The sequence below is a fragment of the Amycolatopsis jiangsuensis genome, from assembly GCF_014204865.1.
GTDB lineage: Bacteria > Actinomycetota > Actinomycetes > Mycobacteriales > Pseudonocardiaceae > Amycolatopsis > Amycolatopsis jiangsuensis.
This window is the reverse complement of sequence record NZ_JACHMG010000001.1, coordinates 2,574,336-2,630,642: the sequence shown is the minus strand read 5'-3', so window position 1 is coordinate 2,630,642 and position 56,307 is coordinate 2,574,336. Positions and strand designations below refer to the sequence as shown.

52 protein-coding genes (1 of these 52 cut by a window edge) are annotated in these 56,307 nt (G+C 70.6%); 32 read left to right on the top strand and 20 right to left on the bottom strand.

Features of this window, described 5'->3' with window-relative positions; genetic code table 11:
* Positions 1-83: 83 nt before the first annotated feature.
* Positions 84-1,100: an Lrp/AsnC family transcriptional regulator gene (locus BJY18_RS11490; protein WP_246458841.1), complete on the bottom strand. Its 1,017-nt coding sequence runs from the start codon at positions 1,098-1,100 to the stop codon at positions 84-86.
* 121 nt (positions 1,101-1,221) lie between these two features.
* Here BJY18_RS11490 and BJY18_RS11485 point away from each other — a divergent pair, with 121 nt between their 5' ends.
* The 6 genes from BJY18_RS11485 (at position 1,222) to BJY18_RS11460 (ending at position 8,163) form a co-directional block, all read left to right on the top strand.
* Positions 1,222-2,424 (top strand): M20 metallopeptidase family protein, encoded by a 1,203-nt coding sequence (locus tag BJY18_RS11485; RefSeq protein ID WP_184779960.1) that lies wholly within the window; start codon positions 1,222-1,224, stop codon positions 2,422-2,424.
* Between the two features lie 4 nt (positions 2,425-2,428).
* A complete protein-coding gene (locus BJY18_RS11480) occupies positions 2,429-2,629 on the top strand; it encodes a hypothetical protein (protein WP_184779959.1) in 201 nt (66 codons plus the stop codon).
* Entirely contained in the window at positions 2,626-4,059 is a 1,434-nt protein-coding gene (locus BJY18_RS11475) for a sodium:solute symporter family protein (RefSeq protein WP_184779958.1), read from the top strand. The genes BJY18_RS11480 and BJY18_RS11475 overlap by 4 nt, the downstream gene beginning before the upstream one ends.
* The gene (locus BJY18_RS11470; protein WP_184779957.1) at positions 4,056-5,258 is read left to right on the top strand and encodes a metal-dependent hydrolase family protein; all 1,203 of its coding nucleotides are present in this window, start codon (positions 4,056-4,058) and stop codon (positions 5,256-5,258) included. Before BJY18_RS11475 ends, BJY18_RS11470 begins: the two co-directional genes overlap by 4 nt.
* A 983-nt stretch (positions 5,259-6,241) precedes the next feature.
* Positions 6,242-7,441 (top strand): low temperature requirement protein A, encoded by a 1,200-nt coding sequence (locus BJY18_RS11465; RefSeq protein ID WP_184779956.1) that lies wholly within the window; start codon positions 6,242-6,244, stop codon positions 7,439-7,441.
* A gap of 104 nt (positions 7,442-7,545) precedes the next feature.
* Entirely contained in the window at positions 7,546-8,163 is a 618-nt protein-coding gene (locus BJY18_RS11460; RefSeq protein ID WP_184779955.1) for a VC0807 family protein, read from the top strand.
* A gap of 4 nt (positions 8,164-8,167) precedes the next feature.
* Here the strand turns inward: BJY18_RS11460 and BJY18_RS11455 are convergent, their stop codons facing one another.
* Entirely contained in the window at positions 8,168-8,971 is an 804-nt protein-coding gene (locus BJY18_RS11455) for an alpha/beta fold hydrolase (RefSeq protein ID WP_184779954.1), read from the bottom strand.
* 81 nt (positions 8,972-9,052) lie between these two features.
* Between BJY18_RS11455 and BJY18_RS11450 the strand changes: the two genes are divergently transcribed.
* Positions 9,053-9,529 carry a pyridoxamine 5'-phosphate oxidase family protein gene (locus BJY18_RS11450; RefSeq protein ID WP_184779953.1) on the top strand — a complete coding sequence of 159 codons (477 nt, stop codon included), beginning with the start codon at positions 9,053-9,055 and terminating at the stop codon, positions 9,527-9,529.
* A 694-nt stretch (positions 9,530-10,223) separates the two neighbouring features.
* Here the strand turns inward: BJY18_RS11450 and BJY18_RS11445 are convergent.
* Positions 10,224-11,360: a steroid 3-ketoacyl-CoA thiolase gene (locus BJY18_RS11445; protein WP_184779952.1), complete on the bottom strand. Its 1,137-nt coding sequence runs from the start codon at positions 11,358-11,360 to the stop codon at positions 10,224-10,226.
* A gap of 246 nt (positions 11,361-11,606) precedes the next feature.
* On the opposite strand from BJY18_RS11445, the gene BJY18_RS11440 reads away from it, so the two are divergent.
* Both BJY18_RS11440 and BJY18_RS11435 read left to right on the top strand, forming a co-directional pair.
* Positions 11,607-12,833: a cytochrome P450 gene (locus BJY18_RS11440; RefSeq protein WP_184779951.1), complete on the top strand. Its 1,227-nt coding sequence runs from the start codon at positions 11,607-11,609 to the stop codon at positions 12,831-12,833.
* Between the two features lie 271 nt (positions 12,834-13,104).
* Positions 13,105-14,124 (top strand): YhjD/YihY/BrkB family envelope integrity protein, encoded by a 1,020-nt coding sequence (locus BJY18_RS11435; RefSeq protein ID WP_246458839.1) that lies wholly within the window; start codon positions 13,105-13,107, stop codon positions 14,122-14,124.
* Here BJY18_RS11435 and BJY18_RS11430 read toward each other — a convergent pair.
* The 3 genes from BJY18_RS11430 to BJY18_RS11420 are packed head-to-tail and all read right to left on the bottom strand — an operon-like array spanning position 14,121 to position 17,320.
* Positions 14,121-15,281 (bottom strand): thiolase family protein, encoded by a 1,161-nt coding sequence (locus BJY18_RS11430; protein ID WP_184779950.1) that lies wholly within the window; start codon positions 15,279-15,281, stop codon positions 14,121-14,123. The two genes, BJY18_RS11435 and BJY18_RS11430, sit on opposite strands and share 4 nt — an antisense overlap.
* A complete protein-coding gene (locus BJY18_RS11425; RefSeq protein ID WP_184779949.1) occupies positions 15,278-16,330 on the bottom strand; it encodes a thiolase family protein in 1,053 nt (350 codons plus the stop codon). Before BJY18_RS11425 ends, BJY18_RS11430 begins: the two co-directional genes overlap by 4 nt.
* Before the next feature lie 6 nt (positions 16,331-16,336).
* Positions 16,337-17,320 carry a Zn-ribbon domain-containing OB-fold protein gene (locus BJY18_RS11420; RefSeq protein ID WP_184779948.1) on the bottom strand — a complete coding sequence of 328 codons (984 nt, stop codon included), beginning with the start codon at positions 17,318-17,320 and terminating at the stop codon, positions 16,337-16,339.
* 79 nt (positions 17,321-17,399) lie between these two features.
* Here BJY18_RS11420 and BJY18_RS11415 point away from each other — a divergent pair, with 79 nt between their 5' ends.
* On the top strand, positions 17,400-18,932 hold the full coding sequence (locus BJY18_RS11415) for an acyl-CoA synthetase (RefSeq protein ID WP_184779947.1): 1,533 nt from the start codon (positions 17,400-17,402) through the stop codon (positions 18,930-18,932).
* 66 nt (positions 18,933-18,998) lie between these two features.
* Here the strand turns inward: BJY18_RS11415 and BJY18_RS11410 are convergent, their stop codons facing one another.
* Complete coding sequence (locus BJY18_RS11410; protein WP_184779946.1) at positions 18,999-19,787, bottom strand: crotonase/enoyl-CoA hydratase family protein; 789 nt, start codon at positions 19,785-19,787, stop codon at positions 18,999-19,001.
* Positions 19,788-19,849: 62 nt separating this feature from the next.
* On the opposite strand from BJY18_RS11410, the gene BJY18_RS11405 reads away from it, so the two are divergent.
* Both BJY18_RS11405 and BJY18_RS11400 read left to right on the top strand, forming a co-directional pair.
* On the top strand, positions 19,850-21,445 hold the full coding sequence (locus BJY18_RS11405) for an acyl-CoA synthetase (protein ID WP_184779945.1): 1,596 nt from the start codon (positions 19,850-19,852) through the stop codon (positions 21,443-21,445).
* Positions 21,446-21,453: 8 nt separating this feature from the next.
* Positions 21,454-22,560, top strand: a complete 1,107-nt coding sequence (locus BJY18_RS11400; RefSeq protein WP_184779944.1) for an NAD(P)H-dependent flavin oxidoreductase — start codon at positions 21,454-21,456, stop codon at positions 22,558-22,560.
* Between the two features lie 825 nt (positions 22,561-23,385).
* Here the strand turns inward: BJY18_RS11400 and BJY18_RS11395 are convergent.
* On the bottom strand, positions 23,386-24,471 hold the full coding sequence (locus BJY18_RS11395; RefSeq protein ID WP_246458838.1) for an IS110 family RNA-guided transposase: 1,086 nt from the start codon (positions 24,469-24,471) through the stop codon (positions 23,386-23,388).
* Between the two features lie 226 nt (positions 24,472-24,697).
* Complete coding sequence (locus BJY18_RS11390) at positions 24,698-25,486, bottom strand: S1 family peptidase (RefSeq protein WP_184784561.1); 789 nt, start codon at positions 25,484-25,486, stop codon at positions 24,698-24,700.
* Positions 25,487-26,132: 646 nt separating this feature from the next.
* Between BJY18_RS11390 and BJY18_RS11385 the strand changes: the two genes are divergently transcribed.
* From BJY18_RS11385 to BJY18_RS11365, 5 genes are all read left to right on the top strand, one after another.
* A complete protein-coding gene (locus BJY18_RS11385) occupies positions 26,133-26,468 on the top strand; it encodes a hypothetical protein (RefSeq protein ID WP_246458836.1) in 336 nt (111 codons plus the stop codon).
* 42 nt (positions 26,469-26,510) lie between these two features.
* A complete protein-coding gene (locus BJY18_RS11380) occupies positions 26,511-27,011 on the top strand; it encodes a hypothetical protein (RefSeq protein WP_246458834.1) in 501 nt (166 codons plus the stop codon).
* A gap of 94 nt (positions 27,012-27,105) precedes the next feature.
* Complete coding sequence (locus BJY18_RS11375; protein ID WP_184779942.1) at positions 27,106-27,537, top strand: SRPBCC family protein; 432 nt, start codon at positions 27,106-27,108, stop codon at positions 27,535-27,537.
* A 101-nt stretch (positions 27,538-27,638) separates the two neighbouring features.
* Positions 27,639-29,072 carry an MFS transporter gene (locus BJY18_RS11370; RefSeq protein WP_184779941.1) on the top strand — a complete coding sequence of 478 codons (1,434 nt, stop codon included), beginning with the start codon at positions 27,639-27,641 and terminating at the stop codon, positions 29,070-29,072.
* Entirely contained in the window at positions 29,069-29,530 is a 462-nt protein-coding gene (locus tag BJY18_RS11365; protein ID WP_184779940.1) for a MarR family winged helix-turn-helix transcriptional regulator, read from the top strand. Before BJY18_RS11370 ends, BJY18_RS11365 begins: the two co-directional genes overlap by 4 nt.
* Here BJY18_RS11365 and BJY18_RS11360 read toward each other — a convergent pair.
* The 4 genes from BJY18_RS11360 to BJY18_RS11345 form a co-directional block, all read right to left on the bottom strand.
* On the bottom strand, positions 29,517-31,175 hold the full coding sequence (locus BJY18_RS11360; protein ID WP_184779939.1) for a fumarate hydratase: 1,659 nt from the start codon (positions 31,173-31,175) through the stop codon (positions 29,517-29,519). The two genes, BJY18_RS11365 and BJY18_RS11360, sit on opposite strands and share 14 nt — an antisense overlap.
* A gap of 774 nt (positions 31,176-31,949) precedes the next feature.
* Entirely contained in the window at positions 31,950-32,981 is a 1,032-nt protein-coding gene (locus tag BJY18_RS11355) for a sigma-70 family RNA polymerase sigma factor (RefSeq protein WP_281393661.1), read from the bottom strand.
* A 268-nt stretch (positions 32,982-33,249) separates the two neighbouring features.
* Positions 33,250-33,675, bottom strand: a complete 426-nt coding sequence (gene dtd / locus BJY18_RS11350; protein ID WP_184779938.1) for a D-aminoacyl-tRNA deacylase — start codon at positions 33,673-33,675, stop codon at positions 33,250-33,252.
* Entirely contained in the window at positions 33,672-35,156 is a 1,485-nt protein-coding gene (locus tag BJY18_RS11345) for a DUF7782 domain-containing protein (protein WP_184784558.1), read from the bottom strand. The genes dtd and BJY18_RS11345 overlap by 4 nt, the downstream gene beginning before the upstream one ends.
* A 46-nt stretch (positions 35,157-35,202) precedes the next feature.
* On the opposite strand from BJY18_RS11345, the gene BJY18_RS11340 reads away from it, so the two are divergent.
* On the top strand, positions 35,203-36,486 hold the full coding sequence (locus BJY18_RS11340; protein WP_376774654.1) for an amidohydrolase: 1,284 nt from the start codon (positions 35,203-35,205) through the stop codon (positions 36,484-36,486).
* Positions 36,487-36,494: 8 nt separating this feature from the next.
* Positions 36,495-36,839, top strand: coding sequence for a DUF3099 domain-containing protein (locus tag BJY18_RS11335; protein ID WP_184784557.1), 345 nt, complete (start codon positions 36,495-36,497; stop codon positions 36,837-36,839).
* A gap of 25 nt (positions 36,840-36,864) precedes the next feature.
* On the opposite strand, the gene BJY18_RS11330 is transcribed toward BJY18_RS11335, so the two are convergent.
* Genes BJY18_RS11330 through BJY18_RS11320 form a run of 3 tightly spaced genes read right to left on the bottom strand, consistent with a single transcriptional unit; the run spans position 36,865 to position 39,341 of the window.
* The gene (locus tag BJY18_RS11330) at positions 36,865-37,734 is read right to left on the bottom strand and encodes a carbohydrate kinase family protein (RefSeq protein WP_184779936.1); all 870 of its coding nucleotides are present in this window, start codon (positions 37,732-37,734) and stop codon (positions 36,865-36,867) included.
* Positions 37,731-38,642: a pseudouridine-5'-phosphate glycosidase gene (locus tag BJY18_RS11325; RefSeq protein WP_184779935.1), complete on the bottom strand. Its 912-nt coding sequence runs from the start codon at positions 38,640-38,642 to the stop codon at positions 37,731-37,733. The genes BJY18_RS11330 and BJY18_RS11325 overlap by 4 nt, the downstream gene beginning before the upstream one ends.
* Positions 38,643-38,690: 48 nt before the next feature.
* Positions 38,691-39,341, bottom strand: coding sequence for a TetR/AcrR family transcriptional regulator (locus BJY18_RS11320; RefSeq protein ID WP_184779934.1), 651 nt, complete (start codon positions 39,339-39,341; stop codon positions 38,691-38,693).
* A 59-nt stretch (positions 39,342-39,400) separates the two neighbouring features.
* Here BJY18_RS11320 and BJY18_RS11315 point away from each other — a divergent pair, with 59 nt between their 5' ends.
* From BJY18_RS11315 to BJY18_RS11300, 4 genes are all read left to right on the top strand, one after another.
* On the top strand, positions 39,401-40,093 hold the full coding sequence (locus BJY18_RS11315) for a DUF998 domain-containing protein (protein ID WP_184779933.1): 693 nt from the start codon (positions 39,401-39,403) through the stop codon (positions 40,091-40,093).
* The gene (locus BJY18_RS11310; RefSeq protein WP_184779932.1) at positions 40,093-40,356 is read left to right on the top strand and encodes a DUF1905 domain-containing protein; all 264 of its coding nucleotides are present in this window, start codon (positions 40,093-40,095) and stop codon (positions 40,354-40,356) included. Before BJY18_RS11315 ends, BJY18_RS11310 begins: the two co-directional genes overlap by 1 nt.
* Before the next feature lie 57 nt (positions 40,357-40,413).
* Complete coding sequence (locus BJY18_RS11305; protein WP_184779931.1) at positions 40,414-40,656, top strand: DUF3039 domain-containing protein; 243 nt, start codon at positions 40,414-40,416, stop codon at positions 40,654-40,656.
* Between the two features lie 127 nt (positions 40,657-40,783).
* Positions 40,784-41,620 carry a hypothetical protein gene (locus BJY18_RS11300; protein WP_184779930.1) on the top strand — a complete coding sequence of 279 codons (837 nt, stop codon included), beginning with the start codon at positions 40,784-40,786 and terminating at the stop codon, positions 41,618-41,620.
* Positions 41,621-41,624: 4 nt separating this feature from the next.
* Here BJY18_RS11300 and BJY18_RS11295 read toward each other — a convergent pair whose 3' ends face one another.
* Entirely contained in the window at positions 41,625-42,710 is a 1,086-nt protein-coding gene (locus tag BJY18_RS11295; RefSeq protein WP_312873817.1) for a YihY/virulence factor BrkB family protein, read from the bottom strand.
* A 513-nt stretch (positions 42,711-43,223) separates the two neighbouring features.
* On the opposite strand from BJY18_RS11295, the gene BJY18_RS11290 reads away from it, so the two are divergent.
* From BJY18_RS11290 to BJY18_RS11270, 5 genes are all read left to right on the top strand, one after another.
* Positions 43,224-44,969: a DEAD/DEAH box helicase gene (locus BJY18_RS11290; RefSeq protein ID WP_184784556.1), complete on the top strand. Its 1,746-nt coding sequence runs from the start codon at positions 43,224-43,226 to the stop codon at positions 44,967-44,969.
* Positions 44,970-45,292: 323 nt separating this feature from the next.
* Positions 45,293-46,432: a sugar ABC transporter substrate-binding protein gene (locus tag BJY18_RS11285; RefSeq protein ID WP_184779929.1), complete on the top strand. Its 1,140-nt coding sequence runs from the start codon at positions 45,293-45,295 to the stop codon at positions 46,430-46,432.
* Positions 46,433-46,527: 95 nt separating this feature from the next.
* On the top strand, positions 46,528-47,301 hold the full coding sequence (locus BJY18_RS11280; protein WP_184779928.1) for an ATP-binding cassette domain-containing protein: 774 nt from the start codon (positions 46,528-46,530) through the stop codon (positions 47,299-47,301).
* Between the two features lie 23 nt (positions 47,302-47,324).
* The gene (locus tag BJY18_RS11275) at positions 47,325-48,758 is read left to right on the top strand and encodes a sugar ABC transporter permease (protein WP_184779927.1); all 1,434 of its coding nucleotides are present in this window, start codon (positions 47,325-47,327) and stop codon (positions 48,756-48,758) included.
* 22 nt (positions 48,759-48,780) lie between these two features.
* The gene (locus tag BJY18_RS11270) at positions 48,781-49,950 is read left to right on the top strand and encodes an ROK family protein (RefSeq protein WP_184779926.1); all 1,170 of its coding nucleotides are present in this window, start codon (positions 48,781-48,783) and stop codon (positions 49,948-49,950) included.
* A gap of 6 nt (positions 49,951-49,956) precedes the next feature.
* Here the strand turns inward: BJY18_RS11270 and BJY18_RS11265 are convergent, their stop codons facing one another.
* The gene (locus BJY18_RS11265) at positions 49,957-50,550 is read right to left on the bottom strand and encodes a TetR/AcrR family transcriptional regulator (protein ID WP_184779925.1); all 594 of its coding nucleotides are present in this window, start codon (positions 50,548-50,550) and stop codon (positions 49,957-49,959) included.
* Between the two features lie 53 nt (positions 50,551-50,603).
* Between BJY18_RS11265 and BJY18_RS11260 the strand changes: the two genes are divergently transcribed.
* Positions 50,604-51,494: an SDR family oxidoreductase gene (locus BJY18_RS11260; RefSeq protein ID WP_246458833.1), complete on the top strand. Its 891-nt coding sequence runs from the start codon at positions 50,604-50,606 to the stop codon at positions 51,492-51,494.
* Positions 51,495-51,995: 501 nt separating this feature from the next.
* Here the strand turns inward: BJY18_RS11260 and BJY18_RS11255 are convergent.
* A complete protein-coding gene (locus tag BJY18_RS11255; protein WP_184779924.1) occupies positions 51,996-52,175 on the bottom strand; it encodes a DUF7455 domain-containing protein in 180 nt (59 codons plus the stop codon).
* A gap of 342 nt (positions 52,176-52,517) precedes the next feature.
* Between BJY18_RS11255 and BJY18_RS11250 the strand changes: the two genes are divergently transcribed.
* The 3 genes from BJY18_RS11250 to BJY18_RS11240 all read left to right on the top strand — a co-directional run bounded on the left by BJY18_RS11250 (position 52,518) and on the right by BJY18_RS11240 (position 55,484).
* A complete protein-coding gene (locus BJY18_RS11250) occupies positions 52,518-53,312 on the top strand; it encodes an EamA family transporter (RefSeq protein WP_184779923.1) in 795 nt (264 codons plus the stop codon).
* A 69-nt stretch (positions 53,313-53,381) separates the two neighbouring features.
* Positions 53,382-54,716 carry a type I glutamate--ammonia ligase gene (locus BJY18_RS11245; RefSeq protein ID WP_184779922.1) on the top strand — a complete coding sequence of 445 codons (1,335 nt, stop codon included), beginning with the start codon at positions 53,382-53,384 and terminating at the stop codon, positions 54,714-54,716.
* Positions 54,717-54,743: 27 nt separating this feature from the next.
* Positions 54,744-55,484, top strand: a complete 741-nt coding sequence (locus BJY18_RS11240) for a DUF6885 family protein (RefSeq protein ID WP_184784554.1) — start codon at positions 54,744-54,746, stop codon at positions 55,482-55,484.
* Here BJY18_RS11240 and ileS read toward each other — a convergent pair whose 3' ends face one another.
* Positions 55,485-56,307: the 3' portion of an isoleucine--tRNA ligase gene (gene ileS, locus BJY18_RS11235; protein ID WP_184779921.1), read on the bottom strand. The gene runs 2,288 nt beyond the window's last position; the window shows 823 of its 3,111 coding nt (coding positions 2,289-3,111); the start codon falls outside the window, past its right edge — the gene reads right to left on this strand; it ends in the stop codon at positions 55,485-55,487.

Here is a 56,307-nt window from a genome sequence, read left to right as displayed (position 1 = left end):
GCTCTCGGAAGAGCCTGCGGACGAGCCTCGGATCGGGAGCTGCTTCGGGAGATCGGCGGCGGCCGTGCGGATGGGCGCTGAGATCAGGGTGCTGGTGGCTTGGGTACGGACCAGAAGTCCAGCGGAACGCGCCCCGCGGCGAGGCCGGACTCGTCGAGGAGGTGACCCATCAGCTTGATGCTGCGGAGCGTCACCGCGCGGTCCACGACCTCCATCCACGGCAGCTTGGTGGCCAGGGAGCCTTCCAGGGCGACGGCGTCCTGGTGCGTGCTCAACCACACCACGACGAGCAGATTCGCAGTTCCGGTGAGGGCTGCGCACAGGCGCACCTCGGGCAGGGTCGCGAGTGAGCGGGCGGTCGTTTCGAGCTTGTCGGGTGGGACGCGCAGCCACAGCATCGCCGTCACCGGGGCGGGGGAGAGTGGGCGCGCGATCTCGCAGCGGAGCCGTACGGCGCCGTGGCTCAGCAAGGTCTCCAGGCGGCGGCGCACGGTCGTCGCGCCCACGCCGAGGCGCAGGGCCAACGACGCCGCGGACGCCCGGACGTCCTCGCCCAGGGCCAGGATCAGCGCCCGATCCAGCTCGCTGAAGCGCAGTGGTGCCGTCGGGCGGGAGGCTCGGCCGGTGAGTGCCTCGCGTTCGACCGGAGAGATCGCGCGCACGCGCCAGCGACTGCCTTCGGCGAACATCCGGGGCGCCAGCACCGTGCGGGCTGTCCGCACTCCCGGGAGTGATGTCAAGCGATGCAGTACGTAGTCCGACAGGTCCCGCAGCGTCGGGACCAGGAGATGAAGACGGAGGTCACAATGTCCGGCCAGGTGCTCCACGGTCGCCACCTGCGGGTCGGCCGCAAGCTCGTGCGCTATGCGCACCGTCTCGCCCGGCTCGCAGTCCAGCTCCGCGAACGCCAGCACCATCTTCGCCACCAGTTCGCCGCCCGGGTACGCGGTGAGCCAGGCATACCCACGGGAGACGAGCGCTTCCCACCGGCGTGCGGCTGTCACCGCGCCGATGCCCAGCGCATCGCCAAGCACCGACCACGGCGCGCGCGGGTCGGTCTGGAGTGCGTCGACGAGTTTGAGATCGGGCTCGCTCAACATGGCGGATCCTTCGCCTCGACGCACCCGATCCGGCGGAATACGGCAATTTCCCCGGTCATCGCGTTCGACACTCCCATCATCGTCGGACCAGCATATGTCGATGTTCCTGCGAGGGAGAGTCATGTCCTTGCGCTCCGACGCCAACGCCCTGCACCCGGAACTGGTCGCGCTACGCCGCGCCCTGCACCGAGCTCCCGAGATCGGCCTCGATCTGCCACGCACCCAGGAGAAAGTGCTCACTGCCCTCGACGGGCTGGGCCTGGACATCTCCCTGGGCCGGAATCTGACGTCCGTCACGGCGGTACTCCGCGGCGGAGGCGGTACAGGAGGCACCGTGCTGCTCCGCGGTGACATGGACGCGCTGCCCGTCACCGAGATCTCCGGCGAGGAATTCTCTTCCGAGACCGACGGTGCGATGCACGCGTGCGGACACGATCTGCACACGGCCGGCCTCGTCGGCGCCGCCCGGCTGCTCGCCGCGCGGCGCCACCGGCTGCCCGGCGACGTGGTGTTCATGTTCCAGCCTGGTGAGGAAGGCTGCGACGGCGCCGGTCACATGCTGGAGGAGGGGGTGCTCACCGCCTCCGGGCAACCGGTCGACGCGGCTTTCGGGCTGCACGTCTCGTCTTCGCGGCACGAACGGGGCATGTTCTGCTGCCGTCCGGGCCCGCTGATGGCGGCGTCGGACGCGGTGAAGGTCCGGGTGACCGGTGCGGGTGGGCACGGCTCGGCGCCGGAGCTTGCCCGCGATCCGATCCCGGCCGCGTGCGAGATGGTCTCCGCGTTGCAGACTCGGATGACCCGTGGCTTCGGTGCCTTCGAACCGGCGGTGCTCACGGTGGGCAGCTTCCACGCGGGAACCCGGCGCAACGTGATTCCGGACGACGCCGTTTTCGAGGCGACCGTGCGCTCGTTCGACCCGGAGGTCCGCGAGCGGATCCGCACCGAGGTGACCCGGGCGTGCGAGGGAATCGCCTCCGCGCACGGCCTCGAGGTGGAAGTTTCCTATGAGGCCGAGTACCCGCTCACGGTCAACCACGAGGAGGAGCACGACTTCGTCGCCGGCACGGTGCGTGAGGTGTTCGGCAAGGAGCGATTCACGCTGCTGCCGCAGCCGATGACCGGCTCGGAGGACTTCTCCCGGGTGCTCGACAAGGTGCCTGGCGCCTTTGTGTTCCTCGGCGCGACCCGGAGCGGCGCCGATCCGGCGACAGCACCCAACAACCATTCGCCCCGGGCGGCGTTCGACGATTCGGTCCTCGCCGACGGTGCCACCCTGCTCGCCGAGCTGGCCTGCCGCAAGCTCGCGACTCTGGCAGCGTGACCCCATGCGCAGCTACCACCTTCCGCCGCTTCTGCCGGTGATCGCGTTGGTCCTCATGCCGTTCCTGCCGTTCGTCAACTCCACCGGGCTCTGGATCGGGTTGCCGAAAATGCTGGTGTGGGGCGGGTTCTGGTGCTTGATGTTCACGCCCGCACTCCTGCTGTCCGAGCGGCTGATGACCCGGCGCGGGGAGGAGCTGTCATGATCCTGGCCTTCACCCTCGTCGGCATCGTGCTGATCGGCGTGCTCGGATTCGTCGGGCGCCGGCGGCCTGCCGCGGATCTGTCGGAATGGACTGTGGGTGGCCGGAAGTTCGGTGCGCTCACCATGTGGTTCCTGCAGGCCGGTGAGGTGTTCACGACCTTCACCTTCCTGGGCATGGCGGGGTTGGCCTTCTCCGGCGGTGTCGCCGCGATGTATGCGCTGCCGTACGTGCCGATCGCTTACGTCGTACTGTTCTTCCTGGCCAAGCGGCTGTGGCAGATGGGAAAGGACCGCGGCTACCTGACGCAGGGCGACTTCCTCGAGGACCGGTTCTCCAGCCGTGCCCTCGGTACGCTGTCCGCGGTACTCGGCGTGATCTTCGTGCTGCCGTATCTGCAGCTGCAGATCACCGGCCTCGGGCTGATCGTCCGGCTGGTCACCGGCGATCAGGCGTCCGGCACGCTGAGCATGGTGGCCGGCAGCGTGCTCGTGGTGGCCTTCGTGCTGTGGGCGGGGCTGCGCGGAGTCGCGGCGACGTCCTACTTCAAGGACGCGATCATGCTCGTCGTGCTCGTGGTGCTGATCATCGCGGTGCCCGCGCACTTCGCCGGCGGCGTGTCCGGGGTGTTCCACAAGATCGAACAGCTGCACCCGGAGAAGCTGTTCGTCCACGCCGGGGCCAACGACCACACCTGGTTCATCACGAGCATGCTGGTGAGCGCGATCGGCGTCGGCCTGATGACGCTGCCGCACACGTGGCCGGCGCTGATGTCCGCGCGCGACCCGAAGGTACTGCGCCGCAACTACACCTGGATGCCGATCTACGAGCTGTGCCTGCTGTTGCCGATGATCATCGGCTTCGCGGCGATCCTGGTCGTCCCCCAGGACAGTGACCCGAACGGGGTGTTGCTCACGTTGAGCAAGGATGCCCTGCCGGGATGGGTGACCGGGCTCGTGGTGGTGGCCGCGACGGCGACCGCGATGGTGCCCGCCGCGGGGATCCTCATCGGCATTTCCTCCCTCGTGGCGCGGAACATCGCGCGGGTGCGCAGTGAACGAAGGCAGTTCTGGATCAACCACGGCACTGTCGTGCTGGCCAGCACGCTCGCGCTCGTACTCGGCATCTTCCGGCCCGATCTGCTGGCGAACCTGCTGCTGCTCACCTACTCCGGATCGGTGCAGCTGGCCCCGGCCAACCTGCTCGGTTTCCTGAAGAAGGTGCCGGTCGGCAAGGTGCCGGTGTTCGCCGGGCTGATCGCCGGCGAAATCGTGGTGATCTGGCTGACCTTCTTCGACACCAAGCTGGCGGGCACGGTGAACGTCGGGCTGATCGGCCTGGCAGTCAACGTCGTCGTGCTCGCTGTCGCCGCCCTGATCGAACGGGCTGTCGCCCGGCCCGCGGAACTCACGGAAGCTGGAGAACCGTTATGACGCGCACAGTATTCACCGGCGGCACGGTGTTCGACGGCACTGGTAGCCCACCGGCGCGGGCGGACGTCGTGATCGAGGACGGCCGGATCGTCGACGTGGGCACCGGTCTCGACGGCGACCGTGCGGTCGAGTGCGCCGGCGCCAGCCTGCTGCCCGGGCTGTTCGACTGCCACGTGCACGTCACCGTATCCGACCTCGGACTGCTGCCCCGGGTGCAGAAACCGTTCTCCTACCAGTTCTACGAGGCGGCCCGGAACCTCTGGACCACGCTCAAACTCGGCATCACCACGGTGCGCGACGCCGCCGGTGCCGACCTCGGCATCAAACAAGCGGTCGCCGACGGGCTGATTCCCGGCCCACGGCTGGAGATCGCGATCGGCCTGATCAGCCCCACCGGGGGACACGGAGATGGCTGGATGCCTTCGGGCCACTGCGTTCCGCTGTCCCTGCCCCATCCCGGCCGGCCGGACGCGACCGCCGACGGCCCGGACGAGATGCGCCGGGTGGCGCGCACGCTGTTGCGGGCCGGCGCCGATGTGCTCAAGGTGTGCACCACAGGAGGTGTTCTGTCGCCGAGGGACGATCCGCGGCACTCGCAGTTCACCCTCGAGGAGCTCGACGTGCTCGTCACCGAGGCTGTGATGCAGGGCCGCGCGGTGATGGCGCACGCGCAGGGCGCGGAGGGGATCAAGAACGCTGTGCGCGCCGGTGTCCGGTCCATCGAACACGGGATCTACCTCGACGATGAGGCCATCGAACTGATGCTGGCGCGCGGCACTTGGCTCGTCCCGACGCTCGTGGCGCCGGTCAATGTCATCCGTGCCGCCGCTGCGGGCGCTTCGCTACCGGATGCCGTGGTAGCCAAGGCGAAGGAGGTCGCGCAGGTGCACGCGGACTCGGTACGCCGTGCGGTGTCCGCCGGTGTCCGCATCGCCATGGGCACCGACAGTGGCGTCGGTCCACACGGGACGAACCTGGAGGAACTGGACCTCATGCGCTCCTGCGGGATGAGCCCGGCCGACGTACTCGTGGCGTCGACGTCTTCCGCGGCGCGGCTGCTCGGCAAGGACGGCGAGCTGGGCCGCCTGGCCCCCGGTCACCGCGCGGACATCGTGGTGGTCTCCGGAGACGCCTACGACTTCCCCGCACTGGCGGCGAACATCAGGGAGGTGTGGCAAGACGGAGTACGCGCCGTGTGACGGGCAGGTCCCGGCGGCCGGGCGAGTGGGATTTCCGGGGCGGCCCGGCGTTCGGGCGGCCCGGCGGCCCGCCCCGGTCCGCACTTCGGCAGACGACGGAGGCTACGAGCTCAGCGGACGGCTGGAGTTGCGGCGGCTCTACCAAGTCACGAGAACCGCTCCCGTGCGCCGGTTGCCGGATTCGGTTGGCGCTGGGTTCTGCGCGGTGAGACTCGGAAAAGGAGGTGAGACTAGGCAGGCGGCGGAGTCCGGATGGTGGGTTTGCCGGCAGGGATGGCGAGTAACGCTGGACGTGCTGGTTGTGCCGCCGGCACGGGGCGAGTTGTGCTCGGGTTTCGTGAGCCGTGAGCCGTGAGCCGTGAGCCGTGAGCCGTGAGCCGTGAGCCGTGAGCCGTGAGCCGTGAGCCGTGAGCCGTGAGCCGTGAGCCGTGAGCCGTGAGCTTCCGGCCGTGAGGGGTGAGGTGTGGGGCGTCCGGCTGTGGGCCGTGAGCGGTGAGGCGTAGGGCGTCCGGCCGTGAACCGTGACGCTTCCGGGCCGTGGGCCTCGATTCAGCGGGTCGTCTGATTCGGCGAGTTGCCGGAGACGAGGGCTGGTTTGTCGATCGGTCGGGTTCGGAAGACCGCCGGGGAGGTCGGCGGAGCGGCCGGCGGAGAGGTCCGCGGGCTTTGCCGGGAAGGCGCGTGGGCTTCGCCGGGATAGGCGGCGGGCGTCTGCGGGCTACGGCGGGACGGTAGGTCGGCTTCGGCGGGCACGGCGGGGCGGTCGACGGCCGGGCTCGGTCCCGTCCGGGATCGGTGCGTGACCGGAGCGGTTGGCGTGGCTGAAGCAGCTGGAGCGGCTGGCGTGGCCGGAGCGGCTCGAGCGCCCGGAGTGGCCGGAGCGCCCGGAGCGACTGGTGCGGCCGTACCGAGCGGGCGTTCGGCTGGGTGGGTACGGATCGCCCGTTCAGGGTGTGGCTGGCGGGCCGGGATACTGTCCGCCCGTGAACGAGAAGACCGAGGAACGCCACGCTTCCTGGCTCGAGTTGTTCTTCGACCTGGTGGCGGTTGCCGGGGTGGCGCAGCTCGCGCATCTGGTGCACGGCAGTTCGTCCTGGGGCGGGGCCGGGCTGTACGTGGTGTGTTTCCTGGCGTTCTGGACGGCGTGGATGTGCTTCACCGTCTACGGCAACGTCACCGGCGACGCGGCGCACACGCTGCCGGTGCTGCTCGCGATGGCGGGGCTGGTGTTCATGGCCGCGTCCGTGTCCGGGATCCGGGGAGAACACGCCGTCGTCTTCGCCGGTGCGTACGTCGGCGTCCGGGGGCTCGCGAGCCGGATGTGGGAGGGCAGACGCGGGGCGCGGGTGATCGCCGAGTGGCCAGTGGTGCATGCCGGAATGGGCGTTATTCCCTGGATAGTCTCGATCTGGGTGGACAGTCCGTGGCGGTACGGGCTGTGGGCGCTCGGGCTCGCACTGGACCTCGTGATCACCTTCGCCGTGTCCGGAGAGCGGCTCACCACGAGCATCACGGCGAAGCTGGTCCTCCGCGGTCAGCGTGCCGAGCGTGCTGCCTTCGCGCGGCTGGCCCGGCGTGACGAGCGTCCGGAACAGACGGCCTTCGCGCGGCTGGACCTCGCCCACTTCGGGGAGCGCCTCGGACTCTTCACGATCATCGTGCTGGGCGAGGGCGTGCTCACGATCACCGAGACGATGACCGAAATCCCGGAATGGAGCAGGTCGCTGTACTGGACGGCGATCGCCGCCCTCGCGCTGCTCGCGACGCTGTGGGGCGGCGCCCTCCACCGGGGATTCGCCGGCATTCCGCACCTGTCGCCGGACAAGGTGGGTCCGCGGGTTCTGCTTCCGCTGCATTGTCTGGTGGCCGGTCTCCTCGCGGTGCTCGCGGGTGGTCTCGGCGATGTCGTCGAGGCCGCGGAGCACGGCCAGGTCGAGGTTGCCACGCGCTGGCTGCTGTGCGGATGCGTTGCCGCGTTCGCGGTGATCGGCAGTGTCTGCGGCCTGGTTTCCGGACATCGGCCGCGATGGGCGTTCGTGGCGCTCGCGGCCGGGCTGGTGATTCCGCTCGCGCTCGGCTTCTTCGGTGACTCGGTCACGCCGGCGCGATTCCTGTGGCTGCTCGTCGTGGCTGCCGGCGCGAGCGCCGCCGGCAGCGTGCTCGCCAGGCGGAGGCGGCCCTAGACCCCAGGGTGGAGTGAAAGCCCCACCCTGGCGCCGACGCCCGTGCGGTGCCGTCGCGGCCATGCTGGCCAGGTCAAAGTTGCCGACCGGAAGGCCTGGTCCCGATGTCCGCCACCACCTCGAGCTCGTTCCTGCGCCGCCTGATGCCGAGTCTCGTCGTCAACGCTGTCGTGCCACTGGTGCTTTATCTGCTGTTGCGGTCGTCGATCGGGGAGGTGCCGGCGCTCGCGATCGGTGCCACGATCCCGCTCCTGGTCACCGTCGGCGAATTCGCGGTACGGCGGCGGATCGATCCGGTGGGTGTCGTCGTGGTGGCCGGATTCGCCGTGCTGCTCGTGGTCCTGGCGTTGTCCGGCGGGAGTGAGCTGGTGCTGAAACTGCGTGACACGCTGCTCACCGGACCGATCGGGCTGGTGTTCCTCGGCTCGGCGCTGATCCGGAAACCGCTGTTGGCTGCGCTGGTACGGTTCGCCACGCGGAACGGGGCCGGGCAGCAGAGCCGCTTGACCGGCGCCGCTCAGCAACGAGCGCTGACCGTGCAGACTGTGCTGATCGGCAGCATGCTCGTCGTGCACGCGCTGACGATCCTGACGCTCGCGCTGCTCCTGCCGACGGCGACCTTCCTGGCGGTCGGCCAGCCCGCCGGCTGGGCGGTGATCGCGCTCGGGCTGCTCGCCTCGTTCGCCCACCGCAAGCAGGCCCGCGCCCGGGCCGCGGCCTGAGAACTCACAGCGCGGCGAGCAGATCCCGCAGCGCGACGGCGAACTTGGCCGGATTCCGTTGCGGGGCCAGGTGTGCGCCCGGCATTTCGGTGAACGGCAAGCCGAGTTCCAACGCGAGGATCCGGGCCGGCTGGTAGTGGTAACGGCCACGGCTGGCCTCTCCGGCGACCGGGAAGATCTCGGTGCCGACCCGGCGCAGCGCGCGCAGGTCGGGCAGGTAGTCGAAGAACTCGGTCAGCTCGCGGTCGAACAGCCGGAGCCAGTCCGCCTCGTGCGGCAGGCGCAGATTCGGCAGATCGGGCAGGGCGGCGCCGGCGATCCCGTCCGCGAACTGCGTCACCGCGGCCATCACCGCACCCGACCGGGCCAGCCGGACCTGGCCGGCGGCGGCCTCCAGCAGTCCGCCCGCGTCGGGCATCAGCTGGACCGCGGGTGGTTCGTGCGCGACCAACGCCGACACCCGGTCCGGGTGCCGGGCGACGAGATCCATTCCGATCAGCGCACCTGCGCTCGTCCCGAAGACCGCCGCGGTGCCGGCACCGACGTGGTCCAGAACGGCCAGCGCGTCGTCGGCCTGCAACCGCACAGTGACCGGCCCGGTGGTGGTGTCCGTGCTCGCGAAGTGACCACGGCGGTCATAGGTGACCACGGTGTGGTCCGCGCGAAGCTGCTTCACGAGGGCGCGGAACGAATCGGCGCTGCCGATCCCGCCGGGGATGAGCAGGAGCAACGGCCCCGTCCCGGTGGTATGGACGGCCAGCTCGCCGTCGACGACCGGGCAGCGGCTTTCGATGCTTTCCGCGATCATGCCGAGAAGTCAAGCACAAGTCCGGGTACCGGCTGCCTTCCGCGGGCCGTTTTTGTCGGTGCCGGATGTGACACTGCGGGCATGACCAGTTGGCAGGAATTCGGCACCGCGGCTCCGTCACTGGCCGAGCGGCTGAGGGCTCGGTTCACGGCGGCGGATGCCCACGTGTTGGCCACGCTCCGGCGTGACGGCTCGCCCCGCGTCAGCGGAAGTGAAATCGAGTTCCGCGGCGACGAGGCGTACATCGGCTCGATGGTGGACGCGCGGAAGGCACGCGACCTCCTCCGCGACGGCCGGTTCGCCCTGCACGCGTCACCCGGCATCGAGCAGGGTGGCGACGCGAAGCTCGCCGGTCACGCCGTGGAGGTCACCGACCCGGCCGAGGTGGCCCTGCACCAGCAACCCCAGCCGAGCCACCTGTTCCGGCTCGACATCGAGGAAGCCGTGCTGACCTGGGTCGAGGGCAACACGCTGCTGGTGGAGTCGTGGCACCCGGGCCGGTGGGTACGGTTCGCGCGCCCGGACAACGGACCGGCCGTACGAACGGAACTGGGGTGATCGGCCCGCCGACGTGAGCGGGCGGACGTGACGGGATGGCTCGCGGCGAGTGGTGTTGCTGCTGCGGCCGGATTGAGGTGACCAGCTTGTGTGGAGGTGAGGTGATCAGGTGCTGGCCACTTGGGTGTCAGGAGTAGTGGCGCGGCCGGTGGCCGGGAGGCGCTCCGAGACGGTGGTGGCTTCCATGGGCCGTCGGCGCGCGTGATGACCGGCTTGATTGGCAAGGCGTCGTGTGGGTGTCAGTGGCGGTGGTGCGGCCTCTGGTCGAAAGGTATGTCAGCGCGGTGGTGGTCGACATGGCTACCTAGTGCGGTGGTGGAGCGTCGGGCCCGCGCGCAGTGCGGGTCTCCGGTGGTGGTTGAGGGGTGTGTCGGCGCGGGTGGTGGTCGGCATGGGTGCGCAGTGCGCTGATGGAGTCCGGGTCTGAGCGTCGTGCGGAACTTGGGTGGCGGTTTAGAGGCGTTCCGGCGTGGGGGCGACATGGCTGCGTAGCGCGGTGGTGGAGTGTCGGGGTCTGCGTGCCGTGCGGGTGGTGGTTGAGGCGTGTGCCGGCGAGGTGGTGGAGCGCTGGGCCTGCAAGCAGTGCTGGCCCCCGGTCGTGGTTGAGGCGTATGTCGGCGTGCTGGTGCTCGGCATGGCTGCCGAGTGCGCCGAGGGAATCGAGGCCGAGCGCCGTGCGGAGCTCACGTGGGGGTCAGAGGCGTTCCAGCACGGTGGCGGTCGACATGGCTCCGCCGGCGCACATGGTCACCAGGGCTGTCGTCGCGTCTTGGCGTTCCAGTTCGTGGAGGGCCGTGGTGAGCAGGCGGGCTCCCGTGCTGCCTACCGGGTGGCCCAGGGCGATGGCGCCGCCGTTGACGTTCACGCGGGACTCGTCCGGGCGGTGTACTCGTTGCCAGGACAGGACTACCGAGGCGAACGCTTCGTTGACCTCGAACAGGTCCACGTCGCCGATCTTCATCCCCGCCGCGTCCAGGACTCGCGAGGTCGCCTGGATCGGGCCGTCCAGGTGGTAGTACGGCTCGGCGCCGACCAGGGCCTGGCGCCGGATGCGGGCGCGTGGGCGCAGACCGAGGGCGTGGGCCCGGGAGGCGTCCATCACCAGCAGGGCCGCAGCGCCGTCGGAGATCTGGGACGACGTTCCCGCGGTGTGGATTCCCTCCGGTACTACCGGTTTCAGTTTCGCGAGACCGTCCATTGTGGTCTCGCGTAGGCCTTGGTCACGTGTCACCGCACCGGAACCGTCGGGCGCCTTCACCGGTGCGATCTCCCGGTCGAAACGGCCTTCCGACCATGCCGTGGCCGCGTTCCGCTGGGAACGGACGCCGAATTCGTCCACGTCCGCGCGGGTGATGCCGCGGCGTACGGCGATGCGTTCGGCCGCGCCGTACTGGTTCGGCATGTCGATCGACCACGAGTCCGGACGAGCCGCGCCGACGTCCGTACCCCGGTTCGAGCCCAGCGGCACGCGGCTCATCGCCTCGGCACCGCAGGCCACCCCCGCGGAGATCGCGTCCGCGGCGATCAACCCGGCCACCAGGTGCGCGGCCTGCTGGGCCGAACCGCACTGCGCGTCGATCGTGGTGGCGCCGGTCGCCTCCGGGAGGCCGGCGTGCAGCCACGCGGTGCGGCTCAGGTTGCCGGCCTGCTCGCCCGCCTGCGTCACCGCCCCGCCGATCACCTGCTCGACCTCCGCCGGGTCGATTCCCGCGCGGTCCAGCAGCGCCCGCTGCGCCGCGCCGAGCAGCTCGGCCGCGTGCAGCCCGGACAGCCACCCGCCGCGTTTGCCGATCGGCGTCCGGACGGCTTCCACGATCACCGGTTCACCCACGAGCGTCCCCTTCCGAAGTTCCCTCAAAACTAGAACGCGTTCCTCTTTCAGGCAAGCATCCGCACGCCACGGCCGAGGTGTCCGACCTTCGACTGAGCGCTCGTTCACCTGCGACGACGGAACCTTGACCGGTAAAGTAAACGGGTATCACTGAAGTGGGTTCCGTTGGTTAACACCGTATGCTCTACTGGGTCTTAGAACGCGTTGCAGTGGGTATCACCGCCGATCCCGTGCAGGAGGCAGCCCGTGGCCGCTCCATCTTTGCCCGCCGGTTTCGACTTCACCGATCCGGACCTCTATGCCAGCCGGCTGCCGCTGGCGGAGTTCGCCGAACTCCGCCGCACGGCACCGGTCTGGTGGAACCCCCAGCCGCACAACACCGCCGGCTTCTCCGACGACGGCTACTGGGTCGTGACCCGGCACGAGGACGTCAAGGAAGTCTCCCGGGACAGCGACCTCTACTCCTCCTGGGAGAAGACCGCGATCATCCGGTTCGACGACCAGATGACGCCGGAAAGCCTGGACGCCAACCGCCTGGTGCTGCTCAACATGGACGCCCCGCAGCACACGAAGCTGCGCCGGATCGTGTCCAAGGGCTTCACTCCGCGCTCGATCGCGAAGCTGGAGGACACGCTGCGCGAGCGCGCCGAGCGGATCGTCTCCGAAGCCCGCAAGAAGGGGTCCGGCGACTTCGTCACCGACGTCGCGTGCGAGCTTCCGCTGCAGGCGATCGCCGAGCTGATCGGCGTACCGCAGGAGGACCGGCTGAAGATCTTCGACTGGTCCAACCAGATGGTCTCCTACGACGACCCGGAGTACGAGGTCGAGCCGCTCACCGCGTCCGCGGAGATCGTCGGCTACGCCTGGAACATGGCCGAGGAGCGGCGCCGTTGCCCGATGGACGACATCGTCACCAAGCTGGTGCAGGCGGACGTGGACGGCGAGTCCCTCGGCTCGGACGAGTTCGGCTTCTTCGTCATCCTGCTCGCGGTGGCGGGCAACGAGACCACGCGCAACGCGATCACGCACGGGATGAAGGCCTTCCTCGACCACCCGGACCAGTGGGCGCTCTACAAGGACCAGCGGCCGAAGACCGCGCCGGACGAAATCGTCCGCTGGGCGACACCGGTGGTCGCCTTCCAGCGGACCGCGACGCGCGACACCGAACTCGGCGGTGCGCGGATCCGCAAGGGTGACCGCGTCGGCATGTTCTACAGCTCGGCCAACTTCGATCCCGAGGTCTTCGAGCAGCCCGGCCGGTTCGACGTGCTGCGCGAGGACAACCCGCACGTCGGGTTCGGCGGCACCGGCTCGCACTACTGCATCGGTGCCAACCTCGCGCGGCTGGAGATCGACCTGATCTTCAACGCGATCGCCGACGTCATGCCGGGCATCAGCGAGGCCGCCGCGCCGGAGCGTCTCCGTTCCAGCTGGCTCAACGGGATCAAGCACTACCAGGTCCGCTACGCCTGACCGGCCGGACCTGCCGGGCACCGCCGTGAGGGGGCGGTGTCCGGCGGGTAAGGCGCCGGGTTCGCGGTGCAGGTGATCTCAGCCCGACCTCGGTCGCTGCGGTGCGCGGGCGAGCACCGCGTGACTTGCCACGGGAGCGCGCCGTGGCCAACTCGCCACACGCCGGTGTTCGCCACCGTGGACGGGTGCCGTCTCCGGGATCACGGACCGACGTCGGTCGCACGCGTGTCTCGCGACAAAGTTCGGGTTCGCTGGGTAGACAGTGTCGGTGATGCGTTCCCGCGAGATGCCCGGACCGAGCCGGTGGGCCCGTGCGCGTGCCCGGTACCGGTGGCTGGATCACCTGGCCCGGGCCACGAACCGGTACCTCGAGTACGGCGGCTACCACTACGTCGCCTCGATCACCTACTTCAGCCTGCTGTCGCTGGTGCCGATCCTGATGCTGACCTTCTCGGCCGCCGGGTTCGTGCTGGCGAGCCAGCCGCAGGTGCTGGATTCCCTGCTGCACGCGCTGACCGGGACCCTGCCGGGTTCGCTTGGCGACCAGGCGTCCGGCCTGCTGACCGGGTTCGTCGAACAGCGCACGGGAGTCGGTGTCGCCGGTCTCGTCGTCGCGCTGTACTCCGGCTGGAACTGGATGAACGCGCTGCGGGACGCACTCACCGCGATGTACGGCCAGAACCGTTCCGACGACCCGTTGCTGCGCACGATCCTGGTGGACGTGCTCGCGCTCCTCGGGCTCGCCGCGGCGCTGCTGGTGTCGTTCGGCATCACCGTGTCCGGCACGGCGGTCGGACGCTCACTGCTGGGGCTCGTCGGAGTAGCGGACACCAGCTGGGGACACACGGTGCTCTCCGCGACGTCGGTGCCGCTCGCGCTGCTCGCCGACTGGCTGGTGTTCCTGTGGGTGCTGACCCGGCTGCCTCGGGAACGCGTGGGCTGGCGCAGCGCGCGGCGGGGCGCGGTGGCCGCGGCGCTCGGCTTCGAACTCCTCAAGCACGCCGGTGGTCTCTACCTGAGCCTGATCAGCCAGTCGCCGTCCGTGGTGGCGTTCGGCTCGGTCATCGGCCTGCTGTTCTTCATCTCGCTGATCGCGCGGATGCTCGTGTTCATCACCGCGTGGACCGCGACCGCCGGCGACGCACCGCTCAAACCGGTGCCCCCGCCCACGTCGGCCCAGCTGCGGCCAATCGTGGTGCAGAAGCACAATGCCTCGGTACCGGCCGCTCTCGGCGTGGTATTCGGTGTCCTGGGCACCCTCTTCGCGCTGCGGGGCCGCCATCGTCGTTAGGGTTTGTGCGAACCGACCACCCACATGCTGAAGTACTGCGAGCCGCCGCCGTATGCGTGGCCGAGGGCCAGCCGGGCACCGTCCACCTGGTAGTCCCCGGCGCGGCCCATGACCTGCTTGGCCGCCTCGGAGAACCGCAGCATCCCGGACGCGCCGATCGGATTCGACGACAGCACGCCGCCGGAGGGGTTCACCGGCAGCCGGCCGCCGATCGCGGTGTCGCCGGCTTCGGTGACCTTCCAGCCCTCGCCCTCCGCGGTGAAGCCCAGGTTCTCCAGCCACATCGGCTCGAACCAGGAGAACGGCACGTAGATCTCCGCGACATCCACTTCGGACAGTGGGTCGGTGATGCCGGCCTCGTGCCACAGCGCGGCAGCGGCGTCCCGGCCCGCCTGCGGGTTCACCTGGTCACGACCGGCGAACGTGGTGGGTTCGGTCCGCATCGCCGTGGAGTGGACCCAGGCCGCGCCGCCGGGCACCGCGTCTCCCGAGGCCTCGTCGCCGAGCACCATCGCGCACGCGCCGTCGGAAGAGGGGCACGTCTCGTCGTAGCGGATCGGGTCCCACAGCATCTGCGACGCCTGCACCGATTCCACCGTGATGTCCGTTTGCCGCAGGTGCGCGTACGGATTGAGGGCACCGTTGCGCCGATCCTTGGCGGCCACGATCGCGCCGATGTGCTCGGGCGCGCCGGAACGGCGGATGTAGGAGCGCACGTGGGGTGCGAAGTAGCCACCGGCGCCGGCACCGACCGGCATCTGGAACGGCGGTAGGATCGAAAGACCCCACATGGCGTTCGACTCGGACTGCTTCTCGAACGCCACCGTCAGCACCCGGCGGTGGACGCCGGACTGGATCAGCGACGTGGCCACGAGCGCGGTCGACCCGCCCACCGAGCCGGCGGTGTGCACGCGCAGCAACGGTTTCCCGTTTGCGCCCAACGCGTCGGCGAGGAACAGCTCGGGCATCATCACGCCCTCGAACAGGTCCGGGGCCTTCCCCAGGACGACCGCCTCGATGTCGTCCCAGCCGACCTGTGCGTCGGCCATCGCCCGGTCGATCGCCTCGCGAAGCAGACCGGGCATGGACACGTCGGTGCGCTTCGCGCGGTGGTGCGTCTGGCCGGTGCCGAGCACCGCGGCGAGCTGTTTCGTCATCGTGCCTCCAGCACGGCGAGAAGGTTCTGCTGCAGGACGGGACCGCTGGTCGCGTGCGCGAGGGTCTTTCCCGCCTCGCCGCGGTGGATCCGCGCGGCCGCCTCGCCGATGCGGGCGAGCCCGGCGGAGAACATCGGGTTCCCGGTCAACGCTCCACCGGACGGGCTGATCCGCACGTCGCCGTTCAGGCCGAGTGCACGGCGCAGGATCAGCTCCTGGTGGGTGAACGGTGCGTGCAGTTCGGCCAGCTCCACGCCGTCGAGGTCGAGCGCCCGCGCGGCCGCTTCGGTGGACGGCGAACGCGTGAGGTCGCGCGCGCCGAGCACGGGGGAGTCGACGCGGTGCTCGACGCCGGTGAGGATCGCCGGCCGGTCGACGAGGTCGCGGGCTCGCTCCGCGGATGCCAGCACGAGCACCGCCGCACCGTCGGTGACCGGGGCGATATCGTGTGTCCGCAACGGATCGGCGACGTACGGGGTGTCGAGCAGTTCGGCGACGTCGACCCTGCCGGACAGCTGCGCGGCGGGGTTGTCCGTGGCGTCGGCACGAGCGCGCGCGGCGACCTCCGCGAGGTCCTTTTCGGACCACAGGCCGGCCTCGAGACCCAGCCGGGCTTGCAGGCCGGCGAGGCTCAGCGAGTCCGGCCACAGTGGAGCCAGCACGTACGGGTCGAGCTGCAGAGCGAGAACCCGGCGCAGCTGCCCGGCACTCGCCTTGCCGAACCCGTAGACCAGCGCGGTGTCCACCTCGCCGGTCCGGATCTTCAGCCAGGCCTCGTACAGTGCCCACGCGGCGTCCATCTCGACGTGCGACTCGTGGATGGGCGGGAATGCACCGATCGCGTCCACCGCGGCGATGAACGAGAACGCCCGCCCGGCCAGGTAGTCCGAGGACCCCGAGCACCAGAACCCGATGTCCTGTTTGGACAGCCCGGTGGCGGCGAAGACCTCGGCCAGGATCGGCACGAGCATCTCGACCCCGTTGGTGGTGCCCGCTGTCTCCCGGACGTTGGGCGCCTGCGCGAAACCGGCGACGGCTACTTCAGGCATGTGTCCTCACAGGTGGTGGGCGAAGGTCTCGTACGCGGCGTCCGGTTCGCCGGTGGGTTCGAAGTGGCTGATGTTCTCCAGCGACGTCCACCACTCCTCGCGCGGTTTCCACGCCGCGCGCACGCGCATGCCCATCCGGACCTCTTCGGCGGCGCATCCGAGCACGAGGTGCAGGAAGGCGATGTCGGCGCCGTCCAACAGAATGTAGGCCGCGACGTACGGCGGCTTGAGGCGCTGACCGAGGAACGGCACGTTCACGATGCAGAAAGTGGTGACGATGCCGGTGTCCGGCAGTTCGACTTCGTCCGTGGTCGGCACGCCGTCCACCGGGCAGGCCCCGCGCGGCGGGATGTAGACCTTGCCGCACGCCGGACAGCGCTGGCCGAGCAACCGGCCTTCGGCCAGACCCCGCAGGTAGCGGCTCTCTTCCGGGGACGCGGAATGCTGGTAACGCAGGTGCACCGGCGTGATGATCACGCTCACCGGAGCGCCTTCTTCGCGCTTGGCCACCGGCGGCGGGTCCTCGGTCGGTGTGGTGTCCGCCGCGTCCACCGGCAGGAAGTAGGCGATGTCGCGGATGTGGCCCACGGTTTCGTCCGCCCAGCGCACGCGTACCCGCTGTCCGGTGTGGACGTTCTCCGGTGATCCGGCGTCGAGGGCGTGCAGCAGGCTGGTGTCCGCGCCGTCGAGTTTCACCAGTACCCAGGCGAACGGGCGGGACAGCGGCTGACCGTCGAGCGGCGCCGCGCACCAGGACCACGAAACGACTTCGCCTTCGGCGGCGACCGGGACGAACTCGGTGAGCGGCTCGGCGGTCGCCGGATCGTACTCCGGAGGCGGCACGTGCACCCGCCCGTCACTGCCGCGCACGCCTTCGATCCGGCGCTCGCGCAGGGCTTCCACGAACCGGCCCAAGACCGGGCCGGTGGAACGGGTGTAGTCGAAGCCGACGTTGAGCGGCGCCGAGAGAGGGGCTTCCGAAACCGGCATGGGCTGAGTGAAACACGTTCTCGAATCCATGGCAAGACGGCTGTTGTGCTGTTATGGAACACGTTCTAGATTTGACGGTATGGAGCTGGGACTGTGGACCATTGCCGCGGCCGAGCCGGAGCGCATCGCGCTGGTGGATCCGGACGCGCGGGAGATCGGATACGGCGAGCTGGCGGCCAAGGCGAACCGGTACGCCCGGGGCCTGCGCGAGCAGGGCCTGGAAAGAGGCGACGCGGTGGTGCTGCTGCTGCCGAACGGCGAGGATCTGGTGGCGGCGTACTTCGCCGCGATCCAGACCGGGCTGTACGTGGTGGTGGTCAACTGGCACCTCGTCGGGCCGGAAGTCGCCTACATCCTCGGCGACAGCGGAGCGAAGGCGTTCCTGGCGCACGAGCGGTTCGCCGACGTCGCGGTCGTCGCCGCCGACGAAGCCGGGCTGGCCGGCGAAGGGCGCTTCGCGGTGGGCGCCGTGCCCGGGTTCCGGCGGATCGAGGAACTCGGCGCGGGTCTCGGCGACGGCCGTCCCGAGGACCGCACGGCCGGTTCGCCGATGCTCTACACCTCCGGCACCACCGGCCGACCCAAGGGCGTACGGCGGCCGCTGACCGGTGCCGACCCGGATCAGGTTCCGGTGGCGTCCACGTGGTTCTTCGGCGTTTTCGGACTGCAGCCGTTCGACGATCACGTGCACCTGTGCGGTTCGCCGCTGTATCACACCGCGGTGCTCAACTTCGTGGCGATCTCGATCCAGCTGGGCCACACAGCGGTGCTGATGGACCGCTGGGACGCCGAGGACATGCTGCGGCTCATCGAGCGGCACCGGGTGACACACAGCCACATGGTGCCGACGCAGTTCCGCCGTCTGCTGGCCTTGCCGGACGAGGTGAAGGCGAAGTACGACATGGGTTCCCTGCGGGTGATGATTCACGGTGCCGCGCCGTGCCCGCTCGAGGTGAAGCGGCGCATGCTCGACTGGTGGGGCCCGGTGGTCACCGAGTACTACGCGGCCACCGAGGGCGGCGGCACGGTGATCAACGGCGAGGACTGGCTGCGCAAACCGGGGTCGGTCGGGTTGCCGTGGCCCGGATCCACGATCCGCATCCTCGACGACGCGGGCGAAGAGCTGCCCGCCGGCGAGGTCGGCACGGTGTACATGAAGATGGGCGACTCGAAGTTCGAGTACCACCGTGACCGCGAGAAGACCGAAAAAGCCCGCGTCGGCGACCTGTTCACCCTCGGCGACGTCGGGCACCTCGACGACGACGGTTACCTGTATCTGCACGACCGCAAGGCCGACATGATCATTTCCGGTGGGGTGAACATCTACCCGGCGGAGATCGAGGGCGAGCTGGTGATGCACCCGAAGGTCGCGGACATCGCGGTGTTCGGCGTCCCGCACGAGGACTGGGGCGAGGAGATCAAGGCGGTGGTGCAGCCCGCGGACGGCGTGGACCCGTCGCCGGAGCTGACTTCGGAGCTGCTGGACTACGCGGCCACCCGGCTGGCGCGGTTCAAGCTGCCGAAGTCCGTCGACTACCTGCCGGAGCTGCCTCGCGATCCGAACGGGAAGCTGTACAAGCGGCGTCTTCGCGAGCGTTACCTGCAGTCCTGATTCGTGAGTGGCGATGCCGGTTCTCGCCGGTATCGCCACTCACGAGGGTTCATGGGGCCAGGTGGGTCAGTGGCCTTGGAAGTGGGGCTTTCGCTTCTCCGAGAAGGCTTTCGGGCCTTCCTTCGCATCCGCGGAGGCGAAGACCTCGATGCCGTACTTCGCGTCCAGCTTGAAGGCGTCCTCCTCGGGCAGGCCCTCGGTGTCGCGGATGGTGCGGAGGATCGCGCGGATGGCGACCGGGCCGTTCGCGTTGATCTGCTCGGCCAGCTCCAGTGCGCGGGCCAGCGCCTGCCCGTCCGGCACGACGTGGCCGATCAGGCCGAGGTCACGGGCTTCCGGTGCCCGGATGTGCCGTCCGGTGAGTAGCAGGTCGGCGGCGACGGTGTAGGGAATCTGGCGCGGCAGGCGCACGGCCGAACCACCCATCGGGAACAGGCCCCAGCGCGGCTCGGACACGCCGAAGCGGGCGCTTTCCCCCGCCACGCGCAGGTCGGTGGCCTGCAGGATTTCCGTGCCGCCCGCGATGGCCGGACCCTCGACCGCGGCGATCAGCGGCTTGGTGAGCCGGCGGCCCTTGAGCAGGCCCTCGATCCGGCTCGGGTCGAAGGCGCCGCTGGAGAACGACTTGTCCGGCGCGTTGGTCGACATCGACTTCAGGTCCGCGCCCGCGCAGAACGCGCCGCCCGCGCCGGTGAGCACGCAGCTGCGGATGTCGTCGTCGGTGTCGACCCGGTCCCAGGCCTCGACCATGATGGCGAGCATCTCGCCGGAGATCGCGTTGCGCGCCTCCGGCCGGTTCATCGTGACCACCAGGGTGTGCCCTTCCCGGGTCACCAGTGCGTGCGGCTGCCCCACGTGCGCCTACCTTCCGCTCTCCGACGATTGCCCAGAACGATAACATGTTCTACTTTGGGTGGGTGGCACTCAACATCGCGGATCTACTCGAGCACGCCGTCGACGCCGTGCCGGAGCGCGTCGCGGTCGTGTGCGGCGAGAAGCAGGTGAGCTTCGCCGAGCTGGAGGCACGCTCGAACCGGCTGGCCCACCATCTCGCCGCGCACGGCGTGGGACAGGGTTCCCACATCGGGGTCTACTCCCGGAATTCCATCGAGACGCTGGAAGCCATGTTCGCCGCGTACAAGCTGCGCGCCATCGCGGTGAACGTCAACTACCGCTACGTGCACGGCGAGCTGCGGTACCTGTTCGGCAATGCCGATCTGGTCGCACTGGTGCACGAACGGCGGTACGCGGACAAGGTGGCAGCGGTTCTCCCGGATGCACCGAAACTGAAACACGTTGTCGTCGTCGAGGACGGTTCGGACACGCCGTACGAGACGGGCGTGGAGTACGAAACGGCACTCGCCGGCAGCTCACCGGAACGCGATTTCGGTGAGCGCAGCGCGGACGACCTCTACATCCTCTACACCGGCGGCACCACGGGTTATCCGAAGGGGGTGCTGTGGCGGCACGAGGACATCTGGCGGGCGCTCGGCGGCGGAATCAACTTCCTGACCGGCGAGTACGTTCCGGACGAGTGGACGCTGTCCGAACAGGGCAAGGCGGGTTCACTGGTGCGGTTGCCCGCTGCCCCGCTGATCCACGGTGCGGCGCAGTGGGCGGCCTTCGGTGCGTTGTTCACCGGCAGCCCTGTGGTTTTCGTCCCGCAGTTCGACGCGCACGAGGTGTGGCAGGCGGTGCAGGAGCACAAGGTGCAGGTGCTCACCATCGTCGGGGACGCGATGGCCCGTCCACTCATCGAGGCTTACCGCGAGGGCGACTACGACGCGTCGTCGCTGGCCGCGGTGTCGAGCCACGCGGCGTTGTTCTCCCAGTCGGTGAAGCAGGAGTTCCTGGAGATGCTGCCGAACGTGGTGCTCACCGACGCGATCGGCTCGTCGGAAAGCGGGTTCACCGGGATCGGCATGGTGGGCAAGGATTCCGACCACAGCGCCGGCCCGCGGGTCGCCTTCGGCAAGGACGCGATCCTGCTCGACGACGACGGCGAGCTGGTCGAACCGGAACCGGGCGCGATCGGGCTGATCGGCCGGCGCGGGCACGTCCCGATCGGCTACTACAAGGACCCGGAGAAGAGCGCGACGATCTTCGCCGAGATCGGCGGCGTGCGCTACGTGGTGCCGGGTGACTACGCGCGCTACGAGGAGGACGGCACCGTCACGTTGCTCGGCCGGGGTTCGCAGTGCGTGAACACCGGTGGCGAGAAGGTGTACCCCGAGGAGGTCGAGGGCGCGCTGAAATCGCATCCGGACGTGTTCGACGCACTCGTGATCGGCGTTCCGGACGAACGGCTGGGGCAACGCGTCGCCGCCGTCGTGCAGCCGCGGCCGGGCACGACGCTGGACCTGCCGGCGGTCGAGGCCCACGTGCGCACCGAGGTCGCCGGGTACAAGGTGCCGCGCACGGTGTGGCTGGCCGACGAGATCGGCCGGTCACCGAGCGGCAAACCGGACTACCCGTGGGCTCAGCGCTACGCCGCCGAGCACGAACCCGCTTAGGAGGACGCATGCGTACCGCGTTGTGCGACCGGCTCGGCATCGACCTGCCGATCTTCGGATTCACCCCCTCGGAGCACGTGGCGGCCGCGATCAGCCGCGCCGGCGGACTCGGCGTGCTCGGCTGCGTGCGGTTCAACGACGCCGCGGAACTGGACGCCGTACTGTCCTGGATGGACGAGAACACCGACGGGAAACCGTACGGGGTGGACATCGTGATGCCGGCGAAGGTGCCCGCCGAGGGCAGCCAGACCGACCTCACGAAGCTCATCCCGGACGGGCATCGGTCCTTTGTGGACAAAGTGCTGCGTGACCTGTCGGTGCCGCCGCTGCCGGACGACACCGACGAACGGGCCGGCGTGCTCGGCTGGCTGCACTCGGTCGCGCGGTCGCACGTGGAGGTCGCGCTGAACCACCGGATCAGCCTGGTCGCCAACGCACTCGGTTCGCCGCCGCCGGACGTCATCACCAGGGCGCACGAGGCCGGTGTGCCGGTCGCGGCGCTGGCGGGCAAGGGCTCGCACGCGGTGCGGCACGTCGACAACGGGGTGGACGTGGTGGTGGCGCAGGGCCACGAGGCGGGCGGGCACACCGGTGAGATCGCGTCGATGGTGCTGGTGCCGGAGATCGTGGACGCGGTGGGAGACCGTGCCCCGGTCCTGGCCGCCGGTGGCATCGGTTCGGGCCGCCAGATGGCCGCCGCACTGGCCCTGGGCGCGTCCGGGGCGTGGACGGGTTCGATCTGGCTGACCACGCAGGAGTACCTGCGGACGATGCCGGACTCGGCGGCCATGCAGGACGCCCTGGTCTCGGCGACCTCGGCGGACACCGTGCGCACCCGCATCTACACCGGAAAGCCGGCCCGGCTGCTGAAAACCCGCTGGACGGAGGCGTGGGCGGCCCCGGACGCCCCGGATCCGCTGCCGATGCCCCTGCAGAACCTGCTGGTGTCCCACGCGCACAACCGCATCCACGCCGCGGGCGACCCGGCCGTGGTGTCGATGCCGGTGGGCCAGATCGTCGGCCGGATGAACCGGGTACGCCCGGTGGCCGACGTGATCGCCGACCTGGTCGAGGACTACGAGGAGGCGCTGTCCCGGCTGGACAAGACGCGCTGAAGTCCTGGCCGGGTACGTCGCTCCGGTTCTGGCCGGGCACGCTGCGCTGGCTCTGGCCAGGAGTGTCGCTACGGGATGGAGCCCGGCGGTGCGGATGAGCGGCCCTGCCGAGGTTTGGGGCCTCTCGGTGGGCTGGGGCGTGTCGGTGGGCCGGTCTCGGCTTCTCCGGGCCTGGGCTTCCGGCCCGGTGAGTCCTCCGGCGTTGCGCTTCGGCCGGAGGAGCATCGTCGTAGAAGGGCAGTCGCTGTTGGTGGGGGAGTGGATGTGCGCTCCTCTGGGTTGGCGATGACTACGTGTGTCGTGGTGGGTTGCAGGGACAGACGAGGGTCGATGGACGGCGGTGGCCGACAGGGACGGTGCGCGGCGCGGGCGGCGGCTGAGGGATGGTGGTTGGGCGGTGTGCGGTGCGGCCGGGTGCGGCGGGCGACTGGCATGCGGTGGGTGACCGGAGCGCGGTAGGCGATTGGCGTGTGCTGGGTGACCGGAGTTCGGTGGGCGATGGGATGTGCCGTGCGAGCGGGGTGCGATAGGTGACTGAGGCCCGGCGGGGGCTGAGGAGCGGTCGGTGACGGGAGGCGGTGGGTGCCTGGGTGCCGTGGGGGGTGAAGCGCAGGTGGGCGGCCGGGGCGTGGTGGGTGACGCGGTGCCAGGGACTGGGGTGTGCCGCGTCATGGGAGTGTGCTGCGTGAGAGTGGTGTGACGCGTGATCGGGGTTCCGCGTGACTGGGGTGTGTCGGGCGGCCGGGGTGTGACTGGCGCCGGGGGCGGTGAGTGCGTCATCCGCGTCGGCTGGTGGCGGGGCGGGCGGGGATGCTCCTATGGATGTCAAGCGGCGGGGGTGAGGTTGTTTTGACTGATTCCTTTGGTGGGTGTGTGGGTCAGGGCGTGGTAGATCTCTCGGGCGACGAAGCGTTTGAGGCAGCGCATGATGTCCTTTTTGGGTAGTCCTTCCTTGGTGCGGCGGGTGACGTAGGTGCGGGTGCGTTCGTCGTAGCGCATGCGGACGAGCACGATGGTGTGCAGGGCGTTGTTCGCGGCTCGATCACCACCACGGTTGAGGCGGTGGCGATGGGTGCGGCCGGAGGAGGCCGGGATCGGTGCGACTCCTGCCAGGTGCGCGAAGGCGCCCTCGGACCGCATCCGCTCGGGGTTGTCCCCGGCCGAGGCCAGTAGCTGCCCGGCGGTTTCGGGTCCGACACCGAATAGCTCCAGCAGCGCGGGGGCGGTCTGCTGCAGAAGTGGAGCGATCTCGGCGTCCAGCTCGGCGATCTCGGTGTCGATGGTTTGATGACGACGGGCCAGACGGCGCAGAGCCGCGCGGGTGGCCGCGAGTGGCCGGGTCAGGTCATCGCCGGGCCGGAGCCGGGTGAGGGTGTGGATCAGTGCCGTCCGGTCCAGGGCGGTGACCTGCTCGCGCAGCACTGCGGGCGCAGAAACCAGTAGGCCGCGGATCTGGTTCATCGCCTGGGTGCGGGTCTTGACCGCGCTGCGGCGCGCGATCCGCAGAACTCGCACGGCCTCGACCACACCGTCGCGGCTCTTGGGGGTCCCGGTGGCCCGGCCGGACAGGACAGCGGTGGCGGCGGCGTAGGCGTCGATGGGATCGGATTTGTCCTGCAATCGTCGGGTCTTGCGGTCCGGCCGGTCCACCTCGACGACTGACACCCCGGCGGCGGTGAGCACCCGGGCCAGTTCGGCGCCGTAGGCGCCGGTGCCCTCCACCCCGACCGCGGTCAGCGTGCCGTGTGAGCGCATCCAGTCCAGCAGCTCCCGATAGCCACTGATCCTGGCCGGGAACTCCCGGTCGGCCAGATGCCGGCCCACGGAATCGATCACCGCCGCATGGTGGGTCACGCCGTGGGTGTCGACTCCACCGGTGATCTGCGGGCCGTCGTGCGTCATGCTGGTCATGTCCGTCCTTGCGTATCCGTTCCCGAGGGCGGCACGCGCCGGTCGGGCGGGTGGACAAGACAGTGACGGGGCTTCTGGCCAAGCTCCTATGAAGTCACAAACACCCGTCCGGCCGCGTGCGTGGCGACGCCCCCGGCGGGCCGACACATCCCAAACAGGACAGTCAAGACGTCAGTCAGAGGCCGGGTCAGACCCGCCAACCGCGTCACCACCAACATCATCACTGTCAGAGGTTCTTCGCTGCTGCCGCGATGTCCGGAGCGAAGCTGCTCACTTCGGTGTACACGCCGGGGGCGTGGGCGCGGGCACAGCCGGTGCCCCAGCTCGTGATGCCCACCTGGACCCACTCGCCGGTGGTGTCTCGGCGGAACATCGGGCCGCCGGAGTCGCCCTGGCAGGTGTCCACGCCGCCGGTGGTGACGTCGCCTGCGCAGATCTCCGCGTCCGGGTTCAGGGAGTCGTAGTCGCCGCCCTGGGAACGGCAGGTCGCGTCGCTGACGAAGGGGACCTCCGCCTTTCGCAGATAACGTTGCTGCGCGCCACTTTCCGACGCGGCGCCCCAGCCGGCGACGGTGAACGTGCCTTCGTCGTAGTCACCCGAGGTGGCGACCGGCAGCGTCGGGATTCCGCTGACCGGGGTGGCCAGCTTGATCAATGCCCAGTCCCCGCCGGTCGTGTCGTAGGTCGGGGAGCGGAACACGGCGCTGGACCGCACCACGCGGGCGTCCGGGCTCTGCAGGTCGGCCGCTCCGAGGGTGGCGGTGATCGACGTGTCGTCGCCGGTGCGCGAGACGCAGTGCGCGGCGGTCAGCACCAGCTGGTCGGTGTAGAGCGCGCCGCCGCAGCCCATGGACAGCCGGACCATCCACAGGAACTCGCCCTGGCTGGCGCGGCTGCCGCCGACGATCCGGGTGCCGTCGGCCGAGGGTGGCTGCCCGGCCGCGGCGAGGTCGGCTGTGGTGCGGGTTGCGGATCCGGTTGCGGCTGGGGTGGTGCCACCGGCTGTGGTGGGGATTGTGGGACCAGTCGTGGTTCCGGTTGCGGCCGGCGTGGCGGGACCGGCCGCGGCGGGAGTGGCGAGGCCGGCCGCGGCCGCGAGTGCGGTGACGGCCGCCGCCACGTGAGTGAGCAGGCTGATGGATCTCTTGTCGGGCACGGGATTCGTCCTTCCTCTGTCCACTGTGGAGTTTCAGCTCCACCAAGACGGGGATTGCGTTCGGTGACGAAGCGACTACATCAGAGCGTCAGGACGAGGACAACCACTCTTGGGCGAGATACCGGGATTCTTCGCCGGACCGGGCACACTTCGAGACCACCAGTCGAGCCCGGATTTCGCGCCCGGCCTCGGTTGTCGTCCGGCTCGGGAGGGGTGGAGCGAATGGGACTTCCGCACCGGCACCTTGTGTCCGGCCGCATTCGCTGCTAGCCCGGCTGAGGAAATTCGGCTCGTGGTGCAACCGGACGGACCTCGATTTCGTCGGCAAGGCATGCGGACGACGGGAAAAATCCTGGGAACGAGTGTGCTGCTGCTCGCGGTGGCGGCTTGCGGTGGAGAACGCGGCCAAAGGGAGCAGCCTGCGACCGCCTCGCGTTCGGCAGCGCAGATGCCGTCGGGCCTGCCCGCGGCCGGATCCGGTCCGGGTCACCTCACACCGTCGGGTGTGCCGAGGAGCCGCCCGACGCAAGGGGTGCCGGCCGGCGACCGGGCTCCGGCCGCCGGTCAGGTCGACGTCTCGGCGTTGCCCGCGGGCTACCCGCGCGACGTGACGCTCGCCGAGGGCGGCTCGACCGTCGTGATCCAGGCCGAGCAAGCCGGCTGCGACCACCTGAGCGCGGCGGCGGCGGAACAGACGTCCGGCCAGGTCGTCGTGGTCGTCACGCTTACCAGGTCGTCGCACGGGAAGAAGTGCCCGATGCACGTGAAGGAGACGCCGTTGCCGGTACGGCTGGCCGCCCCGCTCGGAGCGCGGAAGCTCGTACTGCGGCCGGGTCCGTGAAAGCGTGCAACCCTCCGCGCCGGTCCTTCCGTCCCACTGGGCATGAGGTACTCGACGAAGCTGATCGGAACGGCAATCATCCTCGCGACGGCCACGGCGTGCGGCAGTCAGCAGCCGATGGCCACGGCTCCGGCGGCCGGGGGCGACTCCGCGGCACCGAGTGGCAGCGTGTCGACCTCGCCGGGGTCGCCGACGCCCACGCCGGGACCGGGCAAACCGCAGTTCCAGGTTCCGCCGGGCAGTGATCCGGTGCCGGCGGGCAAACTCGACGCCGCGGCCCTGCCGAAGCAGTTCCCGCGCGAGGTCTATACCGCCAACGGCGGTACGATCCTGGTCGTGCGCGCGGAGGAGGGCGGCTGCCAGCACGCGCTCGGCGAGGCGGTCGAGCAGACCCCGCAGCACGTGGTGGTGAACCTGAGCGAGACCAAGGCCGAGACCGGCAAGATGTGCACGATGGATCTGCGTCATCCGGTGATCTCGGTGGCGCTGGCGGCTCCGCTCGGTGAGCGGACGGTGGTACTGAAGAAGTCGCCGCCCCGGTGACGGCTTCGCCGCGGCGGCTGCCGGGTGACCTCCTCTCCGGCCACCCGGCAGCCGCACCGCGCGGGCCCGCTCCACCGGACCTAGGGTTCGGGACATGGGAATTCGCCAGGTTTCGCGCACCGCGGTCGTCGCCGCGCCGCCGGAGCAGATCTTCGAGCTGCTCGCCGACCCCGCGCAGCACCCGCTCATCGACGGCTCCGGTACCGTCCGCGCCGCGCGGGGCAGCTCGCGGCTCTCGCTCGGTTCGACCTTCGGGATGGACATGAAGATGGGCGCGAGCTACCGCATCCGCAACACCGTGGTGGAGTTCGAGGAGAACCGGCTCATCGCGTGGCGGCACTTCTCCGGACACCGCTGGCGCTGGCTGCTCGAGCCCGAGGGCGAGGGGCACACCCGGGTGACCGAGACGTTCGACTGGTCCACCGCGCGCGTTCCGTTCGCGATCGAGCTGGCCGGCTTCCCCAAGCGCAACGCCGAGGGCATCGAAAAGACCCTCGCCCGGCTCGGCGCGCTGTTCCCCGGTTGAAACCGGCCGGAGTGATCTGCGCCGCGTCCCCGACCCGACCGGCCGTGGTGGTTGTAGCTTCATAACTGTTATAGAGCTACAACGACCGCGGCTGGAGGGGTATGCCTGAGCTGAATCACCGGCGGCGGCAGATCGTGCTCGCCGTCTGCTGCCTGAGCCTGTTCATCGTGGGCTTGGACAACACCATCGTGAACCTGGCGCTGCCGGCGATCCAGCACGACCTCGGCGCCTCCGTGTCGAGTCTGCAGTGGACGATCGACGCCTACACGCTGGTGCTCGCGAGCCTGCTGATGCTGGCGGGTTCCACTGCCGACCGGCTCGGCAGGCGGCGCACCTTCCAGACCGGGCTCGTCCTGTTCGGCCTCGGCTCGCTGCTGTGCGGGCTGGCGCCGAACGTCGGCTCGCTCATCGTGTTCCGCGCGGTGCAGGCGATCGGCGGTTCGATGCTCAACCCGGTCGCGATGTCGATCATCACCAACACGTTCACCGAACCCCGGGAACGGGCCCGCGCGATCGGGGTCTGGGGCGGGGTGAACGGCCTGAGCATGGCGGTCGGCCCGGTGGTCGGCGGGGCGCTGGTCGCCTCGGCGGGCTGGCGGACGATCTTCTGGATCAACGTGCCGGTGGTACTGGCCGCGGTGGTGCTCACCGCCGCGTTCGTGCCGGAATCGCGGGCACCGCGGGCGCGCCGGCTCGATCCGGTGGGCCAGCTGCTGGTGATCGTGTTCCTCGCCGGTCTCACCTACGGGATCATCGAGGGCCGCGACGCGGGCTACGGTTCGCCGCAGATCCTGGCTTCCTTCGTCGTGGCGCTGGTCGCGCTGGCGATACTGGTGCCCTACGAGCGGCGGCGCGCGGAACCGTTGCTGGAGCTGAAGTTCTTCCGCAGCCTCCCGTTTTCCGGCGCCACGTTGATCGCGATTTTCGCCTTCGCGGGGCTGGCCGGCTTCCTCTTCGTCAACACGCTCTACCTGCAGGAGAGCCGGGGCTACAGCGCACTGCACGCCGGGTTGCTCACGTTGCCGATGGCCGTGGTGACCGCGATCGCGGGGCCGCTGTCGGGGCGGATCGTCGGCACCCGCGGGGCTCGGCTGCCGCTGGCGGTGGCGGGTACCGCGGTGACCGTGTCCGCGGTCCTGCTTTCCGTGATCAGCGTGCACACGCCGCTGTGGTGGCTGGTCGTCGCGTACGTCGTGTTCGGTCTGGGCTTCGGCATGGTCAACGCGCCGATCACCAACGCGGCGGTCTCCGGGATGCCGCGGGCGCAGGCCGGGGTGGCGGCCGCGATCGCCTCGACGAGCCGGCAGGTGGGGGTTTCGTTCGGGGTCGCGGTGATCGGCGCGGTCGTCACGGCGGGGGTCGGTGGTTCGTTCGGCGAGGGGCTGGCCGAAGCCAGCCACGCCGGCTGGTGGATCATCGCCGGATGCGGAGTGCTGGTGCTGGGGCTGGGCCTGGCGACGACCAGTCGCCGGGCGCGGGCGAGCGCGCGCCGGGTGGCCGCGGACCTCGACCCGGAACCGGTGCCGGCCCGATGAGCGACGATCCCGCCGTGCGGGTGTGGGCGCGGCTGCGGGTGATGGTGCTGGAGCGCCACGATCGCCGCCGCAAGGCCGCGGAGGCGCTGGGCATGAGCTTCATCAAGGTGAAGGCGCTGCGCAAGGCGACTGCGGGGCCGCTGACGATGCGGGAGCTGACCGAGCACCTGAACACCGATCGCCCGTACACCACGCTGGTGGTCGACGAGCTGGTCCGGCGGGGGCTCGTGGTCCGGGAATCGCATCCGGACGACCGCAGGCTCCGGATCGTCACCGCGACCCCGGCAGGCGAAGAGGCCGCCGGACGGGCGGAGCGCATCCTGGGCGAGCCGCCGCCGGAGCTGCGTGCGCTCTCGGCGGACGACCTCGCCACGCTGGACCGGATCACCGCGCTGCTGGCCGCCGCACCCGGTCCGTCCGGAACGGACGGACCGGGGGACCGGGTCAGCGGAAGCTGATCTGCAGCACCGGTTCGCTCGTCGCGGCGAAGAAGTCGTCGCCCTTGTCGTCGATCACGATGAACGCGGGGAAGTCCTCCACCTCGATCCGCCAGACTGCTTCCATGCCGAGCTCGGCGTACTCGAGCACGTCGACCTTCTTGATGCAGTCCTTCGCCAGCCGGGCGGCCGGGCCGCCGATCGAGCCGAGGTAGAAACCGCCGTGCTCCTGGCAGGCGGCGGTGACCTGCTTCGAGCGGTTGCCCTTGGCGAGCATCACCAGCGAGCCGCCGGCGGCCTGGAACTGGGCGACGTAGGAGTCCATCCGCCCGGCCGTGGTGGGGCCGAACGAACCGGACGCGTATCCGTCCGGGGTTTTCGCCGGGCCCGCGTAGTACACCGGGTGATCACGCAGGTACTGCGGCATGTCCTCACCCGCGTCGAGGCGTTCGGCGATCTTCGCGTGCGCGATGTCGCGCGCGACCACCAGCGGGCCGGTGAGCGAGAGCCGGGTCTTCACCGGCAGCCGGGACAGCTGGGCGCGGATCTCGTCCATCGGGCGGTTCAGGTCGACGTCGACGACCTCGTCGGACAGGTCGTCCTCGGTGACCTCGGGCAGGAACCGGGCGGGATCGCGTTCGAGCTGCTCGATGAACACGCCCTCGCCGGTGATCTTCGCCTTGGCCTGGCGGTCGGCCGAACAGGACACGGCGATACCGACCGGGCAGCTGGCGCCGTGCCGGGGGAGCCGGATCACGCGCACGTCGTGGCAGAAGTACTTGCCGCCGAACTGCGCGCCGATGCCGAACTGGCGGGTCATCTCGAGCACCTGCTGCTCGAGGTCCGGGTCACGGAACGCGTGGCCCAGCTCGGAACCCTCGGTCGGCAGGGTGTCGAGGTAGCGGGCGGAGGCCAGCTTCGCGACCTTGAGGTTGAACTCGGCCGACATCCCGCCGACGACGATCGCCAGGTGGTACGGCGGGCACGCGGCGGTGCCGAGGCCGCGCAGCTTCTCGTCCAGGAACCGGGCGAGCCGCTTGGGATTCAGTACCGCCTTGGTCTCCTGGTACAGGAAGGTCTTGTTGGCGCTGCCGCCGCCCTTGGCCATGAACAGGAACTCGTACGACGGGTCGCCCACCCCGTCCTTGTGGTAGAGCTCGACCTGGGCCGGGAGGTTGGTGCCGGTGTTGCGTTCTTCCCAGAAGTTCAGCGGCGCCATCTGCGAGTAACGCAGGTTGAGCTGCTGGTAGGCGTCGAAGATGCCCTGCGAGAGGGCGCGTTCGTCGTCGCCGCCGGACAGCACGCCTTCGGTGCGTTTGCCGATGACGATGGCGGTGCCGGTGTCCTGGCACATCGGCAGCACGCCGCCTGCCGAGATGGCAGCGTTGCGCAGCAGATCCATCGCGACGAACCGGTCGTTGCCGCTGGCCTCGGGGTCGTCGACGATCGAGCGCAGCTGGGCCAGGTGCGAGGTGCGCAGCAGGTGCTGGATGTCGGTGATGGCCGTGCGCGCGAGCGTGGTGAGTGCTGCGGGGTCGACCTTGAGGAAGGTCCGGCCGGCGGCTTCGACGGTCTCGACGCCGTCGGCGGTGACCAGCCGGTACTCGGTGGTGGAGTCCGTGCCCAGCGGCAGGACTTCGGTGTGCTGAAACGTGGTGGACGGCACAGCCAGGCTCCTTTGCCCTGATCGGGATCCGCCCACGGTACTCAGCACCTGCGCGGGGTCCGCGCCGCCGTGGGGCTGACTGTGGGATGGCGCACGGGAGTGGCGCAAGGGGGCGGCGCGCTGGGGATGGCGCAAGGGGAGTGGCGCACTGCGGCGACTGTGGGGGATGGCGCGGAGCGGTGGCGCGGAGGGGATGCCGCGCTGCGCTGACTGTGGGATGGCACACGGGGCTGACTGTGGAGATGCCGCACTGCGGCGCCGGACCGTGGTGCTTCGAGTGTGGTGCTCCGCGTGCTGGTGCCCCGGCTGTGGTGCGGGACTGCAGTGCCGGGGGTTTGGGTCGGGAGGCCGGGCCCACCCCGACGGACCCGACCTCCCGGGGAAAGCGGCGTGGCTGCGCACACATCCACCCGCGTGGCCTCACCGACCCGCCCTGTGCCGCCCGGGCGAAAGTCGCCCCCGCTTGCTACCCACTCGCCGAGGCGGCCAAACCGGAACCTCACCCGGAAGTCCCAGCATCCCGGGCAACCGAAACCGCAACGTTATGCGATCGCTCAACTACAGTGGGTCATGCGGCAACGCGCGTGACGGCCACCGGGGCGGCCTCGCGATGAGACGTGACCACCGGCGGTGACTACGACAGGCGACCACCGCCGTGGTCCAAGAGGCTTGCCCGCCTGACGGAGGTGTGGAAGTTCGACCCCCACAAGAACGCGTGATGCGGGGGCACGGGCGAGCGCGCTGCGCGAGCACGCCTCGCCCACGCCCTCCGCATCAACTCGCGTAGGCGCGCAGCCGGTCGGCTCGTTCGCCTTGGCGCAGTTTGGCCATGACCTCGCGCTCGATCTGGCGGACTCGTTCCCGGGAGAGACCGAAGTGCTTGCCGATCTGGTCGAGGGTGCGGGGCTGGCCGTCGTCGAGGCCGTAGCGCAGCCGGATGACGTGCTGTTCCCGGTCGTCGAGGGTGCCGAGGACGCGGCGCAGGTCGTCCTGCAGGAGCCCGGAGATCACCGCGTTTTCCGCGTCGGTCGCTTCGGAGTCCTCGATGAAGTCGCCGAGCGGGGCGTCTTCCTCGGTGCCGACCGGCATGTCGAGGCTGACCGGGTCGCGGGACTGGTCGAGCAGGGTGGAGATCTTGTGCTCCGGGATGCCGGATTCCGCGGCGAGCTCCTCGTGGGTGGCGTCGCGGCCGAGCTGCTGGTGCAGGTCACGCCGGATGCGGGCGAGCTTGTTCACCTGCTCGACGAGGTGCACCGGCAGCCGGATGGTGCGGCCCTGGTCGGCCATGCCGCGGGTGATGGCCTGACGGATCCACCAGGTGGCGTAGGTGGAGAACTTGAACCCCTTGGAGTAGTCGAACTTCTCCACCGCGCGGATCAGGCCCAGGTTGCCCTCCTGAATCAGGTCCAGCAGCGGCATCCCCCGGCCGGTGTAGCGCTTGGCCAGCGACACCACGAGCCGCAGGTTGGCCTCGAGCAGGTGGTTCTTGGCGCGGTGGCCGTCGCGCACGAGCGCGGACAGCTCCCGGCGGCGCTGGCCGGTGAGGTCCTCGGCCGTGTCCAGCATGTGCTGGGCGAACACGCCCGCCTCGATCCGCTTCGCGAGTTCGACCTCGTCGGAGGCGGTGAGCAGGGCGGTCTTGCCGATGCCGTTGAGGTACACGCGCACCAGGTCGGCGGCCGGGCTCTGGGCATCGAGGTCGGCGTCGGTGAGCACCCCCGCGCTCATCGGCTCCTCGGTCTGCGGTGCTGGAATCCCGCGCTCGCGAATCCCGCGCGCTTCGCGTTCGAGAGTCTGGACTGACATTCTGCCTCCCCGGTCACGGGCTGAACGTGTCTCGCCGGTGTGCTGCCCACGGAAGAGGCCTGTGGAATCCCGTCCGCGGGCCCAGCCGGCTTGGCTGGACACCGATGTCAACGCTCCGGGTCGGGAAAACGTTCCCGGTTCGTCACAGGGAAGACGGATCGGGAGGGCGCGCGGTTGCTCCACCAAAACTGAGGTTTTGCTGAGAAACCTCGTCCGGGCGGGGAAATGTGCGAGGTAATTCCCCGCGGTGGCGGATCCGAAACGTGGTCTAGACCTCAATCAGGACGGTGAACGGTCCGTCGTTGACGCTTTCCACGGCCATCATCGCGCCGAATCGTCCGGTGGCCACCGTCGCACCGCGCTCGCGCAGCTCGCCGACCACCGCTTCGACAAGGGGTTCCGCCGCTTCCGGCCGGGCGGCCGCGGTCCACGACGGGCGGCGGCCCTTGCGGGTGTCGCCGTAGAGCGTGAATTGCGACACCACGAGCAGTGGCGCGCCGGCGGTGGCGCAGGACTCCTCGTCCCGGAGCAATCGCAATTCGTGCAGCTTCCGTGCCATGGTGACCGCTTTCGCGGGATCGTCGCCGGTGTGGATGCCCAGCAGCACCAGTAATCCCGGTTCATCGATCGCGCCGACCACCTCGTCTGCAACGGTCACTTTCGCGCGGGTGACCCGCGCCACCACCGCCCTCATCGCGCCGACGGCACGAGCATCCCGTGCCGGACGAGTTCGCGGACCACCGGCAGCGCGGCGGTGGCCAGCTCGTCCACCGCCAATCCCTGCGCGGCGGCCAGCAGTTCGAGCAGGTCGGTGAGGGGCAGTGCGCCGCGGCAGCCGGCGAGCAGGCGGGTGGTGAGCTCGTCGACCTCGTGCTGCCATCCGGGCCCGTCCGTGCGGTGCAGCCGCTGCACGGTCGTCTCCCAGCCTTCGTCGCCCGGTGCGTCGACGCGTTCCAGCAGCACGGTGTCCGGCACCCGGAACGTGCTGTCCAGCAGGTCATCGCCGTGGGTGCGCAGCCATTCGACGCGGTCGAGCCAGTTCGCGGCTTCCGGGCCGAGCGGGTCGTCGTAGGCCTGACGAAGGTCTTCGCAGACGACGGTCGGTGTCCGGCTGTCCGTACGGCGGAGCGTGACGAAGCCGAAGCCGATGCCCTGTACGTCGTTCTCGGTGAACCAGTCGAGCCACGCGGACGCCTTCGCCCGGCCTTCCGGTGAGCGCGGGTCGATGCCCTCGTCGCGCAGCCAGGTGCCGACGTACAGACCCGGATCGGCGACATCGCGCTGGACGAACCAGGCGTCGGTTCCCGCCGGCAGCCAGCGCGTCACACGGTCGGCCCAGTCTTCGCCACGGCGGTGCAGCCATGACGCGAGCAGCTGGCCCACTCCGCCGTCCTCGAGGAAACCGGGCAGCTGCCGCACGACGAGCGCGCTCGCGTCGTCGCCGGCGAGGCCGGAGTCGCGGTAGGTGTAGTCGACCCGCGGCGGCCCGACCACGAACGGCGGGTTGCACACCACCTGGTCGAACCTGCGGCGGGCGACCGGTGCGAACCACTCGCCGCGCAGCAGCTCCACGTCCAGCTCGTTGAGCCGGAACGTGCCCGCGGCCAGCGCGAGGGCGCGGGCGGACACGTCGGTGGCGGTCACCCGCCGGGCGTGCCGCGTGGCGTGAAGTGCCTGTACGCCGTTGCCGGTGCCCAGGTCCAGCAGGCTGCCGACCGGCCTACGGCTCGTCGCGCGGATCAGGCTGAGTGAGGCGTGCCCGACGCCGAGCACGTGGTCCTCGGGCACGGTGTGGCCGAGCATGTCGGCGTCGAGGTCCGAGACGACCCACCAGGAGTCTTCTTCGTCACCGTGGGGACGGATGTCCAAGGCTGCCGCGAATCCCTCGCCTTCGGCGCGCAAGATGCCCGCTGCGACGGCGTCGGCCACGCTGAGTGGCGCGAAGGCGGCCGAAACGGCCTTCTCCGGTTCGGTAAGCCCGAGGAGGAACAGCCGGATGAGAGAGCCGAGTTCGCCGGCGTCGAGGCTGGCGCGACGGGCGGGCTCGGGTTCGCCGCGGCCGAGCGCCGCGTGCGCGGCGCCGCCGAGGGCAGCTACGACACCGTCGGCGTCGTAGCTGGCACGTCGGAATGCTTCGCGCAGCCGCGCGCAGACGTCGTCGGACAGGTCGGGCAGAGGTGTGTTCGTGCGCACGGTGGGTAAGCCTGCCACGATGACTCCCGTGACCACCGAAACCACCGGCCGTGTCCTCTCATCCCTCGAGGCGGCACTACCCGGGTTGGAAGCGCTGTACGTCGATTTGCACCAGCATCCCGAGCTCGCGTTCACGGAAACGCGTACAGCGGCAGAGCTTGCCCGTCGGCTGACCGAAGACGGTTTCGAAGTGCACACCGGGATCGGCCGTACCGGGGTGGTCGGCGTGCTGCGCAACGGCGAAGGACCGACCGTGCTGCTGCGTGCCGACATCGACGCGCTACCGGTCGAAGAACAGACTGGGCTTGCGTACGCGAGCACCGCGCGTGGCGTGGACGACGACGGGAACGACGTGCCGCTGATGCACGCGTGCGGCCACGACATGCATGCCACGTGGCTCTCCGGCGCCGCGCACCTCCTGGCGGCCGGCCGTGAGGCGTGGTCCGGCACCTTGCTCGCCGTGTTCCAGCCCGCCGAGGAGGGGTCGGGCGGCGCCGCGGCCATGGTCCGTGACGGGCTGTTCGACCTCGCCGGCCGTCCCGACTTCGTGTTCGGCCAGCACATCGCACCGGGGCCGGCCGGATGGGTGCTCACCCGGCCGGGCGTGATCATGGCCGCCGCGGAATCCCTGCGGATCACCCTGCACGGACGGGGCGGGCACGGCTCACGCCCGGAAACCACTGTCGATCCGGTGGTGCTCGCCGCCTCCGTGGTGCTCAAGCTGCAGACGGTCGTGTCGCGCGAAACCGCCGCGACCGAGCCCGCCGTGGTCACCGTGGGGTCCCTGCACGTGGGCACCGCGGCCAACGTCATCGCGGACGACGCCGTGCTGGAGGTCAACACCCGCGCGTTCGACGACGGTGTGCTGCAGCGGCTGCACGCGGCCATCGAACGGATCGTGAACGCCGAGGCCGTCGCCGCGGACGCGCCGAAGCCGCCCACGATCGAGGTGCTCAACGCCTACCCGGTCACCGCGAACGACGAAGCGGCTTCCGACGAGCTGACCGAGGCCTTCCGCGCGCACTTCGGCGCCGACGCCACGCTGCCCGCACCGCAGGTCACCGGGAGTGAGGACTTCGGCGAGTTCGGCCGCGCAGCCGGGGTGCCCTCGGTGTTCTGGCTGGTCGGCGGGTTCGATCCGCAGCAGGTGATCACCGCGATGACCGAAGGCCGGTTCGAGAAGGACGTGCCCTCGAACCACTCGCCACGCTTCGCGCCGATCCTGCACCCGACGCTGCGCACCGGCGTCGAAACGCTGGTGGTCGCCGCGCTGTCCCGGTTCCCCCACCCGGCTACCGGGAGGCCGGCATGAGTGGGAGCATGGGAACCGGAGGTGGTGCCGTGAACGCGCCCGCCGAAGGACCGGAGCCCCGCCCGGCGGTCCTGATCACCGAGGCCGAACCCTCATACGAGGAACAGCTGGCGACCCGGAAACGCAAGTACGTCACGATGATGGTCTGCCGCATCCCGTGCCTCATCCTGGCCGGCCTGACCTACCACACGTGGTGGCTGGCGCTCACGTTCCTCGTCATCTCCATCCCGCTGCCGTGGGTCGCGGTGCTGGTCGCGAACGACCGCCCGCCGCGCAAGTCGGAGAACGTGAACCGCTACGCACGGGAAGCCGGGCAGATCGAGCAACGCGACCACCGCGTGATCGACGGCTGACGCCGGGCCGGACCGGCCGCGAGGGTCAGGGTTGCGGCCCCATCCGGCTCACCGCCAGCGCACCCAGCCGGGTGCCCGCGCGCAGGACGTCCACTGTGGACTTCCCGGCCAGCCAGGTGGTGAGCACCCCGGCGTCGAAGGCGTCGCCCGCGCCGGTCGAGTCCACGCAGTCGGCTTCGATCGCGGGGACCGCGGTGACGCCGTCGGCGTCGACCCAGCTGGCGCCGTCCAGCCCGGCGGTGACCACGACGGCGCCCGCCGTGCCGAGCAGCTCCGCCGCGGACCGCGGATCGGCCGACCCGGTGAGCGCCACCAGTTCCTCGGTGTTCGGCATCAGCAGGTCGGTCCCGTGGACGTCGGCCAGGAACGCCGCCGGATCGTGGATGTGCGCTGCGGCCTGCGGATCGACCGAGGTGGTCAGCCCGGCCTCCTTCGCCGCGGCGAGCGAAGCCAGCCCGGCCGCGCGCGACGACGGGTCGAGCAGCACGTATCCGGACAGGTGCAGGTGACTCGCCCCGGCCAGCGCCTCGGACGTGACGTCGGCGGGGGAGAACCGCTTGTTCGCGCCGCGGTCGGCGAGCATGCTGCGCTGGCCCGCACCGTCCACGAGCACGACGACACAGCAGGTGGCCGCCTCCTCGTCGACCGCGAACGCGCAGCGCACGCCCGCCTCTTCCAGCTCGGCGCGGATCAGCCGGCCACCGGAGTCGTCGCCGACGCGGGCCACGAGCGTGGTGTCCGCGCCCAGAGATCGCAGCCACAGTGCGGTGTTGGCACCCGAACCACCGCCGGTGAAGCGCACCTGCGCCCGGGCGTCCCCGCCGTAGGGAAGCGGCTGGTCGTGCCGGGCCACCACGTCAAGGCCGGCGTCGCCGACCACCACGATGCCGGTCATGACAGCGCCACCGCCACTTCGGCGGCGAGCGCGGAGTTGGACAGCACCAGCGCCTCGTTCGCGTCGATGCTCACGCCGCCGCTTCCGGTGTGGAAGTGCTCCAGCAGCACCGGCGTCACCTCCGCGCCGTGCACCCCGTCGCGGTCGAGCTTGGCCAGCCCCTCGCGAAGCAGCCGATCGTGCAGCGCACTGTCCATTTCGGACTCCGGCGGGATCGGGTTGGTGAGCAGTACTCCCGAATCGGCGAAGCCGCGGTGTGCGGAGATCACCGCGGCGGCCTGCTCCGGGTCCTCCACGCGCCAGCCGACCGGATGCCCCGACGAACGCCGGTAGAACGCCGGGAAGTCGTCGGTGCGGTAGCCGAGCACCGGCACCGAACGCGTTTCCAGCACCTGCAGGGTGGCCGCGATGTCGAGCACGGACTTGACCCCGGAACACACGACCACGGTCGGTACCTTCGCGAGCACCCCGAGATCGGCCGACACGTCCCAGCTCTGCGCGGCGCCGAGATGCACCCCGCCGAGCCCGCCGGTGGCGAACACGCCGATCCCGGCCGCCGCGGCGAGCGCGGACGTGGCGGCCACCGTGGTCGCGCCGGAGCGGCGCAGACCGGCCGCGGGGCCGAGATCGCGCAACGACAGCTTCTCCAGCCCCGCATCGGGTGCGCACACGCGCTCCAGTTCGGCGCGGGACAGGCCGATCACCAGCCGTCCGTCGAGCACCGCGATAGTGGCCGGCACCGCGCCGCCGTCGCGCACCACCTGCTCCAGCCGCAGGGCGACGTCGAGGTTCCGCCCATGGGGCAGGCCGTGGGAAAGGATGGTGCTCTCGAGCGCGACGACGGGGTGACCGTCGCGCAACGCCGAGGCGACCTCGTCAGTGAGGGACAGCGGAGTCTGTGTGGTCACGGACGGACATCATCGGTGATCGCCGGGACCCGCGCGGCAGCGGGTCCGCTACCTGCCGTAGGCGGCCAGGAACATCCGGGCGGCCGCCGCCGCGAGGCGGTCGCGTTCGCGCGAAGACGGGAGCTTCGAGGGCACGAACATGGCCCGGTCCTGAGCCGGCGAAAGGGCCAAGTAGGCGAACTGCGCGGCGGCCAGCCGAAGGTCGTCCGCCGCGAGCAGCCCCGAGGCGACATAGGGCTCCAGGCACTGCGCGGTGACCTCGATGCCCCGCGAAGGCGCCTGCTCGTAATAGCTGACGGCGAGGTCGGGAAACTGCTCGGCCTCGGCGATGATGAGCCGCCGCAGGGACAGGACGTGCTCCTGCAGAACGCCGTCGAGGTACGCGCGCGCCACTGCGGCGAGCCTGCTCTCGAGCTCCTCCCGGGTGCCGGCCGGCGGGTCGCCGAAGCTCCCGGTGATGCGCAGGACCACGGTGTCCGAATTGCGTGCCACGCCTTCCACGATGTCCCGGAAGAGCCGCTCCTTGCCGGTGAACTGCTTGTACACGGTCTGCTTCGAAACTCCCGCCGCGGACGCGATCTCGTCCATGCTCGTGCCCCGGAAACCGTGCCGCAGGAACAGCGTGGTCGCCTCCGCGCGAATGGCCTGGCGCTTCTGCGCCGTGCGCCCGGTCGGCGGCTCGTCTGGGCGGACACTCATGCCGGTCATCATAACGGCGGGAACTGGACAGTCCAGTTCCCGGTGGCTACCATCAGCGCGTGCCGCACGATCCCGCCACCTTCGACCGCTCGGCCGCGGTCACCCGCAGCCTGCTGGGCTGGGGTGTCGTCGCCGGCCCCTGGTATGTGGTCACGAGCCTGGTGCTGGGGCTGACCCGCCCGGGGTTCGATCCGGCAAGGCATGCGCTGAGCCTGCTCATGCTCGGCGAACACGGCTGGCTCGAGCGGGCCGTCTTCGTCGTGTCGGCTCTGATGACGCTGGCCGCGGCCTACGGGGTGCTCCGCGCGGTCCGTGACGGCCGCGGGCTCGCCATCGGCGTGCTCACCGGCGCTTACGGCGGGTGTCTCGTGCTCAGCGCGGCCTTCGGTCCAGATCCTGTGGACGGCTTCCCGCCCGGCACGGGCAGCGGGACGGCATCGGCCGGCGGCATCCTGCATCTGCTCTTCGGCGCGGTCGGTTTCGTCTGCCTCGCCGCGGCGGCGGCCGCGTTCTCGCGCTGGGCCGCCCGGCGCGGCGAAACCGGGGCTGCCCGCCTCGGTCTGGTCTGTGCTCTCGTGGTGCTGGTCGGCTTCGCCGGCGGTGCCGTGCTGGCGCGATCGCCGGCCGGGGTCGCGTTGCTGTGGCTCGCCGTGCTCGGCGGCTGGCTGTGGCTCGCGCTCGCGTCCGCGCACCTCTACCGGGTCGTCCCGCACCCGGTGGTCTCCGAACGAACGCGACCCCAGGAGGCGTGATGACCACGTTCCGTACCGTCCTCGAGGCCACCGGCGGCAAGAACGTCGGCATCGTCGTTCCCGAGGAGATCGTGCTCGGTTTCGGGCGGGGCAAGCGCGTGCCCGTGATCGTCACCGTCGACGGTGGCTACAGCTACCGGACGACGATCGGGGTGATGGGCGGGCGCTACCTCGTCTCGTTCAACGCCGAGACCCGGAAGAACACCGGACGGGGCGCAGGCGACGAGGTCGAGGTGGACCTCGTCGCCGATCCGGATCGCTGAGCGGCCGGGGCGTGTGCGGGCGTTCCGGGGGCGGTGCGGCTGAGGCATGATGGTGGGGTGAGCACCGAGACGCTGACCAAGCCGGAGACCGACAGCACCGAGTCGACCGACGAAGACACCCCGAAGATGTTCCACTACGTGCGCAAGAACAAGATCGCCGAAAGCGCGGTCATGGGCTCGCACGTGGTGGCGCTGTGCGGTGAGGTCTTCCCGGTCACCCGCTCGCCGAAGCCGGGCGCGCCGGTCTGCCCGAAGTGCAAGAAGATCTACGAGGGCCTCCGTCCCGGCGGCGACGACTGACCACCCGGCGCGACCGGGCACTCCTGGGCGAACGAATGTGAAAAGCCTTCACGCGGTGGCTGTGCCCCCGGTGCCGGGCTGATAGATCTGCTGCGCGTCGCCAGTTCCCTCTCCCCAGGAGTACCGGATGCGCAGAACCGGGATCGTCGTTTCGCTTGTCGTGCTGCTCGCCGCGGTGGTACCCGGGACGGCAGGGGCCGTCACCGGGTGGACCACCGTCGGCTCGGACCGGGCCCGCCCGCTGGACGAGAGCCAGGGCCTGGCCACCGTCGAGCGGTCCTCGGGCACGTCCATCCGCTACACCGGGGTCGGCACCGTCGACCCCGGCCTCGCCACGCAGGGCTGGAGCCACCTCGGCGACCCCGGATCCGCGAAGGGCTGGTACGTCGAGCCCTACCAGCGCGACGACCGGGGCGCGAAGCTCTACCGGGTCGAAGCTCCCGACGGCACCCGCGCCGACTACCGGCACGAGCTGGAATCGTGGGAGGCCGACAACAACTCCTTCGCGGCGGTCTCACCGGACGCGAAGTGGCTGGTGTCGGGCGAATGGGGCACGATGGACCGGCTGCTGGTCTACCCGATGCCCGGCGTCGCGGCCACCGATCCGGGCAAGGACCTGCCCTTCGCCTTCTCCGTGCGCCTCGACCACCAGGTGCGCGACGTCCAGGGCTGTGACTTCGTGTCCGGCACCCGGCTGCTGTGCTCCTCCGACGATCCGGACGGCAGCCTCTTCGACACCACCAAGCCACTGCTGCAGGTCGACCTGGACGGCGAGCTGTCCGGCTCGGACGTTGACGGGCACGTGACCTCGCTCGGTCAGCTGCCGCTGGAAAGCTCGTGCGACGGTGACTTCGAGACCGAGGGCATCGACTTCGACGAGCGGGACGGCACCCTGCGGGTCGTGGTCGTGTCGCCGGGCGTGTGCGTGGCGGTCGACAGCAAGACCTGGCGTTTCCAGCAGTAGTACCTCACGACGGGTGCGGCGGGTCCTGCTCGTCGTGCCCGTCGCCGGGGTGCCGGGGCCGGCGCAGCGGCATCGTGGTGCGGTCCCACAGCCGGCGGCCCTCCTCGGCACGCATCCGTTCGCCGGCGCGCTCCATTTCCAGCCGGCGCCATTTGCGCCGCTGGCGCCGCGTCGGGCGGGCCGGCCACAGTTCCTGGATCGCGCTGTTGAAGTAGGCGCCGCCGACCACCGCGAGCCCGATGAAGAACATCAGCAGCAGGAACGCGATCGGGGCGGCCAGCGCACCGTAGGTGTAGCCGGTCTTGGTGATCCAGTTGAGGTAGATGCGCAGCCCGATACTGGACACCAGGAACACCACCATGGCCAGTACCGCGCCGGGCAGCCCGCGGCGCCACGGCAGCCGGCGCGGCAGCGCGAGCTTGTACAGCGTGGTCAGCGCCAGCACGATCATCACGCCGAGCACCGGGTAGTAGAGCGTGCCCACCCAGGACGACACCGTCGGCCGCCACGCGTCCGGGAAGAACTCCGGCAGCAGGTCCGGCCCGATCGCGAGCAGCGGCAGCCCGATCACGAGCACGATCAGGCCGCACAGGTACAGCAGCAGCGCGAAGATCCGCTGCCACACCTCGTTGCGCACGCCGTACTGGTCGTGCGCCACGGTGATCGCGTCCACGAACGACGACATCGCCGACGATCCCGCCCACAGCGAGATGACGAAACCGATCGACACGATCTCGCCCTTGCCGACGGTGAGGATGCTGTTCACCGTCGGCTCGATGATCTCCTGCACCGCGTTCTGGCTGAAGATGGTGCGGCAGAAGGTGATGATCCGGTCGTGCACCGCGCTCACCACGCCCTGGCCGAACCATTCGCCGATGAACCCGAGGCTGCCCAGCAGCCCGAGCAGCAGCGGCGGCAGGGACAGCGTCTGCCAGAACGCGGCCTCGGCGGCCTCGGAGAAGATGTTGCCGTCCCATGCTTTCGCGAGGGTGCGCGTGAGGAGCCGCCACGGTCCCTTGCGGGCGGCCTTCTCCGGCTGCGCCGGCGGCGGATCCGGCGGCGCGGCGGCGGGCGGTGGGTTCTCGGGCACGGCGTTTCCGGGCTGGGTGGCTGGTGACTGGGTGGACGGTGACTCGGTGGACGGTGGGGGAGTGCCGGGTGACCGGGTGTCCGGCGGCGGGCCTTCCGGGGACCGGGTGCCGGGTGGCGTCCGGTCCGGCCGAGCTTCGGGCGATCGCGCCGGGTCCGGCCGAGTCTCGAGTGACCGCGCCGGGTCCCGTCGTGCCTCGTCCGGCGGCAGCCGGTCCGGCTGCGCGCGGTTCGGCCGCCTCTGATCCGACGCGGCCGTCCCGCTGTCCGGTTTCACCTCACCCATGGTGGGTCCCAGCATGGTCCATCCGCGGGTTTTTGGCTCGCCGCCCCCACGGTGCGTACGCGTGCCGGGGGACACCGGCCGTGCCGGTGCCGGGCGCCGCGGGTGCCGGAAGGTAGGCTGACCGGCGTGCCCTCATCGCGGCAAACCGGCGCCGAAGCCGGTGCCACCGTGGGGGTTTTCGCACGTCACGGCCGCGACCGGCGGCCGGAGGAGGGGGTGAGCCGAGCTTTGTCCGAGACGACCCAGGGGGTTCTCGGTGCGCCGCCCGCCGGGCAGGACGCCACCGTGCGGCCGCTGCGGGCCTGGCAGCGCCGCGCGCTCACGAAGTACCTGTCCACCCGGCCGAAGGACTTCCTCGCGGTCGCCACGCCCGGCGCCGGCAAGACGGTGTTCGGGCTGCGGATCGCGGCCGAGCTGCTGTCGGACCGCACGGTCGAGGCGGTCACCATCGTCACGCCGACCGAGCACCTCAAGCACCAGTGGGCGAGCGCGGCCGCGGAGGCCGGCATCGCGATCGACTCGAACTTCCGCAACACCACCGGGGTCACCTCGCGGGACTACCGCGGGGTCGCGGTGACCTACGCGCAGGTGGCCGCGCACCCGACGTTGCACCGGGTGCGCACGGAGAACCGCAAGACACTGGTGATCCTCGACGAGATCCACCACGGCGGCGACGCGAAGTCGTGGGGCGACGCGATCCGCGAGGCGTTCACCCCCGCGGTGCGCCGGCTCGCGCTCACCGGCACCCCGTTCCGCAGTGACGATTCGGCGATCCCGTTCGTCACCTACGAACCGGACGCGGGCGGGTTCCAGCGCAGCAAGGCCGACCACGCCTACGGCTATTCCGACGCGCTCGCCGACGGCGTGGTCCGGCCGGTGGTGTTCCTCGCCTATTCCGGCGAGGCGTCCTGGCGTACCAGTGCGGGCGAGGAGTTCACCGCGCGGCTGGGTGAACCGCTGACCGCCGAGCAGAACGCCCGGGCGTGGCGTACCGCGCTCGATCCGGCGGGCGAATGGGTGCCCGCGGTGCTGCAGGCCGCCGACACCCGGCTTTCCCAGGTCCGCCAGGGCGTCCCGGACGCCGGCGGCCTGGTCATCGCCACCGACCAGGAATCCGCCCGCGCGTACGCGAAGATCCTGCAGCGCATCTCCGGCGAGATGCCCACGCTGGTGCTGTCCGACGATCCGAAGGCGTCCGGGCGGATCAAGGAGTTCTCCGAGACCACCGAACGCTGGATCGTCGCGGTGCGGATGGTCTCCGAAGGTGTCGACGTGCCGCGGCTGGCGGTCGGTGTGTACGCCACGAGCGCGTCCACGCCGCTGTTCTTCGCCCAGGCGATCGGCCGGTACGTGCGGGCGCGGCGCAAGGGCGAGACGGCGAGCGTGTTCCTGCCGAGCGTGCCGGTGCTGCTGGAGCTGGCCAGTGAGCTGGAAGCGCAGCGCGACCACGTGCTCGGCAAACCGCACCGGGAGAAGGAAGGCTGGGACGACGAACTGCTCGCCCAGGCCAACCGGACCGAGGACGAACCGGGCGAGGAGGAGAAGGCGTTCACCTCGCTGCACGCCTCGGCCGAGCTCGACCAGGTGATCTACGACGGCAACTCGTTCGGCACCGCGGTCTTCTCCGGGACCGACGAGGAGCAGGAGTACCTCGGCCTGCCCGGGCTGCTCGAGCCCGACCAGGTGCGCGCGCTGCTGCGCAAGCGGCAGGAGGAGCAGCTCGCGGACGAGAAGCGGCGCCGGCCCGCCGCCGACGACCAGCCCGCGGCACCCGCCCGTCCGCAGTCGGTCAGCGAGCGGATCGCCGCGTTGCGCAAGGAACTGAACGCGCTCGTCGGCATGTACCACCACCGGACGAAAAAGCCGCACGGCGCGATCCACAACGAACTACGCAGGGTGTGCGGCGGACCGCCCACTGCGATGGCCACGGTGGAACAGCTCGAGGAACGGATCGTCACGCTCCGCTCCTGGTGACGCGCGTTCCGTCCCGGCCACCTCCCGTCGTGCGGTCGGTGAAGGCTTCCTCGCGGGAAATCCAGTTCCGTCGAGGAGGCGTCGCGGGCTTCCGGTGCTACTCGAAACCGTCACCGTCGGTGAGTGGTACGGACCACTGCGTCAGAGTCGGGAGTGTTTCCGGCTCCTGTTGCCGAACCGTGTCCATTTGGTGTCGTTCCATCGATCCAGCCATCTTCCCCGAAGCCCCTCGGCGACATATGTTGTCGGCCACAACATATGCGCGACGGTGCGCCGGCCTCCCCGGATCCACCGCCCGCGAGCTTGATCCGGAAGGAACGAGGATGCGCAGCAGAACCCTTACCCTCCTCGCCGCGACGGTGAGTGCCGGCCTGGTGCTCACCGCGTGCGGCGCGAACAGCTCGAACGCCGGGGACTCGGGGGACGACAGCTCCTCGGGTGCACCGGCCCCGGCCGGCGGCGGCGCCAACGGCAAGGTCGGCGTGATCCTCCCGGAGACCGCCACCTCGGCCCGCTGGGAGGCCTTCGACAAGCCGATGCTGCAGTCCGCGCTGGCGGCGCAGGGCTTCTCCTCGGACATCCAGAACGCCCAGGGCGACAACCAGAAGTTCGCCTCGCTGGCCGACGGGTTCATCAGTCAGGGCGTCAAGGTCTTGATCATCGCGCCGTCCGATCCGGCGGTCGGCGCCCAGATCGAGTCCAAGGCCAAGAAGGCGGGCATCCCGGTCATCGACTACGACCGCCCCAGCCTCGGCGGTTCGGCCGACTACTACGTCTCCTTCGACAACGAGAAGGTCGGCGAGCTGCAGGCGCAGGGCCTGGCCGACGCGCTGAAGGCCAAGAAGGGCGCGGCGGTCGTGCAGATCGAGGGCGCGCCGACGGACAACAACGCGACCCTCTTCGGCGACGGTCACGACAAGGTCCTCAACCCGCTCTACGCCTCGGGCCAGCTGACCAAGGTCCAGAAGCAGCCGATCAACGACTGGGACCCGCAGGTGGGCGGCCAGACCTTCGAGCAGATCTTCAGCCGCGCGGGCGGCAAGGTCGACGGCGTCGTCGCGGCGAACGACGAGCTGGCGGGCGCGGTCATCACGGTGCTGAAGAAGAACGGCCTCAACGGCAAGGTTCCGGTCACCGGCCAGGACTCCACCTCGGCCGGGCTGCAGGCCATCCTGCGCGGTGACCAGCTGCTGACCATCTTCAAGCCGATCAAGGAAGAAGCCGAGAACGCGGCGAAGCTGGCCGGCGCGCTGGCCAAGAACGACACCGCGGCCGCGGACAAGATCGCGACCGGCAAGCTGCACGACCCGAAGAACAACCGGGACCTGAAGTCGGTGCTGCTGACCCCGCAGCTGATCACCGTCAACGACGTCAAGAAGGTCGTCGACCAGGGCTACGTGAAGGCCTCGGAGGTCTGCGTCGGCGACCTCGCCGCCAAGTGCAGCCAGTACGGCATCTCCTGAGCCGGCCCCGGTAGCACCCAGAGCACCGGGCCGGAGCGCGTGCCCCCCGACCACGCGCCCCGGCCCGGTCCCCACGCGAGAGACAAGCGAATCCCATGAGTGAGCCCATTCTCGACATCACCGGCCTGAACAAGAGCTTCGGCCCGGTCCACGTCCTGCACGACGTGGACTTCGCCGTGCGGGCGGGCGAAGTGACCGCGCTCGTCGGCGACAACGGGGCCGGCAAGTCCACTTTGGTCAAATGCGTCGCGGGCATCCACCCGTACGACACCGGCACGGTGCGCTTCGAGGGCAAGGAAGCCCACATCCACGGCCCGAAGGACGCCTCCGAGCTCGGCATCGAGGTCGTGTACCAGGACCTCGCGCTGGCCGACAACCTCGACATCGTGCAGAACATGTTCCTCGGCCGCGAACGCGGCAGCTCCTGGCTGCTGGACGAGGCCGCGATGGAGAAGGCCGCGCGCGAGACGCTGGCCTCGCTCTCGGTCCGCACGGTGAAGTCCGTGCGCACGCCCGTTTCCGCGCTGTCCGGCGGGCAGCGCCAGACCGTGGCGATCGCGAAGTCGGTGCTGTGGAACAGCCAGGTCGTCATCCTCGACGAGCCGACCGCGGCCCTCGGCGTGGCGCAGACCCGGCAGGTGCTCGACCTGGTCCGCCGGCTGGCCGAACAGGGCCTCGGTGTGGTGCTGATCAGCCACAACATGGCCGACGTGTTCGAGGTCGCCGACCGCATCGACGTGCTGTACCTGGGCAGGCTCGTGGCGGAGGTCATGACCAAGGACGTCACGCACAGCCAGATCGTCGAACTGATCACCGCGGGCCGGTCCGGTGACCTCGGCCTCGCCCGCCCCGAAGCCGTCGCGCTGTGAGCAGCAACGAGAAAGAACCCGTCATGACTGAAACCCCCGCGAAGCCCGCGAGTCCCGAGGCGGGCAGCGGCGCGATCACCGATTTCGGCATCGACACCACGTCGATGTCCACCGGCGAAGCCATCAAGGACTACTTCGCCCGGATGAAGGACGGCCAGCTCGGCTCCATCCCCGCCGTGCTGGGTGTCATCGCGCTGGCGATCCTGTTCAGCGCGCTGTCCGGCGACTTCTTCACCCTGCGCAACATCGCGAACCTGCTGGAGCAGGGTGCCGGGCAGACCATCATCGCGATGGGCATCGTGTTCGTGCTGCTGCTCGGCGAGATCGACCTGTCGGCGGGTACCGCGTCGGGCGTGTGTGCCGGGCTGATGGCCCTGCACTACGTCCGCGGCGGGAACCTGCTGGGCTCCATGGGGACCGGCGTGTTCGTCACCTTCATCGTGGTGCTGGTCCTCGCCGTGGTGCTGGCGCTGCTGCAGCGGATCTGGGCCGGTGCGGTCATCTCGGTGATCGGCATCGTGATCATCCTGGTCGGCGCGCCGGTGAACGCGTGGGTGGAGTTCGCGATCGCGATCTGCACCGGCACCGCGATCGGCTGCATCACCGGGTTTCTGGTCTCGAAGATCGGCATGCCCTCGTTCGTCGTCACGCTGGCGTTGTTCATCGTGTGGCAGGGCGTGCTCCTGCAGTTCATCGGTGAGGGCGGCACGCTGCCGATCAGCAACAACGACACGCTCAACGCGGTCGCCAACGGCAACTTGTCAGTGGTCGGCAGCTGGATCCTGTTCATCGTCGCGGTGGGCGGGTACGCGCTGGTGGCGCTCGGGCAGCACTTCACCCGGCTGCGGCGGGGACTGGTGGTGCAGCCGACGCCGATCGTGCTGTTCAAGGTCGGGGTGATCGCGGTGCTGGCCGCGGTCTCGACCTACCTGCTCACGGTGAACCGCTCGTCCAACGACCTCGTGACCATCGAGGGCGTGCCGTACGTGGTGCCGATCGTGCTGGTGCTGTTGTTCGCGGGCACCTACGTGCTCAACCGGACCCGCTACGGGCGGCACCTGTACGCGGTCGGCGGCAACAAGGAAGCCGCCCGGCGTGCCGGTATCAACGTTCCCAAGCTGCGGACCAGCGTGTTCGTGATCAGCTCTTCGTTCGCCGCGGTCGGCGCGATCGTGTACTCGTCGAAGATCGGTGCGGTGAACCCGCAGTCCGGCGGCCTCAATACGCTGCTGTTCGCGGTGGGCGCGGCGGTGATCGGCGGTACCTCGCTGTTCGGCGGCAAGGGCCGGATCATCGACGCGGTGATCGGTGGTGCCGTGCTGGCGATCGTGAACAACGGTCTCGGGCTGCTCCAGCAGTCGGCGGCCGTGGTGAACATCGTGACCGGCCTGGTGCTGATGCTGGCCGCGACCGTCGACGCGTTGTCCCGGCGGCGAGCCGAGGCGTCGGCACGCTGAGCACCGATGGGACGATGATCAGGTGAGCAGCTCGCCCGTCGCCCGCCCGGACGAGGTGCGCCGGCACAATCGCACGACGCTGCTGCGGCTGCTGCACGTCGGCGGGCCGAGCACCCGTGCGGCGCTGGCGACCGCGCTCGGCCTCAACCGCAGCACGATCAAGACCCTCGTCGACGGCCTCACCGAGGCCGGCGTCGTCGAGGAGCGGGTGCCCCGGCCGGGGCGGGGGGCGGGCCGCCCCTCGCTCCTGGTCCTGCCGCAGCCGCACGCCGCGGTCGTGCTCGCGGTCGACCTGCAGGTGGAGCACGTCGCGATCGCGCTGGTCGGGCTGGGCGGGCAGATCCTGGCCAGGGACAGCTGGAACCTGCGCACGCCCACCCGTACCGCCGACGAGGTGATCACGCACGTGATCGAGTCGACCCGGGTGCTCGCCGGCGATCTCGGGGTGGACCCGGTCGCCGGCGGCATCTCGGTGCCCGGGGTCGTGCGCCGGGCGGACGGGCACGTGCACGAGGCACCGAACCTGCGCTGGACCGACGTCGCCCTCGGTGAACGTCTCACCAGCGTGCTGCGCATTCCCATCGTGATCGGCAACGACGCCGAACTGGGCGCGGTCGCCGAGCACCTGCGTGGCGCGGCCCGTGGTTCGTCGGACGCGGTGTACGTGTCCGCCGACGTCGGCGTGGGCGGCGGCGTGATCGCGCAGGGCTCGTCGCTGAGCGGGGGAGCGGGTTACTTCGGCGAGATCGGGCACATGGTGATCCGTCCCGGCGGCCGGCCGTGCTACTGCGGCAACAGCGGATGCTGGGAGACCGAAATCGGTGAGGCGGCGCTGTGCCGCGCACTGGGCCTGCCGGAGGAGACCCCGCGCGGCGCCATCCTCGTGGAATTGCGTGAACTGGCCCGAGACGCCGAAGCCGCGCTGGAGCGGCTGTCGGAGTTCGCCGAATGGCTGACGCTGGGCCTGGTGAACGTGGTGAATCTGCTGGGGCCGCAGCTGGTGGTCCTCGGCGACCTGCTGATGGTCCTGCCGGATCCGGTGATCGACGCGGTCGCTGAGGAGGTCCACCGCCGCAGCCTGGTCAGCCGGGCGGTCGGCGGGATCCGCATCGTGAGCTCGGCGCTGGGTGCGGACGTGAAGCTGCTGGGCGCCGCGGAAGTGGCTTTCGAAACGGCGCTGGACACGGTCTGAGGCCCGTTACCCGCGGTGGTTCCGCCCGTCGATGAGGGACACCAGGGTCGAGACGAGTTCCTCGGCGGTGCTGTGCCATCTGTCCGCGGACAGATGGCCGTTGACCGCCATGTCCGTGATGCCGTGCGCGGTGGCCAGCAGCAGCGGCGCGAACCGGCCGGCATCCTGAGCGCCGACGAGATCGCCGACGATGGCGAGGAACTCGTCCTGGGCGCGTTCGGCGGCCGTGCTCGCCGCGCCGACCGCGACCGGGTCGCCGGCCGGGGAGGCGAACATCAGCCGGTACAGGTGCGGCTGACGGCGGCCGATCGTCATCAGCTCGGCCAGGCCTCGGTGCAGCGCGTCGGCCGGGGACACCTGCGGATCGGTGCGGACGGCTCGCACCTGGTCCGCCAGCCGTTCCAGTGCTTCGGCCGCGATGGTGGTCAGCAGGCTGTCCTTGTCGGGGAAGTGCCCGTACGGCGCGCCGCGGGAGACGCCCGCCCGCGCCCCGACCGCGCGCAACGTCACCGCGTCCGGACCTCCGCTGTCCAGCAGGCCGGCCGCCGCGGCGAGCAGGGCACGGCGCGTCGCGGCGGCGGATTCCACCCGGCTGACCATGCCGGCCACCGTACCGTTTGACACTGTCATGTGAAATGCCTACCGTCATTGACATGACAGCGTCACATGAAATGTCGCCGGACCAGGTCGTCGTGACCGGGGCCTCGACCGGGATCGGCGCGGCGACCGCGCGCGAACTGGCCTGCCGGGGTTTTCACGTGCTCGCCGGCGTCCGCCGTGCGCAGGATGCCGATGCGCTCCGCGGCCCGGGTGTCGAGCCGGTCATCCTCGACATCACCGAGCCCGCTCACGTCGCGGAGCTGGCCGACCGCGCCGGCTCGCGGCCGGGCGCGCTGCGGGCAGTGGTGAACAACGCCGGGATCTCGATCAACGCCCCGGTCGAGGCCTTGGCGCTGGACGAGTGGCGGCGGCTGTACGAGGTCAACCTGTTCGGGCACGTCGCCGTCACCCAGGCCCTGCTGCCCGAGCTGCTGCGTCACTCCGGCCGCGTGGTCAACGTCAGCTCGGTCGGCGGCAAGGTCGCTATGGCGACCTACGGTCCGTACGCGGGGACGAAGTTCGCCCTGGAGGCGGTCAGTGACGCGTTGCGCCGGGAACTCGCGCCGCTGGGGGTGCGGGTGGTCGTCGTCGAACCCGGAGGGGTGCGTACGGAGATGGGTGAGCGGGGTATGGCCACCACGCGTGAGCTGGCCGCCGCCATGTCGCCGGAACACCGGGAACGCTACGGACGGCTGGTCCAGGCGATCGTCTCGCAGACCGCCGCGGGCACGTCAGGCGGTGTGCCCGCCGCCGAGGCGGCCAGGGTGATCGCGAAAGCCGTGACCGCCGAGAAACCCCGCACGCGCTACCCCATCGGCCGCGACGCGGCCCTGATCACGCGCCTCGCGCGGATCCTGCCGGACCGCGCCCTCGACCGTCTCATCGCGGCTGCGCTCCGCCCGCACTACCGGAAATCCACCACCGAAGCCGGGGCGAGCGGCTGACCGGCCGCTCGGTAACGGAAGTCGCTGCTGGCGAAGGTCCGTGCGAGACTCACGGGAATCTGGGCCGTGAGCACGGGTCGCGGTCCCAGAGTGTGGACAGCGGCTCGGAAGGTCGGCACCGGGCTCGGAAGGTGGCACGGTCCGGCAACACCGGCGCCGAACCGGGAACACTGGCAGCGGTCCAGGCACGCCGGTAGCGGGCTGTGAAGACCGGCAGCGGTCCGAGAAGACCGTCGGCGGGCCGGGCGGGGCCGGGAGCACCGGCAACGGTCCGGGAAGACCGTCAGCGGGCCGGGCGGGGCCGGGAGCACCGGCAACGGTCCGAGAAGACCGTTAGCGGGCCGGGAGGCCGTGAGCGCCGGCATCAGACCGAGAGCACTGGCAACGGTCCGGGGACCGGCGGCGGCCCGTGAAGGCCGGGCACACCGGCACCGGGCCCGGAACGCACCGGAGGCGGCAGATGCGCTGGGCATCCGCCGCCTCCGGGGTCGAAGTCGGGTGCTACTTCTGGATCTGGGCCGCGAGTTCCTTGAGCTTCGCCTCGTGTTCCCGGGCGTGGTGGCCGCAGAAGAGCAGTTCGCCTCCGGAGCTGAGCACGGCGCGTACCTGAGCTGCTGCTCCGCACCGGTCGCAACGGTCGGCGGCGGTCAATTCGGGGCGGGTGAGCGTCGGTGTTGTCATGGGGGTCTCCCTCCGTCCCGGTACCGGTTCCCCGGTACCTCGATCCAGCTACGCCCACTTCGGAACTGATGCCTTCGGCGGGGATCGCTTCCGGCTCCGCGGTGTTCGTGCTTCCACTCTTGCAGACGTTTCGCTGCCCGCAAGTGTTCCCGCGCCGGTGGGAGGTGCGTCACGCCGAATTACCCCGGTTGCCGTAGCGCGGCGCGGGCCACGCTGCTCCACCCCACCCAACGCCGGACGTTTTCCGTGGTCAGGCACGATGCGGGGGTGGATTCTGTGCACCCCGGGAAACGGTTCGGCGCGATTCCGGCCCCCGTCTTGTTCGTTCTCAGCGGAATTTCCATGTATGCCGGAGCGGCCATCGCGGTCGGGCTTTTCGGGCACGCCACCCCTGCCGGGGTGGCGTGGCTGCGCTGTCTCGGCGCGGCCGTCGTGCTGCTGGCCTGGCGGCGGCCGCCGCGCGCCGCGTGGCGGGGGAGGCGGGTGCTGCTCGCCGGCACGTTCGGGCTGGTGACGGCCGGGATGAACGTCGTGTTCTACGAGGCCATCGCCCGGTTGCCGCTGGGCACGGTGGTGGCGTTGGAGTTCGCCGGTCCGGTGGTCGTCGCGGCGGCCGGGTCGCGCAGCCGCCGCGACCTCGCCGCGCTCGGGCTGGTCGCGGCCGGGGTGGTCGCGATCGCCGACGTGAAGCTGGCCGGCAGCGCGCTCGGCGTGGTGTTCGCGCTGGCGGCTGCGGCCGCCTGGGCGGGCTACATCGTGCTCGGCAAACGGGTGGCGGTCGGCGGGGACGGCATCGACGCGCTGGCGATCGGCTTCGCCGTGGCCACGGTGGCGCTGTCGCCGCTCGCGTTCGGCACCGGCGAGGTGTGGTCTTCGCCACGGCTGCTCGTGCTCGGCATCGGCGTCGGGGTGCTCTCGACCGTGGTGCCCTACGTGCTCGACCAGCTGGTGCTGCGCCGGCTCGGGCAGGCCCGGTTCGCGGTGCTGCTGGCACTGCTGCCGGTGACCGCCGGCGTGGTCGGGTTCGTGGTGCTGGCCCAGATACCGAGCCTGCCCGAGGCGCTGGGCACGGTGGCCGTGGTCGCCGGGCTCGTGCTGCGTGGCCGGGACGGCCCACCGGCCGAACCACCGGGCTGAACGCACGCTGCTCCGGGATACTGGCAACCGCGAGGAAACCAATCGCGAAGCGGCGACGAGGAGGTGGCGATGACCAAGGCGGCGTCGGCGGCGGCGAAGGACCTGGCCGCGGCGGGAGCCGGCGGCGTCCACCTGGCCTGGGCGGACAACAACGGCATCCCGCGTTCGCGGATCGTGCCGGTCGACGGGCTGGCCGACGCGGCGGCCCGCGGGATCGGCGCGACCACCCTGTTCGCCGTGTTCGACAGCCACGACGCGATCACCTACGCCCATCCCGGGCTGGCGACGCCGTCCGGTGACCTGCGGCTCGTCCCGGTCGTGGAACGGATCCGCCGGCTGACCGGACAGCCCGCGCTCGCGTGGGCACCGGCCTGGCAGCGCACCGTAAACGGCGCGCCGTCGCCGTACTGCCAGCGTTCGGTGCTCGAACGGCAGGTGGCCGAGGCGGCCCGGCGCGGCCTCGAATTCCGGGCCGGTTACGAGATGGAGTTCATGGTCACGGCCGGCGACGCCCCCGGTCATCCCGGCCCCGCCTACAGCCCGCACGCGCTGATCGGCTTGGACGCGTTCGTGGCGGCGCTCCTGCACGACTTCGCCGGGAACGGCCTGCGGATCGGCCAGCTGCACGCCGAGTACGGCGCCGCGCAGCTCGAGGTGTCGCTGGCGGCCACGGATCCGCTGTCCGCGGCCGACGACCAGCTGCTCGCCCGCCAGACCATCCACGCGGCCGCGCACGCGCACGGGCTCCGGGTGAGCTTTTCGCCGGTGCCCGACCTCGACACCGCCGGCAACGGCTGGCACCTGCACACTTCCGTGCGCCGCAAGGGCCGCAACCTGCTCGCCGGAACCGGCTTGCCGGACGCCGACGGCGCCGCCTACCTCGGTGGGCTGCTGCGCGATCTGCCCGCGCTGACCGCCATCACCGCTCCGAGCGTCCCGTCCACGCTGCGGCTGCGGCCGGGGTTCTTCGCCGGGGCGTACGGATTCTGGGGCGTGGAGAACCGCGAGGCGCCGCTGCGGTACGTACCCGGCTCGGCGATGCTCGGCGAGAGCCACGCGAACGTCGAGCTGAAGGCCTCGGACGCCTCGGCCAACCCGTACCTCGCGCTGGCCGTCGTCCTCGCGGCCGGGATGGCCGGAATCGAGGACGGTGTGGCCCCGCCCGCGCCCATCGGCGAGGATCCGGGCACCTGGAGCGAGGCGGAACGGGAAACCCGCGCCGTGCGGCCGTTGCCCGCGAGCCCGGCCGAGCAGGACGCCGCGCTGCTGGCCTGCCCGCGGGTGTCCGAGGTGCTGGGTGAAGACCTGCTGGGTGCTTTCCGCGCCGTGCGGGCCTCGGACGCGCAGTGGGCGGCCGAACGGACCCCGGAGGAGATCGTCGCCGCGCACCGGTGGCGGTACTGACCCTGCCGTGTGGAACTGTTCGTGGTGATGTCTTCCGATGTGGACGGTACCGGGCTGTCCGGCGTGCACTGGCTTCCCGGCGGCGAGCGGCTGGTCGCCGAGGCACGCGCGGAGATGCCGCAGAAGGACGGTCTCGCGGCCGCTTTCACCGCGCTCGCGGTCCTGCGCGCGGCGGGCGTCGCGGGGTCCGATCAGGACGAGGTCGCGATCACCGCGGGCACGGTACGGGATTTCGCGCCGCCGCCCCCGGGTGCCGTGCTGCGCCAGGACTTCCGCCTCGACGTCCCGCGGGACCCGGTCCACGCGGGGACTTCCGCGCCGGAGCTCGCCGGTGCGCTCCGGACGTTGTCCGGCGGCCGGCTCGAAGTCGCCGGAGTGTCCGGGCCCTGGCGGCCCGATGCGCTGTTCGACCTCCTGCTGGAGCTGTGGGACCTGCCGCGGGTGGCCGTGCTCGCGCGGCTGGATCCGGCGGAGCTGGGTGCGCCGGACACCCCGCGGCGGGCGTTGACCGACTACCTCGCCACCGGCATCCCTCCACTGTGGACCAACCGGTGGCGTCCGCCCGCGCCGCACCACGTCCTGATCGCCGGGGTGCGGATCGGCGCGGAGGGCACCCTGCTGTCCGTTGTGGACACCTACCGGGAGGTCGGCGCGCACGGCGTGCACGAGCAGCCCCTGGAATGGGTCACCGCGGGCCTGGACACCGTGCTGCTGGTGGCCGACGCCGACCACGCCGCGTTCCTGGAACGGACGGCGCGGCAGGCGTGATCAGCCGCGGCGGAGCCAGAAGGTGAGCCCGGCCTCCTCGTGGGGTTTCTCCGCCCACTCCGGTTCGCCCGGCGCGAAAACGGTGGCCAGCACCTCCTCGGCGACGAGGTCGTGGTGCTCGGCCAGCGCCTCGGCCGTGTCGTCGTCCGCCGCCACGTAACGCAGCTCGATCCGGTCGGACACCTCAAGGCCGCCGGCCTTGCGTGCCTCCTGGACGAGCCGGATCGCGTCGCGTGCCAGCCCGGCACGGCGCAGCTGCGGGGTCAGCGCCAGGTCCAGTGCGAGTGTGGCGCCCGCTTCGGAGACCGCCGCCCAGCCTTCACGCGGCGTCTCGGTCACGATGACTTCGTCCGGCGACAGCGCGACGGGCTCCCCGCCGACCAGCACGCTCGCGGTCCCGGCGGCGAGATCCCGTTGCAGGGCCGCCGCGTCCGCGGCCGCGATCGCCTTCGCGACGTCCTGGACGCCCTTGCCGAACCGCTTGCCGAGCGGCCGGAAATGTGCCTTCGCCGTGGTGTCCACCAGCGGCCCGCCGGCCTCGGCCAGGCTCAGCACCGCACCGACGTTCAGCTCGGCGGCGATCTCCGCCAGCAGCTCCGAGCCGAGTTCCGCGAAGCCCTGCGCGGACGCCAGTGCGCGGGAGAGCGGCTGCCGGATCTTCATCCCCGACTCGGCACGCGCGGTGCGGCCGAGTTCGACCAGGCGGCGTGCCAGGTCCATCTGCTCCCGCAATGCCGGATCGACCAAGGACTCCTCGGCGACCGGATAGGTCGCCAGGTGCACCGAAAGCGGCGCCTCCGGTTCCGCCGGCACCACGAGGTCC

Coding starts and splice junctions, on each gene's coding strand:
- BJY18_RS11285 (WP_184779929.1), top strand. CDS start 45,293: ATGCGCAGCAGAACCCTTACCCTCCTCGCCGCGACGGTGAGTGCCGGC.
- BJY18_RS11450 (WP_184779953.1), top strand. CDS start 9,053: ATGACCAGTTGGCAGGAATTCGGCACCGCGGCTCCGTCACTGGCCGAG.
- BJY18_RS11400 (WP_184779944.1), top strand. CDS start 21,454: ATGCGTACCGCGTTGTGCGACCGGCTCGGCATCGACCTGCCGATCTTC.
- BJY18_RS11365 (WP_184779940.1), top strand. CDS start 29,069: ATGAGCGACGATCCCGCCGTGCGGGTGTGGGCGCGGCTGCGGGTGATG.
- BJY18_RS11375 (WP_184779942.1), top strand. CDS start 27,106: ATGGGAATTCGCCAGGTTTCGCGCACCGCGGTCGTCGCCGCGCCGCCG.
- BJY18_RS11335 (WP_184784557.1), top strand. CDS start 36,495: ATGGGAACCGGAGGTGGTGCCGTGAACGCGCCCGCCGAAGGACCGGAG.
- BJY18_RS11355 (WP_281393661.1), bottom strand. CDS start 32,981: ATGTCAGTCCAGACTCTCGAACGCGAAGCGCGCGGGATTCGCGAGCGC.
- BJY18_RS11280 (WP_184779928.1), top strand. CDS start 46,528: ATGAGTGAGCCCATTCTCGACATCACCGGCCTGAACAAGAGCTTCGGC.
- BJY18_RS11475 (WP_184779958.1), top strand. CDS start 2,626: ATGATCCTGGCCTTCACCCTCGTCGGCATCGTGCTGATCGGCGTGCTC.
- BJY18_RS11460 (WP_184779955.1), top strand. CDS start 7,546: ATGTCCGCCACCACCTCGAGCTCGTTCCTGCGCCGCCTGATGCCGAGT.
- BJY18_RS11330 (WP_184779936.1), bottom strand. CDS start 37,734: ATGACCGGCATCGTGGTGGTCGGCGACGCCGGCCTTGACGTGGTGGCC.
- BJY18_RS11435 (WP_246458839.1), top strand. CDS start 13,105: ATGCGTTCCCGCGAGATGCCCGGACCGAGCCGGTGGGCCCGTGCGCGT.
- BJY18_RS11490 (WP_246458841.1), bottom strand. CDS start 1,100: ATGTTGAGCGAGCCCGATCTCAAACTCGTCGACGCACTCCAGACCGAC.
- BJY18_RS11480 (WP_184779959.1), top strand. CDS start 2,429: ATGCGCAGCTACCACCTTCCGCCGCTTCTGCCGGTGATCGCGTTGGTC.
- BJY18_RS11255 (WP_184779924.1), bottom strand. CDS start 52,175: ATGACAACACCGACGCTCACCCGCCCCGAATTGACCGCCGCCGACCGT.
- BJY18_RS11470 (WP_184779957.1), top strand. CDS start 4,056: ATGACGCGCACAGTATTCACCGGCGGCACGGTGTTCGACGGCACTGGT.
- BJY18_RS11425 (WP_184779949.1), bottom strand. CDS start 16,330: ATGCCTGAAGTAGCCGTCGCCGGTTTCGCGCAGGCGCCCAACGTCCGG.
- BJY18_RS11250 (WP_184779923.1), top strand. CDS start 52,518: ATGTATGCCGGAGCGGCCATCGCGGTCGGGCTTTTCGGGCACGCCACC.
- BJY18_RS11420 (WP_184779948.1), bottom strand. CDS start 17,320: ATGCCGGTTTCGGAAGCCCCTCTCTCGGCGCCGCTCAACGTCGGCTTC.
- BJY18_RS11300 (WP_184779930.1), top strand. CDS start 40,784: ATGCGCAGAACCGGGATCGTCGTTTCGCTTGTCGTGCTGCTCGCCGCG.
- BJY18_RS11415 (WP_184779947.1), top strand. CDS start 17,400: ATGGAGCTGGGACTGTGGACCATTGCCGCGGCCGAGCCGGAGCGCATC.
- BJY18_RS11485 (WP_184779960.1), top strand. CDS start 1,222: ATGTCCTTGCGCTCCGACGCCAACGCCCTGCACCCGGAACTGGTCGCG.
- BJY18_RS11320 (WP_184779934.1), bottom strand. CDS start 39,341: ATGAGTGTCCGCCCAGACGAGCCGCCGACCGGGCGCACGGCGCAGAAG.
- BJY18_RS11240 (WP_184784554.1), top strand. CDS start 54,744: ATGTCTTCCGATGTGGACGGTACCGGGCTGTCCGGCGTGCACTGGCTT.
- BJY18_RS11275 (WP_184779927.1), top strand. CDS start 47,325: ATGACTGAAACCCCCGCGAAGCCCGCGAGTCCCGAGGCGGGCAGCGGC.
- BJY18_RS11455 (WP_184779954.1), bottom strand. CDS start 8,971: ATGATCGCGGAAAGCATCGAAAGCCGCTGCCCGGTCGTCGACGGCGAG.
- BJY18_RS11380 (WP_246458834.1), top strand. CDS start 26,511: ATGAGGTACTCGACGAAGCTGATCGGAACGGCAATCATCCTCGCGACG.
- dtd (WP_184779938.1), bottom strand. CDS start 33,675: ATGAGGGCGGTGGTGGCGCGGGTCACCCGCGCGAAAGTGACCGTTGCA.
- BJY18_RS11245 (WP_184779922.1), top strand. CDS start 53,382: ATGACCAAGGCGGCGTCGGCGGCGGCGAAGGACCTGGCCGCGGCGGGA.
- BJY18_RS11260 (WP_246458833.1), top strand. CDS start 50,604: ATGACAGCGTCACATGAAATGTCGCCGGACCAGGTCGTCGTGACCGGG.
- BJY18_RS11395 (WP_246458838.1), bottom strand. CDS start 24,471: ATGACCAGCATGACGCACGACGGCCCGCAGATCACCGGTGGAGTCGAC.
- BJY18_RS11310 (WP_184779932.1), top strand. CDS start 40,093: ATGACCACGTTCCGTACCGTCCTCGAGGCCACCGGCGGCAAGAACGTC.
- BJY18_RS11370 (WP_184779941.1), top strand. CDS start 27,639: ATGCCTGAGCTGAATCACCGGCGGCGGCAGATCGTGCTCGCCGTCTGC.
- BJY18_RS11430 (WP_184779950.1), bottom strand. CDS start 15,281: ATGACGAAACAGCTCGCCGCGGTGCTCGGCACCGGCCAGACGCACCAC.
- BJY18_RS11265 (WP_184779925.1), bottom strand. CDS start 50,550: ATGGTCAGCCGGGTGGAATCCGCCGCCGCGACGCGCCGTGCCCTGCTC.